The sequence below is a fragment of the Photorhabdus sp. P32 genome, assembly GCF_038085095.1.
Lineage (GTDB): Bacteria > Pseudomonadota > Gammaproteobacteria > Enterobacterales > Enterobacteriaceae > Photorhabdus > Photorhabdus luminescens.
On record NZ_JAZGJN010000256.1, the window covers coordinates 1 to 42,057 of the forward strand.

At 42.6% G+C, this 42,057-nt stretch carries 38 protein-coding genes, 1 pseudogene and 1 other annotated feature; of the genes and pseudogenes, 27 read left to right on the forward strand and 12 right to left on the reverse strand.

The annotated features are described in order from the left end of the window. Positions 1-1,926, reverse strand: a 1,926-nt coding sequence (locus tag V2H77_RS10440; RefSeq protein WP_341498726.1) for a DNA translocase FtsK 4TM domain-containing protein, incomplete at its 3' end; no start/stop codon positions are given. Positions 1,927-2,056: 130 nt separating this feature from the next. After that, entirely contained in the window at positions 2,057-2,551 is a 495-nt protein-coding gene (gene lrp, locus V2H77_RS10445; RefSeq protein WP_011145896.1) for a leucine-responsive transcriptional regulator Lrp, read from the reverse strand. A 498-nt stretch (positions 2,552-3,049) separates the two neighbouring features. On the opposite strand from lrp, the gene trxB reads away from it, so the two are divergent. From trxB to infA, 5 genes are all read left to right on the forward strand, one after another. Continuing rightward, positions 3,050-4,009 carry a thioredoxin-disulfide reductase gene (trxB, locus tag V2H77_RS10450; RefSeq protein WP_341498727.1) on the forward strand — a complete coding sequence of 320 codons (960 nt, stop codon included), beginning with the start codon at positions 3,050-3,052 and terminating at the stop codon, positions 4,007-4,009. 134 nt (positions 4,010-4,143) lie between these two features. Beyond that, positions 4,144-5,913, forward strand: a complete 1,770-nt coding sequence (gene cydD / locus V2H77_RS10455) for a heme ABC transporter permease/ATP-binding protein CydD (protein ID WP_341498728.1) — start codon at positions 4,144-4,146, stop codon at positions 5,911-5,913. 2 nt (positions 5,914-5,915) lie between these two features. Further along, a complete protein-coding gene (cydC, locus tag V2H77_RS10460; RefSeq protein WP_341498729.1) occupies positions 5,916-7,664 on the forward strand; it encodes a heme ABC transporter ATP-binding protein/permease CydC in 1,749 nt (582 codons plus the stop codon). Positions 7,665-7,670: 6 nt separating this feature from the next. Further along, positions 7,671-8,363: a leucyl/phenylalanyl-tRNA--protein transferase gene (gene aat, locus V2H77_RS10465; protein WP_341498730.1), complete on the forward strand. Its 693-nt coding sequence runs from the start codon at positions 7,671-7,673 to the stop codon at positions 8,361-8,363. A gap of 156 nt (positions 8,364-8,519) precedes the next feature. Further along, complete coding sequence (infA, locus tag V2H77_RS10470) at positions 8,520-8,738, forward strand: translation initiation factor IF-1 (protein ID WP_002211347.1); 219 nt, start codon at positions 8,520-8,522, stop codon at positions 8,736-8,738. Between the two features lie 83 nt (positions 8,739-8,821). Here the strand turns inward: infA and clpA are convergent, their stop codons facing one another. Further along, the gene (gene clpA, locus V2H77_RS10475; protein WP_341498731.1) at positions 8,822-11,098 is read right to left on the reverse strand and encodes an ATP-dependent Clp protease ATP-binding subunit ClpA; all 2,277 of its coding nucleotides are present in this window, start codon (positions 11,096-11,098) and stop codon (positions 8,822-8,824) included. Positions 11,099-11,129: 31 nt separating this feature from the next. After that, positions 11,130-11,450: an ATP-dependent Clp protease adapter ClpS gene (gene clpS / locus V2H77_RS10480; protein WP_341498732.1), complete on the reverse strand. Its 321-nt coding sequence runs from the start codon at positions 11,448-11,450 to the stop codon at positions 11,130-11,132. A gap of 343 nt (positions 11,451-11,793) precedes the next feature. On the opposite strand from clpS, the gene cspD reads away from it, so the two are divergent. Further along, positions 11,794-12,015 carry a cold shock-like protein CspD gene (gene cspD / locus V2H77_RS10485; protein WP_036814644.1) on the forward strand — a complete coding sequence of 74 codons (222 nt, stop codon included), beginning with the start codon at positions 11,794-11,796 and terminating at the stop codon, positions 12,013-12,015. A gap of 83 nt (positions 12,016-12,098) precedes the next feature. Here the strand turns inward: cspD and macB are convergent, their stop codons facing one another. Continuing rightward, positions 12,099-14,042 (reverse strand): macrolide ABC transporter ATP-binding protein/permease MacB, encoded by a 1,944-nt coding sequence (gene macB / locus V2H77_RS10490; RefSeq protein WP_341498733.1) that lies wholly within the window; start codon positions 14,040-14,042, stop codon positions 12,099-12,101. Next, entirely contained in the window at positions 14,042-15,157 is a 1,116-nt protein-coding gene (gene macA / locus V2H77_RS10495; protein ID WP_341498734.1) for a macrolide transporter subunit MacA, read from the reverse strand. Before macA ends, macB begins: the two co-directional genes overlap by 1 nt. A gap of 314 nt (positions 15,158-15,471) precedes the next feature. Between macA and V2H77_RS10500 the strand changes: the two genes are divergently transcribed. From V2H77_RS10500 to artM, 5 genes are all read left to right on the forward strand, one after another. Further along, positions 15,472-16,371 (forward strand): lysine exporter LysO family protein, encoded by a 900-nt coding sequence (locus V2H77_RS10500; protein WP_341498735.1) that lies wholly within the window; start codon positions 15,472-15,474, stop codon positions 16,369-16,371. Between the two features lie 305 nt (positions 16,372-16,676). Then, the gene (artP, locus tag V2H77_RS10505) at positions 16,677-17,405 is read left to right on the forward strand and encodes an arginine ABC transporter ATP-binding protein ArtP (RefSeq protein WP_341498736.1); all 729 of its coding nucleotides are present in this window, start codon (positions 16,677-16,679) and stop codon (positions 17,403-17,405) included. A 19-nt stretch (positions 17,406-17,424) separates the two neighbouring features. After that, positions 17,425-18,159, forward strand: a complete 735-nt coding sequence (gene artJ, locus V2H77_RS10510; protein ID WP_341498737.1) for an arginine ABC transporter substrate-binding protein — start codon at positions 17,425-17,427, stop codon at positions 18,157-18,159. A 14-nt stretch (positions 18,160-18,173) separates the two neighbouring features. Continuing rightward, positions 18,174-18,890 carry an arginine ABC transporter permease ArtQ gene (artQ, locus tag V2H77_RS10515; RefSeq protein WP_341498738.1) on the forward strand — a complete coding sequence of 239 codons (717 nt, stop codon included), beginning with the start codon at positions 18,174-18,176 and terminating at the stop codon, positions 18,888-18,890. Further along, positions 18,890-19,558 (forward strand): arginine ABC transporter permease ArtM, encoded by a 669-nt coding sequence (gene artM, locus V2H77_RS10520; protein WP_341498739.1) that lies wholly within the window; start codon positions 18,890-18,892, stop codon positions 19,556-19,558. Before artQ ends, artM begins: the two co-directional genes overlap by 1 nt. 51 nt (positions 19,559-19,609) lie before the next feature. Here the strand turns inward: artM and rlmC are convergent, their stop codons facing one another. The 3 genes from rlmC to V2H77_RS10535 form a co-directional block, all read right to left on the reverse strand. Then, the gene (gene rlmC, locus V2H77_RS10525) at positions 19,610-20,743 is read right to left on the reverse strand and encodes a 23S rRNA (uracil(747)-C(5))-methyltransferase RlmC (protein ID WP_341498740.1); all 1,134 of its coding nucleotides are present in this window, start codon (positions 20,741-20,743) and stop codon (positions 19,610-19,612) included. A 24-nt stretch (positions 20,744-20,767) separates the two neighbouring features. Continuing rightward, a complete protein-coding gene (locus tag V2H77_RS10530) occupies positions 20,768-21,280 on the reverse strand; it encodes a YbjN domain-containing protein (RefSeq protein WP_139655022.1) in 513 nt (170 codons plus the stop codon). Positions 21,281-21,398: 118 nt separating this feature from the next. Next, positions 21,399-21,686 carry a YbjC family protein gene (locus tag V2H77_RS10535; RefSeq protein ID WP_341498741.1) on the reverse strand — a complete coding sequence of 96 codons (288 nt, stop codon included), beginning with the start codon at positions 21,684-21,686 and terminating at the stop codon, positions 21,399-21,401. A 190-nt stretch (positions 21,687-21,876) separates the two neighbouring features. Here V2H77_RS10535 and V2H77_RS10540 point away from each other — a divergent pair, with 190 nt between their 5' ends. From V2H77_RS10540 to V2H77_RS10550, 3 genes are all read left to right on the forward strand, one after another. After that, a complete protein-coding gene (locus tag V2H77_RS10540) occupies positions 21,877-22,137 on the forward strand; it encodes a GrxA family glutaredoxin (protein ID WP_011145878.1) in 261 nt (86 codons plus the stop codon). A gap of 660 nt (positions 22,138-22,797) precedes the next feature. Further along, the gene (gene ybjG, locus V2H77_RS10545; protein ID WP_341498742.1) at positions 22,798-23,406 is read left to right on the forward strand and encodes an undecaprenyl-diphosphate phosphatase; all 609 of its coding nucleotides are present in this window, start codon (positions 22,798-22,800) and stop codon (positions 23,404-23,406) included. A gap of 982 nt (positions 23,407-24,388) precedes the next feature. After that, entirely contained in the window at positions 24,389-25,687 is a 1,299-nt protein-coding gene (locus tag V2H77_RS10550; protein ID WP_341498743.1) for an HAAAP family serine/threonine permease, read from the forward strand. Positions 25,688-25,760: 73 nt separating this feature from the next. Here V2H77_RS10550 and V2H77_RS10555 read toward each other — a convergent pair whose 3' ends face one another. Further along, positions 25,761-26,585 (reverse strand): hypothetical protein, encoded by an 825-nt coding sequence (locus tag V2H77_RS10555; RefSeq protein WP_341498744.1) that lies wholly within the window; start codon positions 26,583-26,585, stop codon positions 25,761-25,763. Positions 26,586-27,574: 989 nt separating this feature from the next. On the opposite strand from V2H77_RS10555, the gene V2H77_RS10560 reads away from it, so the two are divergent. The 3 genes from V2H77_RS10560 (at position 27,575) to V2H77_RS10570 (ending at position 30,953) form a co-directional block, all read left to right on the forward strand. Further along, positions 27,575-27,889, forward strand: coding sequence for a Cro/Cl family transcriptional regulator (locus V2H77_RS10560; protein ID WP_074524987.1), 315 nt, complete (start codon positions 27,575-27,577; stop codon positions 27,887-27,889). A 1,148-nt stretch (positions 27,890-29,037) separates the two neighbouring features. Next, positions 29,038-29,394 (forward strand): hypothetical protein, encoded by a 357-nt coding sequence (locus V2H77_RS10565; protein WP_139655028.1) that lies wholly within the window; start codon positions 29,038-29,040, stop codon positions 29,392-29,394. A 704-nt stretch (positions 29,395-30,098) separates the two neighbouring features. After that, positions 30,099-30,953, forward strand: coding sequence for a hypothetical protein (locus tag V2H77_RS10570; RefSeq protein ID WP_341498745.1), 855 nt, complete (start codon positions 30,099-30,101; stop codon positions 30,951-30,953). Between the two features lie 78 nt (positions 30,954-31,031). On the opposite strand, the gene V2H77_RS10575 is transcribed toward V2H77_RS10570, so the two are convergent. Then, positions 31,032-32,237, reverse strand: coding sequence for a serine hydrolase (locus tag V2H77_RS10575; protein ID WP_341498746.1), 1,206 nt, complete (start codon positions 32,235-32,237; stop codon positions 31,032-31,034). A gap of 181 nt (positions 32,238-32,418) precedes the next feature. Between V2H77_RS10575 and V2H77_RS10580 the strand changes: the two genes are divergently transcribed. Continuing rightward, complete coding sequence (locus tag V2H77_RS10580; RefSeq protein WP_265380149.1) at positions 32,419-33,039, forward strand: glutathione S-transferase family protein; 621 nt, start codon at positions 32,419-32,421, stop codon at positions 33,037-33,039. Between the two features lie 6 nt (positions 33,040-33,045). Here V2H77_RS10580 and V2H77_RS10585 read toward each other — a convergent pair whose 3' ends face one another. Further along, on the reverse strand, positions 33,046-33,873 hold the full coding sequence (locus V2H77_RS10585; RefSeq protein WP_341498747.1) for an SDR family oxidoreductase: 828 nt from the start codon (positions 33,871-33,873) through the stop codon (positions 33,046-33,048). Between the two features lie 283 nt (positions 33,874-34,156). Between V2H77_RS10585 and hisL the strand changes: the two genes are divergently transcribed. The 9 genes and pseudogenes from hisL to hisIE all read left to right on the forward strand — a co-directional run bounded on the left by hisL (position 34,157) and on the right by hisIE (position 41,416). After that, on the forward strand, positions 34,157-34,204 hold the full coding sequence (hisL, locus tag V2H77_RS23630) for a his operon leader peptide (RefSeq protein ID WP_109791964.1): 48 nt from the start codon (positions 34,157-34,159) through the stop codon (positions 34,202-34,204). Next, positions 34,180-34,303 (forward strand) — a sequence feature (His leader region). (Overlaps the previous gene by 25 nt.) Before the next feature lie 26 nt (positions 34,304-34,329). Next, positions 34,330-35,229, forward strand: coding sequence for an ATP phosphoribosyltransferase (gene hisG / locus V2H77_RS10590; RefSeq protein WP_049583418.1), 900 nt, complete (start codon positions 34,330-34,332; stop codon positions 35,227-35,229). Between the two features lie 6 nt (positions 35,230-35,235). Then, positions 35,236-36,534: pseudogene (gene hisD, locus V2H77_RS10595) on the forward strand (histidinol dehydrogenase); the annotation flags it as partial. 21 nt (positions 36,535-36,555) lie between these two features. Further along, positions 36,556-37,659, forward strand: coding sequence for a histidinol-phosphate transaminase (gene hisC, locus V2H77_RS10600; protein WP_341498753.1), 1,104 nt, complete (start codon positions 36,556-36,558; stop codon positions 37,657-37,659). Next, a complete protein-coding gene (gene hisB / locus V2H77_RS10605; protein ID WP_341498748.1) occupies positions 37,659-38,726 on the forward strand; it encodes a bifunctional histidinol-phosphatase/imidazoleglycerol-phosphate dehydratase HisB in 1,068 nt (355 codons plus the stop codon). The genes hisC and hisB overlap by 1 nt, the downstream gene beginning before the upstream one ends. Beyond that, positions 38,726-39,316: an imidazole glycerol phosphate synthase subunit HisH gene (gene hisH / locus V2H77_RS10610; RefSeq protein WP_341498749.1), complete on the forward strand. Its 591-nt coding sequence runs from the start codon at positions 38,726-38,728 to the stop codon at positions 39,314-39,316. The genes hisB and hisH overlap by 1 nt, the downstream gene beginning before the upstream one ends. A gap of 5 nt (positions 39,317-39,321) precedes the next feature. After that, positions 39,322-40,059 carry a 1-(5-phosphoribosyl)-5-[(5-phosphoribosylamino)methylideneamino]imidazole-4-carboxamide isomerase gene (hisA, locus tag V2H77_RS10615; RefSeq protein ID WP_341498750.1) on the forward strand — a complete coding sequence of 246 codons (738 nt, stop codon included), beginning with the start codon at positions 39,322-39,324 and terminating at the stop codon, positions 40,057-40,059. Next, positions 40,041-40,817, forward strand: a complete 777-nt coding sequence (hisF, locus tag V2H77_RS10620; protein WP_341498751.1) for an imidazole glycerol phosphate synthase subunit HisF — start codon at positions 40,041-40,043, stop codon at positions 40,815-40,817. The genes hisA and hisF overlap by 19 nt, the downstream gene beginning before the upstream one ends. Next, entirely contained in the window at positions 40,811-41,416 is a 606-nt protein-coding gene (gene hisIE / locus V2H77_RS10625) for a bifunctional phosphoribosyl-AMP cyclohydrolase/phosphoribosyl-ATP diphosphatase HisIE (protein WP_341498752.1), read from the forward strand. The genes hisF and hisIE overlap by 7 nt, the downstream gene beginning before the upstream one ends. The last annotated feature ends 641 nt before the right edge of the window (positions 41,417-42,057 follow it).

The window sequence follows — 42,057 nt, forward strand, 5'->3', positions numbered from 1 at the left end:
CTGCACAAGGTCAAACATATCAACGGGTTCCTCTTCCGCGAGAGGACTGGTTAACAGATCGAGCGAAGGCATCGGCGTCGTTGGTTTTGGCAATGGTTGATCGTTACGAACCAAAAACGGATGGAATAAGCTATCTTGCTGCGGTTGCTGCGGTTGCTGCGGTTGCTGCGGTTGCTGCGGTTGCTGCGGTTGCTGCGGTTGCTGTACAACATTGTGTACGGATGCTGGCGCAAAAGCAATTTCTGTGGGCCGTTCTGATCGATTTTCCGGCGCTGATTGAACAGAAGGCATAAACAGCGGTTCTGCCGGCTCTTTTTTAACTAAATCTTCAACCGGTGAGAAGTTATTCAAAATCGATAAACTCTCCAGAGCAGAGAACTCTTTTTCCTCTTGGTGATTTTGGTCCTGATAACGTTTATGTTGCGGCTGCTCAACGGCCTGTTTAACAATCTCTGCTCCTGTTTGAGGCCGATTTTCCGTCTCAAATGGGTTCTGGCTTACATGAGGCTGGATTGAAGCCTGTTTTTCTGTATCCACCGTAATACGATAACGCTCACGCTGTTGTGCAAGAAATTGTTGACGCAGCAACGCTTCTTGCTGCTTATCAGACTCAACATCATCACCCGATCCGTCTACTTGTTGTTTGACCTCCTCTTCACGCTGTTGTTCTGCAAGACGTTGTGAGGGAACTTTGATGCCATACAGTTCACGGCGGGTTGGAATACGGACAGGATTAGGACGAGGTAGTTCTGGCCCGATTCCTTGTTTAACCTGTGAGTTACCCGTTATAACCGTTGCAGCGGTTGCTGCTATAACATTTTTTTGCTCTGTACTTTTTGGCTCTGTTTCAGGCATAAAAGTGAAAGTGTCACTGCCATTCTGGCGATTTCCGACGGGTTCAAATGTTGGCGTCGCTTCACGATTAAATTCAGATATAGGCTCAAAATGGTACTCAGCAGGAGTTTCAAACACATAACGAATAGGTTCGTCGTTATTCTTTTCACTCTCTTCCATTAATGACTGAGGCCGAACTATATCATCAGAGGTATTGAGCTGAATTTCCGGTTCAACAACAATATCAGCCATATTTATGGTGGGAATGTCCGTTGGCTGTTCTTGTTCGATTTCTGCTTTCACCGATTCTGGTTCGTCCAGTTCAGTTTTTGCTAACTCTGCGGCTGAAGGTGCGGTAAATAACACATCATCATGATCAATATCGAGCGCTGTGAATTCAGATTCTGTTTTATCATCGGCAAGATTTTCCCGCTCAATAGCCGTTTCTTCGTATGGCGTATATTCCTGTTCATGACGACTACGATTGGTAATAAATCCTATTGCTCCCAGAATCACTGCCCCTGTTTTTTCAGCAATCGTTAACCATGACCAGCCAGTAAATAACGTAAATCCAATTGCCCAAATACACAACAATACCAAAGTTGCGCCCAATTCATTAAACCAAGGCAACATCGCACTACTAAACAGACTGCCAATAATACCGCCGGAAGCAAAGTAATGGAGATCGTCAACATTCAGCGCCGCTAATCCACATGAAGTTAAGATGATTGCCAATGCGCCAATAACGCGCAAAGCCAGCGCAAAGAAATCGACATACTCTCGGTCATCATGTTGCCTAAAAGCACTCCAGCAACCCAACATCATCACGGGGGGGATAGCGTAAGCTAGAATACCAAACGCAGAAAATAGCGTATCGGCCAGCCATGCGCCAACACTCCCTCCCAAATTATGCACCGGCTCATGCCATGCAGTCTGAGACCAACTGGGATCAGAAGGGTTAAAACTGACAAGCGCGACCATCAGATAAGCCGCTAAGATAACAATGACAAGCAACACAGCTTCTAACAACCTGCGCCCACTATTCAGTCTCTTTAACTTAATATTTTTATCTTCTGTATATTCCTGGCTCAAGAAAGGCTCTCCAGGTTTCCTGTTGATTTAACGGAACAACGCCGAGATAGCTCAGCGTTGAAACTGTATGCATAAACAGGAGTGTACCTAAGTTTTTCCAGTTTTGCACCTGTACATTTTTGGTAAGATTTTAGCGCGTCTTAATGACCAGACGGTTGCTCTGCTTAACTTCTTCCATTACAACATATGTGCGGGTGTCATTAACACCTGGCAAACGCAACAAAGTTTCGCCTAGCAACTTACGATAAGCTGACATGTCTGGCACGCGGGTTTTCAATAGATAGTCGAAATCACCGGAAACCAAGTGACATTCCTGAATCTCTTCCAATTTTTGTACAGCAGCATTGAATTGTTCAAAAACATCTGGAGCGCCACGGTTTAAAGTAATTTCAACAAATACCAGCAAAGATGCATCCAAATAGTGAGGATTCAGCAATGCCGTGTATCCAGTAATAAACCCTTGACGTTCCAGACGACGAACACGCTCCAGGCACGGGGTTGGAGACAAACCTACCCGTTTAGACAGTTCTACGTTAGAAATTCGCCCATCTTTTTGTAGCTCATTTAGGATATTACGATCTATGCGATCAAGATCTTTTCCCGGACGTTTTTTATTATCTATCATCTTGTTGATCTCTCTTTATTTTCCTACACCCATAACATTTTCCCCTATCTCTCTAAGTTTGAGTTGGAAAAGATGTCTTAAAGTTAAAGCCTCGCTCTATCAGCGTAAAGCAGCTCACAGGCCATTTTTTAATGCTACACAAAAGAGGATTATCCACATGTCGATTTTTATAGAAACGAATTTAGCGAGGTGGATAATTATCTCTTACAGTGATGTTTTCGCAAATGCACAGCCGATTGTCAAAGTAAATGAGCAAAAATCAGAACAACCTGTGGAACAAATTTTCAGTTAATCGTTTCGATAGTCTACTATTAATTGAAAACGAGCAAATGATATCCAAACAGCACTAAAAGAACACTTTTCTCAGGTTAAAGTCATTATTAGTTAATATCTATCGGTAAAATCGTTAGTAACATGAGTCTTTTAGCTTTTTTTACCCTCCTATTTCTCCTACAATCGCTCGATATTCGATTAGGTGATAAATGGAATGAGGTATTTATGAGCACCGCCAAACACCACAAACTCATTATTCTTGGCTCCGGTCCAGCAGGCTATACTGCCGCGGTTTACGCTGCCCGAGCAAATTTAAATCCGGTTCTTATTACCGGGGTTGAAAGAGGCGGTCAGTTGACTACAACCACCGAGGTCGAAAACTGGCCTGGCGATCCGGAAGGTCTGACCGGCCCTGGGTTAATGGAACGCATGCACCAACATGCTGAAAAATTCCAAACCGAAATCATTTCTGACCATATTCAAAAAGTCGATCTGCAAAGCCGGCCTTTACGCCTTTATGGTGATGAACAAGAATATACCTGTGACGCACTGATTATCGCAACAGGCGCTTCTGCTCGTTATTTAGGTTTACCTTCTGAAGAGGCATTCAAAGGTCGTGGTATTTCAGCCTGTGCAACCTGTGATGGCTTCTTTTATCGTAACCAGAAAGTCGCCGTTGTCGGCGGCGGTAATACCGCCGTAGAAGAAGCCTTATATCTGGCAAATATTGCAGCGGAAGTCCACCTCATTCATCGCCGTGATACTTTCCGTTCAGAGAAGATCCTAATCGGTCGCCTGATGGATAAAGTCAAAAATGGCAATATCATCCTGCACACCGATCGTATTCTGGATGAAGTACTTGGTGATAATATGGGCGTTACTGGTGTTCGCCTACGCGATACCAAAAGCGGCGCTACAGAAGAATTGGCTGTTACCGGCACATTCATTGCTATCGGCCATACTCCCAATACTGCTATCTTTGCAGGCCAATTAGAACTGGATAATGGTTACATCAAAGTTCAATCCGGTTTGCAGGGTAACGCCACTCAGACTTCAATTCCCGGTGTATTCGCCGCCGGCGACGTCATGGACCATACCTACCGCCAGGCAATTACGTCCGCCGGTACAGGTTGTATGGCAGCCCTTGACGCAGAACGTTTTCTGGATGGGCTAGCCGATAAATAAATTCTTTTTCTTTCAAGGCGCTATTTCGGTAGCGCCTTTTAACATGTAACATATCAGCAGGATGCTGACACATAGGATATGTCCAGCCTTTTGGTACACCATACCCTCACCTGCTAGATTAGAATTTTTTTTCTATGGACAAAATAAGACAGTATGAATTGGTTCGCTGGCTGAAACAGCAAAGTGCCCCGGCCCAACGCTGGCTCCGCCTGTCCATGTTACTCGGCTTAATCAGTGGATTGTTGATTATCACTCAAGCCTGGTTACTAGCCTCAATTCTGCAAGCTTTAATCATGGATAACCTTTCGCGTGAGCACATTTCGAACGAATTTTGGTTGCTAGCAGCCGCCTTTGCGCTACGGGCAATCATCAGCGCTATTCGGGAACGGATCGGTTTCATCTGTGGTAAAGTCGTGCGTCAGAAAATCCGCGCTATGGTATTGGATAAGCTTGAGCAACTTGGCCCAGTGTGGGTTAAAGGTAAACCAGCCGGTAGCTGGGCAACCATTATTATTGAGCAGATAGAAAATATGCAGGATTATTATTCCCGCTATCTGCCGCAGATGTCTCTTGCCGTCATGATCCCTATTCTTATCCTGCTCACCCTATTCCCTGTTAACTGGGCTGCCGGGCTAATTCTATTCGCGACTGCTCCGCTGATTCCCTTGTTTATGGCACTGGTTGGTTTAGGCGCCGCAGACGCTAATCGGCGTAATTTTGTCGCGCTAAGCCGGTTAAGCGGTAATTTCCTGGATCGGCTACGTGGGCTGGAAACGTTGCGCCTGTTTTATCGCGGCAAGGCAGAAGCACAACAAATCAGCGAATCCACCGAAAACTTCCGTCTTAGGACGATGGAAGTGCTGAGGTTAGCATTCCTTTCTTCCGCGGTACTGGAATTCTTTGCTGCCATCTCTATTGCTATTGTCGCTGTCTATTTTGGTTTCTCCTATCTGGGGGAACTTAATTTTGGCAGTTATGGGATGGGCGTTACCCTGTTTGCCGGTTTTCTGGTGTTAACCCTTGCCCCGGAATTTTTCCAGCCATTACGCGATCTGGGTACTTATTATCACGCTAAAGCACAGGCGGTTGGCGCCGCAGAAGCGTTAGTGACTTTATTGAGCAGTGATGGCGAACATGCGCCTGCCGGCGGTGATAAGACGCTAAATACCCAAGATTCATTGACCATCATTGCTAATGATCTGGAAATTTTGGCCCACGATGGCAACCGGCTTGCTGGCCCATTGAATTTTACTATAGAGAAAAATCAACGGGCGGCATTAGTTGGCCCAAGCGGAGCAGGTAAAAGTTCCCTCTTGAATTTACTGTTAGGGTTCCTGCCCTATCGTGGCTCAATACAAATTAATGGCGTTGAGTTGCGCGAGTTGGATCTACAGAGATGGCGTAATCAACTGAGTTGGGTTGGGCAAAATCCACATCTGCCTGAGCAGACTTTGCTTGATAATATTCGCCTGAACCAACCTAATGCCAATCAACAGCAAATCCATCAGGTTATGGAACAAGCATATGTCACCGAATTCATTCATGGTTTACCCGATGGGCTGAATACTATCATCGGTGATAATGCTGCACGATTATCCGTTGGTCAGGCCCAACGTATCGCTGTTGCCCGTGCCCTATTGAAACCCTGCCAGTTATTATTACTGGATGAGCCTGCCGCCAGTCTGGACGCACATAGCGAACAACGGGTTATGGAAACACTCAATCAGGCATCTCATCATCAGACAACCCTGTTAGTTACCCACCAATTGGAAGAAACGCTGGAATATGATCAGATTTTGGTCATGGAAAAAGGGTTAATTATCGAACAGGGAGATTACCAGACGTTAAGCCAATCTCAAGGGGTATTCACCCGTCTGTTATCCCATCGAAGTAAGGAGCTGTAATCATGCAGGTATTGCTTCCTTTTCTGGCGCTCTATCGCCGTCATTGGTTTCTTATCAGTTTAGGCATGGTTCTGGCTGTTGTTACACTACTCGCCAGTATAAGTTTATTGACCCTCTCTGGCTGGTTCCTTGCAGGCACAGCACTAGCAGGTCTTGCCGGTTATACATTCAACTATATGCTACCGGCTGCGGGTGTCCGAGGCTCTGCCATTCTTCGAACTGCCGGGCGCTATGCTGAACGGTTGGTTAGCCATGACGCCACTTTCCGGGTACTGGCGCATTTACGAGTTTTTGCTTTTCAGAAAATTTTGCCGCTTTCACCGGGAGGAATAGCTCGTTTTCGTCAAGGCGAATTATTAAACCGGTTAGTCGCTGATGTTGAAACATTGGATCACCTCTATTTACGGGTGATTTCACCCATATTATCAGCTTTTATCGTTATCATAGTTCTCACTTTCGGCCTTGGTTTTCTGGATTTCACATTAGCCTATACCCTTGGCGGTATTATGCTGGCTCTGTTGATCCTGCTGCCATTGGTATTTTATAACGCAGGTAAATCCGTCGGCCGCGATCTGACTATTCTGCGAGGCCAATACCGCACTCAACTCACCGCAGCGTTGCAAGGGCAAGCCGAATTGATGGTGTTCGGCGCTGTCGGTCGTTTTCGCAAGTCAATGGCCGATATTGAGTCACATTGGTTACGGCGCCAACAACAACAAGCTAACCTGACTGGTTTGTCACAGGCAATCATGATTTTCGCCACCGGTATGACTGTCACATTGATCTTATGGCTGGCAGCTAACGGCGTAGGGGGAAACAACCAACCAGGGGCATTAATCGCACTGTTTGTCTTCTGTTCTCTTGCCGCGTTTGAGAGTCTGGGCCCTGTCACGGTTGCATTCCAACATCTGGGGCAAGTCATTACCTCTGCAACCCGTGTTTCTCAATTGATGCAACAAGAACCGGAAGTAACGTTTCCTACATCAGGGCCGGAAGGTTCGACACAAGCTAATATTGATATCAAAAATATCAGTTTCACTTATCCTGATCAGCCAATGGCTGTTCTGAAAAATGTTTCTCTCTGCCTGAAAGCGGGAGAGCATATTGCGCTGTTAGGAAAAACCGGTTGTGGTAAATCTACCTTGCTGCAATTACTGACCCGCGCTTGGGATGTTGATTCAGGCACAATCTGTCTGAATCAATATCCCATTAGCGCTTATGACGAATCAACTCTGCGCAGTATGATATCGGTTGTTTCACAACGTGTGCATGTGTTCAGTCATACTTTGCGCCAGAATTTATTACTAGCAAAACCAAATGCAACCGATGATGAACTGGAAACTGTGCTGAAACAGGTGGGTTTAAGCAACCTACTGGAAACCGATGAGGGGCTAAACTGCTGGATGGGCGAAGGTGGCCGTCAGTTGTCAGGTGGTGAACAGCGTCGCTTGGGCATTGCCAGAACGTTACTGCACTCGGCGCCGCTGATGTTACTGGATGAACCTACTGAAGGGCTCGATGCGGACACTGAACAGCAAATTCTGTCTCTACTGCGTCAGCACTGTCAGCATAAGTCATTAATTATTGTCACCCACCGCCTGTACGGGCTTGATCATATGGATCGTATTTACGTCATGGATAACGGCACCATTATTGAACAAGGTCAACATGATGAATTACTGACTCAGCAAGGTCGCTATTATCAGTTTCATCAACGGCAACATCAAATTCGCCTTGAACCGGAGCAGTAACACACGATGCCAATAACTCAACTGGATACTAATTCATATGATTTCCCTCACCCCAAAGAGGCATTAACCGAGCCTAATGGCCTACTAGCGGTAGGAGGGGATTTATCTGCTAAACGATTAAATGCGGCTTACCATCAAGGCATTTTCCCTTGGTTTTTACCCAGTGAAGTGCCACTTTGGTGGTCCCCCGACCCACGTGCGGTAATCATTCCGGGTGAATTGCATATCGGCCGAACATTACGTCGGTTTCTGCGCAATCACCCATACCGTATTACGGTGAATTATGCCTTTGAACAGGTGGTTTATTTCTGCGCTCAACGGCATGAAGGAACATGGATAGGCCGGGATATCCAACAAGGTTATCAGAAATTACATCAGGCAGGACAAGCGCATTCAATAGAAGTCTGGCACGATGAACGGATTGTTGGTGGTTTGTACGGTGTTAGCGTTGGTACACTATTCTGCGGTGAGTCTATGTTTAGCAGAATGGAAAATGCATCCAAATGCGCACTCATCGCCTTCTATCACCATTTTCTGCGACACGGTGGTAAACTATTGGACTGTCAAGTGCTTAACCATCACACAGCATCACTAGGCGCAAAAGAGATCCCCAGGGAGGAGTTTATTCAGTATCTTTATCAATTCAGAAATCGGTCATTAAGACTCGGTTGCTGGTCACAACAAGTACTGGAATTATAATCAACATTTGACCGATTCATGTTGATCATAACGTAAATATCACCATGCACCATTTGCAAAATAGCGGGTTAAAATACAACATTCCTTTACATAATGCGGGTTTTTCGGCATTATCTTGCCCGTTAAAAACGATGGTTATTAAACTTAGAGGATTAGATGGCCAAAGAAGACAATATTGAAATGCAAGGTACCGTGCTAGACACGCTACCAAACACTATGTTCCGCGTTGAGTTAGAAAACGGGCACGTAGTCACTGCTCACATCTCAGGTAAAATGCGTAAAAACTACATCCGCATCCTGACAGGCGACAAGGTTACAGTTGAGCTGACCCCATATGACCTGAGCAAAGGCCGTATCGTCTTCCGTAGCCGCTGATTCATTACCGTTTTCAGGTATTACACCACAGGTAGCAACTTTGTATTTAACAACGTTGTATTCACCTGTGGTGTTGCTCCTTATTAGTGCACTACATCTTCCGGCTTCTGCTTATAGGCACTGCTGAAATCGTAAGTCAGTACGCGTTTTACCTTATCCAGGCCAATACTTACCGAGCCACCGTGAACTAATGAGCCGAACAGGAGTTCATTTGCCAACGGTTTTTTCAAGCTATCTTGAATAACCCGCGCCATTGGACGAGCACCCATTGCTTTATCATAGCCTTTATCACATAACCATTGACGAGCATCCGCGCTGACCTCCAGCGAAACGCCTTTTTCATCCAATTGTGCCTGCAAGGCGACAATGAACTTATCAACTACCTGTTGAATAACCTCGATAGAAAGCGTATTAAACCAGATGATGCCATCAAGACGGTTACGGAATTCCGGTGTAAACACTTTCTTAATCTCTTCCATTGCATCAGAGCTGTTATCCTGCTGCTTAAATCCAATGGATTTGCGCTGCGTTTCACGTACCCCCGCATTCGTTGTCATGACTAAAATGACGTTACGAAAATCCGCTTTGCGACCGTTATTATCAGTCAGAGTACCGTTATCCATGACTTGCAATAACAGGTTAAATACATCTGGATGTGCTTTTTCAATCTCATCAAGCAGCAATACTGAATGAGGATGTTTAATCACAGCATCAGTAAGCAACCCTCCTTGATCAAAACCAACATATCCCGGCGGCGCGCCAATTAAACGACTTACTGTATGGCGCTCCATATATTCTGACATATCAAAACGCAATAATTTGATATTCAGCACCTTAGCAAGCTGTACGGTGACTTCCGTTTTCCCCACGCCTGTCGGACCTGCAAGTAGGAAAGAACCCACCGGTTTATTATCCTGACCCAATCCTGCACGACTCATCTTAATGGCTTCGGTCAATGCCGCAATCGCAGTATCCTGACCGAATACCAACATTTTCAGCCGCTCATCCAGTGTTCTTAGAACATCTTTATCACTGGCAGAAACAGTTTTTTCAGGAATACGAGCAATCCGAGCAACAACAAATTCAATATCCGACACATTAATCGTTTTTTTACGACGACTAATCGGCACCAGACGGGTACGCGCCCCGGCTTCATCAATCACGTCGAGCGCCTTATCCGGCAAGTGGCGATCAGTAATGTATTTCACTGATAAGTCAACCGCAGCACGGATAGCTTTCGTGGTATAACGTACATCATGGTGCGCTTCATATTTCGGCCGCAACCCTTTAATAATCTGTATCGTCTCTTCGGGTGAAGGCTCAACAATATCAATCTTCTGAAAACGACGCGCTAACGCCCGATCTTTTTCAAAAATATTACTGAATTCATGATAAGTCGTAGAACCAATCACTCTGATACGTCCACTAGATAACAATGGCTTAATCAGATTAGCTGCATCTACCTGCCCCCCTGACGCGGCGCCCGCGCCGATAATGGTATGAATTTCATCTATAAATAGAATACTTTTCTTATCCTGCTCAAGGGTTTTTAATAATGCTTTGAAGCGCTTCTCAAAATCACCACGATATTTAGTTCCCGCCAGCAATGAACCAATATCCAGCGAATAAATCGTACAATCAGCCATCACTTCCGGTACATCTTTTTGCACAATCCGCCATGCCAGTCCTTCTGCAATGGCTGTCTTACCGACCCCCGACTCTCCGACCAACAATGGGTTGTTTTTCCGACGACGACACAATACCTGGATTGTTCTTTCCAACTCATCCTGACGGCCAATCAATGGATCAATCTGCCCTCTTTGAGCAAGCTGATTCAGATTAGTTGTAAAATTTTCTAACCGATCCTCACCTGTAGAGTGCTCTTCCGCAGATTGCGCGCCTGTCTCCTGATGATCCGATTCAGTGTCCTCTTTTTGAGTTCCGTGAGAAATGAAATTAACCACATCCAGACGACTAACATCATGTTTACGCAACAAATAAGCAGCCTGAGACTCCTGTTCGCTAAAGATAGCCACCAGCACATTAGCGCCAGAAACTTCTGAACGCCCAGAGGATTGAACATGAAATACCGCGCGCTGAAGAACACGTTGAAAACTCAACGTCGGCTGAGTCTCTCGTTCATCATTTTCAGGTAACAACGGTGTCGTTTGTGAAATAAAATTCTCCAGCTCCTTACGCAATTGAGCCAGATTGACCTTGCAGGCTTCCAATGCTTCACGCGCTGATGAATTACTTAACAACGCCAGCAATAGGTGCTCCACAGTCATAAACTCGTGTCTGTTATCCCGTGCTTTAGCAAAGGCAATATTAAGACTAAGTTCAAGCTCTTGGTTGAGCATAGGCACCTCCCCCTAAAATCAGTATACCTGGTCAGATTTTTTCCAGCGTACAAAGTAATGGATGCCCGTGCTCCCTGGCATACATATTTACCTGAGCCGCTTTAGTTTCTGCCACCTCAGCAGTATAAACCCCACAAACAGCCTTCCCTTGATAGTGGACATCCAACATTAACTGCGTTGCCCGTTCAATATCATAAGAAAAGAACTTTCGTAATACGTCAACTACAAACTCCATCGGAGTGTAATCATCATTGTTAAGAATAACCCTATACATTGACGGCGGCTGCAATTTTTGCTGTCGTTCATTCTTAACGGATTCCTTAATTTTCAAACTGTTATGATACTCGTTCATTATTTTCCCAACAGGATTAATCTCTAACGCCAGCCACTGCCAGCAAACAAATTATATTGCCATTTATCTTATCATTCTCTGGGCAACTCCTTTTACCATAGACTATTCCCCTATGAAAACTTGGCATAAAAGTGAATGAACGAAACTCATATCGTTATCTATATCAAACTTTAGTCATTCAAAACAACCAGACATTTGTTCTGTGCTTGACGAGAATTTGATTTTTACTACAGTATGTTTTGTGAACAAACATAGATAATGTCACTGTTTACATGTGATTGTTTACGACTGTTATATTAATGGCTCATCTCAACCGAAATTATTAAACGAGGGATGTAGAAGTATGGAGACAGGTACTGTTAAGTGGTTCAATAATGCTAAGGGCTTTGGGTTTATTTGCCCGGCAAGCGGCGGAGAAGATATATTCGCTCATTACTCAACCATTCAGATGGACGGTTACCGGACACTGAAAGCGGGTCAGAAAGTGAATTTCAGCGTTCACCAAGGCCCAAAGGGAAATCATGCCAGTATTATTGTTCCCCTTGAAAACGAACCCAAAGGCTAAATAGCCTGGCCTGTGGGTTATAACCAGGTATTATTCACACGCCGCTGGTCATTACCAGCGGCGTAACGTTATTTCATTGCCGCTTATTCTCTTGCCAACGCTTCTATCGGATCAAGGCGAGCAGCATTACGGGCCGGTAGAAACCCAAATATCACGCCAATTGCGGTAGAACAGGCGAAAGCGCTGAGTAAGGCTATGGGCTGGAAAACAAAATGCCAACCGGGCAGCGCCAGTTGAGCAATCAATGCAATCGTATAAGAGAGTACAATGCCCAAAACACCGCCAACCAGACAAACCAAAATAGCCTCTATCAGAAACTGCTGCATCACATCGCTGGTTCTGGCGCCTACTGCCATACGGATACCGATCTCTCTTGTACGTTCAGTCACTGAAACTAACATAATGTTCATAACGCCAATACCGCCAACTATCAGTGAAATTACCGCCACCATCGTCAAAAACAGTTGTAAAGTATGGGCCGTTTTTTCCGCCGCTTTTACCATCAGGTCCACGTTATAGGTGAAAACATCCTTTTTCCCGTGGCGCAAAGTGAGCAATTGAACAATCTTCTTTTCGATATCCTTAGAGTTATAACCATCCTTTATTCTGACAGTAATTGAATCCAAATAATTTCGATTCATCAGACGGCTGGTCATTGTGCTATGAGGCAACCAGACATGTAATGATTTGCTACTGCCAAACGTCGCTCTCTTATCAGATACCACTCCCACAATTGTGGCCGGCATATTACCCACCAGGATCACCTCCCCAATCACATTTTTCTGGTGAGGAAACAGCTTACGCTGAGTATTGTCATCAATAACCACAACTTGCCCCTGACGGCGTATCATATCCAATGAGAATCCCATTCCTTGGGCAAAACGCAGAGCATAAACCTGAAAAAACTCATCGCCAACGCCAGTCACTCTCGAAGCAACATCAATGTTCCCTTTACGAAGGCGCATTTGTCCCTCAATTTCTGGTGAAACCGCCAGAATATAGGGCTGCGCTTTAATCGCGTCTGAATCCTCTATTTTCAGTGCTTGCATACTGACCGGATCATCAAGGCCAAAATCTTCTCCTGGATAAATATCAATAGTATTCGTCGCAATCTCTTTAATATCGGATAACACCGATGCCCTAGCCGCATCTCCGATAACCAAAATAGTCACGACAGAAGCAATACCAATGATAATCCCCAACATAGTCAGCAAAGTTCGCATCTTGTTGGCAATCATCGCCCGCCAGGCCATGAATAAAGCTTCATTAAACCGCCCAAAGGTCTGGCGTATCGACGATATTTTTGATGTTAACGATGGAGTTTGAGTGACTTTTCTACTTATTCGTGTGCCGGAGTCACTCATAATGTGACCATCTTTGATCTCAATAATCCTCTGTGCCTGCGCCGCAATTTTCGGATCATGAGTGACAATAATGACGGTATGCCCTTGTTCACACAGTTGTTTGAGGATTGCCATCACCTCTTCGCCGGAATGGCTATCCAACGCGCCGGTGGGTTCGTCAGCCAAAATAACCTGACCACCATTCATCAACGCCCTGGCGATACTGACCCTCTGCTGCTGTCCACCAGAGAGCTGCCCCGGCTGATAGTAGATTCGCTCTTCAAGCCCTAAACGACCAAGCAACTCTATGGCTCTCTGACGACGTGCTGCCTTAGCGGCTCCCGCGTAAATAGCAGGAATTTCCACATTCTGTTCAGCAGTTAAATGAGTCAGTAAATGATAACGCTGAAAAATAAAGCCAAAATGTTCCCGTCTCAGTGCTGCTAGTTGATCATTATTCAGTTCAGCAACATTCTGTCCCGCGACCCGATATTCACCATTACTGGGTTGATCAAGACAACCAAGAATATTCATCAGTGTCGATTTACCCGAGCCTGACGCACCGATAATCGCAACCATCTCACCGGCGTAAATAGACAAAGTGATATCATCCAATACTTTTACCTGTTGCTCACCTGCGGGATAACTGCGCTCTATACCTTTCAGCTCAAGTAACGCATTCATTACTCACCCTCTGCTTCATCACTACGACCAGTAATCACCTGCTCATGTTCTTTCAGACCAGACAGAATTTGTACATTCACATCATTGCGCACGCCAATGGTCACTTCCCGTTTCTCTTCTTTATCGCCATTCAGGATATCCACCTCATAGCGGGTTGGCGTAATCTGTTTACCCAGAGCAGAGATAGGAACCATTAACACATCACGATGGGAATCGAGTTGAATTTTCACTTGGGCAGTCATTTGCAAACGCAAAAGTTGTTGAGGATTAGCCACCTCAAAGCGGGCATAGAAGAAAATGGCATCATTAATCTTTTCCGGCGTCGGCAAAATATCTTTCAGCACCCCTGGAAAATTTTTATCCGGTGCGCCTAATACGGTAAAAGAAGCTTTCTGCCCCGGTTTCAGGTAAATAATATCCGCCTCTGATACTTCCGCTTTTACCAACATCGTGCCGAGATCAGCCAATGTCAAAATGGTCGGGGCTTCCTGCGCCGCAATGACCGTTTGTCCCTGAAGGGTTTTGATATTGACAACAATGCCATCCATTGGCGCAGTAATCCGAGTGTATTGCAAATTAGTTTGGGCAGTATCAAGGCTGGCTTGATTTTTACTGATTTGCGCCAATAAATTTTCTATCTTCGCTCTTTTCACTTCAACGTCTGTTTTAGCCTGATCCAATTCCTGGAGTGAAACCGCCTGCACTTTTGCCAGATTGTTTTGACGCTGTGACGTAAGCCGCGCCAATTTCAATTGTGCCCTAGCCTCTATCAGATCAGCTTTCAATTCTTTGATCGTCGCTTCAACTTCTTTGACTTCGTTTTGCGCCGGTTTAGGATCAATTAATGCCAGTAACTGACCTTTTGTCACCTTATCGCCCACTTCAACATACAAATTCTGCAACTGACCACTCACCTGCGCCCCAACATCTACTTTTCTGACCGCATCCAGTTTTCCCGTTGCCAGTACATTTTTTTCCAAATCGCCTTTAATAACAGAGACAGTCTGATATTTAATCGTTTCTGGTCCATGCAGAAAATACCCCAGAACCAATGTGATAACAGCCACAATAGCTAACAACACAACCCATCGACGCTTCGAGCGAATAAAATTCATTTAAATATCACCATATTAAGTATTGGATTTAGAGAAATAGTAAAAAACTTATTTCTTGCAATACCACGAAAACCAGGGATTTCCACTTATTCCAGATAGATACCGTTCTCTTTACATTTTACGCCCATTGAAAGTTATTAGTAACATACCCTCCTTAAGAATAAAAAATTCTTTGAGCAACAACAGACTTCCCTCTATCCTGGCTATTCTCTTAATGTAAAAAAATTGTTATCTTTTATCTTTATAGTCTTTACAACCGATTTTTATACTAAATTTGGATAAAAAAACGTTAACCGTTTTAAAGGATGTTAATTATGTACTCTGGGATGCTGATCATTCTTTTGCCGTTAACGCTAGGCTATCTTATTCATTTGAATAATAAAGCACTGTTAAATGCAGTTCATCACCTTCTTAACGCGATGGTCTATATCATCCTGTTTTTAATGGGAATCAGCCTGGCTTTGTTAGACGATTTAGGCCGTAACCTCTTCTCTATCTTTCAATACGCGATAACATTTTTTTTATGTATTTTTACGGCTAATATGCTGGCGTTATTTCTACTTGAAAGGCGCGATCCTTGGATTGTCAGCCCGCATAAACAGGAAAAACCACCTTCCCGTTTACATATGATTTTTGAATCACTGAAATTATGTGGCGTGCTGATTTTAGGTTTCCTATTTGGGCTTACTGGTTGGTCATGGCTGCACTTCTCCAATCATGCCAGTGAAATTGCCTTAATCGTTTTGTTGTTACTCGTCGGTATTCAATTACGTAACAGCAGTATGAGCCTGAAACAGATACTGCTAAACCGTCGTGGTACCATTATTGCGGTTGTCATTGCTATCAGCGCGCTTATCGGCGGTGCTATCGCAGCACTTATTCTCGGGCTGCCAATGAAAACAGGTTTAGCGTTAGCTTCTGGTTACGGCTGGTATTCCCTTTCTGGCATCTTACTTTCCGACGCTTACGGGCCGGTAATCGGCAGTGCCGCATTCTTTAATGATCTGGTGCGCGAACTGGTGGCAATTATGCTAATTCCAGTTCTAATCAATCGATATCGCTCAAGCGCTATAGGATTAAGCGGCGCCACTTCGATGGATTTTACCTTGCCAGTATTACAACGGTGCGGAGGAGTCAGTATTGTTCCAGCAGCAATAGTTCACGGTTTTGTGCTGAGTTTGCTCGCCCCCTTACTGATGGCATTCTTTACTTAACCAGAATTTGAGCCACAATTAATACTTGATGCCATAAATAACGGTTCGAACGTTTCATGGTCATCAGTCGTCAGCAGCGGTTACTTATTCTCATGCTTACCTACATTGCGGCCTATTCATCTTTCTTCAGTATGGCAACAGAATAAATAAGCTTTTGCTGACAAATCGCACAAGGAGAAAATAGAACACGTTAATTAGGCATGTAATTGAAATATCAATTAATAATATTCTGTGCATAAGATGTTGCATAATTATGCTAACGGGTTTAGCATCGGATTAAATCACTGACTATTCAGAATTAAAGCATGAGTATTCAATTAAAAAGCATTGATTGCTATTACGGCGCCCATCAAGCGCTGTTTGATATTAATCTTGAGTGTTCTCCAGGGGAAACGATGGTTTTGTTAGGGCCAAGCGGCGCAGGTAAAAGTACGTTGTTGCGAGTATTAAACCTGCTGGAAATACCACGATCCGGCCAGTTACATATTGCTAATCATCAATTCGATTTCGAACAAACGCCAGGAACAAAGGAGATTCGTTCTCTACGCCAGAATGTAGGTATGGTCTTTCAGCAATATCATTTATGGCCCCACCTTACTGTTATGGATAACCTGATCGAAGCGCCTTGTCGCGTATTGAGTTTATCCAAGCAACAGGCACAGGAAAAAGCGAATAAGCTCCTTTCCCGTTTACGCTTAGATAATTTTGCCGGCCGCTTCCCACAACATTTATCTGGAGGGCAACAGCAACGAGTCGCTATCGCACGCGCATTAATGATGGAACCCCAGGTTTTATTATTTGATGAACCAACGGCAGCGCTGGACCCAGAAATCACAGCACAGGTTGTCAATATCATCCATGAATTATCAGCAACGGGCATTACGCAGATTATCGTTACCCATGAAGTGGAAATCGCCCGTAAGGCCGCAAGCCGTGTCGTATATATGGAAAACGGCCGCATTATAGAACAAGGTGATATCAACCATTTTACGCAACCACAAACCAAAGCCTTTGCTAATTATCTATCACACTAACTATTAATAGGATATAGCGATGAAAAAACTACTTTTTGCAGCCCTCTTAGGCACAGTAACTTTATCTGCAACCGCCACGGAAAAAGAGACCATTCGTTTTGCTACAGAAGCCACTTATCCTCCGTTTGAGTTCATTGATGAAAATAATAAAATTCAGGGTTTTGATGTCGATTTGGTCAATGCTCTCTGTGAGAAAATTAACGCCACATGTACCTTCACTAACCAATCCTTTGACAGCTTGATCCCCAGCCTGAAATTCCGCCGCTTCGACGCTTTAGCCGCCGGTATTGATGTCACCCCTGAGCGCCAAAAGCAGGTTGATTTTACTAACACTTATTACGACAACTCAGCGGTTTTTATCTCCGTTAAAGACAAAGTCTCTAACACCGCAGAGCTGAAAGGCAAACTTGTGGGTATTCAGAATGGGACAACTCATCAGAAATATCTGATGGAGCAACGAACAGAGATTAAAACCGTTCCTTATGACAGCTATCAAAATGCGATTCTGGATCTGAAAAATGGCCGTCTGGACGCCGTCTTCGGCGATACTGCCGTTGTTAACGAATGGCTGAAAAAGAATGAAAACTTAAATACCATCGGTAAAAAAGTCACTGACAAAAATTACTTTGGTATCGGCTTAGGTATTGCAGTGCGTAAAGGCAACAAAGATCTGCAAGATAAGCTGAATAAAGCACTCGCAGACATCAAACGAGATGGCACTTATGACATCATCTATAAAAAATGGTTTAAATAAGTCGCAGAATTTCCATGAATGAATTCCAATCTCTAACAAGCGCCGCCGGCATCACCGTCGGCCTTGCCGTGTCTGCATTAGTGCTTGGTCTGATTTTAGCCATGCTATTTGCTGCCTGGGAATCAGCCCGTTGGAAACCCTTCGCCATACTTGGTACCTGTTGGGTCACTCTGTTCAGAGGATTGCCGGAAATTTTGGTCGTGCTGTTCGTCTACTTCGGCGCATCACAACTTCTCATGATACTGGCTGATGGCTTTGACGTTGATCTTATCTTCTGGCACCCCAGAATTCAGATAGATATTCAAGACTTTTATGTCAGCCCCTTTCTTTGTGGCGTCATTGCACTTTCTCTGCTCTACTCTGCCTATGCATCCCAGACACTCCGTGGTGCGATAAAAGCCATTCCTATCGGCCAATGGGAAGCCGGTCAGGCATTAGGTCTTGGTCGCGCTGAAATATTTTTCCGCCTGATCATGCCCCAAATGTGGCGGCATGCTCTGCCCGGGCTCGGCAACCAATGGTTAGTTTTGCTGAAAGACACCGCGCTGGTATCGCTTATCAGCGTGAATGATCTGATGCAACAAACCAAAAGTATTGCCACACGGACTCAGGAACCCTTTACCTGGTATATGATTGTGGCGCTTATCTATCTAGCCATCACTTTACTCAGTCAATTTATTCTAAAGAAAATTGAGATGCATACCACCCGCTTTGATCGGAGTGTTTCCTAATGCTTGAGTATATCCAACAGATTTTGCCGGGGCTGACAACCAGTCTAAGCCTGACCGTCACAGCGCTTTTTGTTGCTTTCATGATGTCCGTTCTGTTCACTATGGTTCTGACCCTGAAATTGCCGGTACTGACACAACTGGTAAAAACCTACATTACTCTGTTCACCGGTACCCCTTTGCTGGTGCAGTTCTTTCTGATTTATTACGGACCTGGGCAATTTCCATCCATAAAAGCGCACCCGTGGCTTTGGCAATTACTGTCTGAACCCTGGCTGTGCGCAATGGTAACACTGGCGCTTAACAGCGCAGCATATTCTACGCTGCTATTCTATGGCGCGGTAAAGGCCATTCCTGCTGGTCAGTGGCAATCCTGTCAAGCATTGGGCATGTCTAAAGCACAATCTATGCGAATCTTACTGCCTTATGCCTTTAAACGGGCGTTATCTTCCTATTCCAACGAAGTTGTATTGATTTTCAAAAGTACCTCTCTCGCAAGCACCATTACTTTGCTGGAAGTCATGGGATACAGTCAGCTTCTATTTGGCCGTAATTATGATGTGATGGTTTTTATGGCCGCAGGGGTGATTTATCTATGCATTAACGGCATCCTGACTTTGCTGATGCGAATGATTGAACGTCGTGCACTCGCTTTTGAGCGCCATGATTAAACGGGATAGGGCGTTCTATGGAACCCCCATCCCCACATATTCTTTCGTTATTTAATCGTGACTTAACTTCAATAACGTTAAAACTTCGTAATGCTCGGTATGGGGAAACATATCAAACAACTGTGTCTTTTCTACACGATAGTTAGCGAGTGCAGCAATGTCTTTCGCCATTGTCTGAGCATTACAGCTTGAATAAAGAATATAATCCGGCGCCATTTTACTGAGATAATCGCACAACGCCTTACCAATTCCCCGCCGAGGCGGATTGACCAAAACCAATTGCGGAATTTGATCTTTTGCTACGGCGAAGTGTGTTGAGTCCAAAGCTTGAAACTCGATATTTTCCAAACCCAGTATTTTTGCCGAATCACGGGCGCAATCAATGGCTTCAGGGCTGATTTCGATTCCAGTTAAACAGGTATTTTTATCTGCGCAATGCAGACCAAAACCCCCAACGCCGCAGAATAGATCCCACATGCTACTGATTTTCAGTTCACGAACCCAACGCCCCGCTGTTGCGTACAATTCAGCAGCCACTTTCGGGTTAATCTGGAAAAAGCTATGTGGACGAATGTAAAGAGGAATACCATTAAACTGTTCTTTAAGCGCTTTTTGCTCAGTAAACAAGATCTCTTTTTCCCCCTCCAAGATCGCCATATGGATCGGCTGAATATTGGCAGAAATCACCGTAAGCTGTGGCAATTGATCACGCAACCGGGGTAAGGCACGCTCCAATTGAGCAATCTTCGTTTCAGAACGCAGTACAAAACGCAACATCATTTCACCGCTATGACGACTTTCCGTCAGCAGCAAATATTTCAGTTCACCCCGCTTACGAGCAACGTTATATGGCGTCAACCCGGCGCAAACAATGAACGATTTAACAACATCGAATACCGGCTGAAAATGCGCTGGATAGAGGGGACAATGACACAGATCAACCGCCGAGCCATCACGATGCAACATGCCTAATAATGGGCGTTCTACACTGCCGCTGACGACCATTTTGGCTTTATTACGAAAGGCGCCTGGTTGGCTGGCGATTGGAAGTAACCATTGATTCACAAGGGTTTGAGATAATAACTGTTTTAGATTCTGCTGTTTATCTTCTAACTGCTGAGAATAGGGTTTTTCAAGCCACTGACAAGAGTGACAATGCCCCGCAGAATAATGCGTACATTGCATTGTAGGATGACCGTGTTGGAAATATTAGTGCAAAGTAAAAGTCGGCGCCTTAGCAGAAGCTTGTGCTTCTTCTTCCTCTTCAATGTCACTCTCAATTTCAATATCGCGATTAATATACAACAAGTTATTACTGTGAATTTCAAAAATCACACCCGCAATCTGCTCTTCGCTTTGTTGCAAGAAATGAGAAAACTGGGAAAAAGTCAGCCCGGCTGAAATAAGGAAAGATTGACACACCACCAATTTTGGTAAATTTTCATCCTGAATATCAAGAAAAGCCTTGATTGTCAGGGAACTGGCATTAATCTGGCTTAGATTAGCCATCAGAGGAATAATCGCGGTTGGTTTAACTTCAGCCAATGCAGAAAACAAGATTACATTGTCCAACAGATCAATTTTGGCATCAAATAAGCCATCAATATTCTGCATATGAGGTAGATGCAGCGCTTGGCATGAATCGCACTCAAAGTAGGAAATTTTGAGCTGATCCAACCACTCACGCAATACTGATAAGTCAGGAATGACAAGTGAACTCATCTAAAACCCCATACAACGGAAAATGAAAAAGCGCTATAGCTTACGAAATAATTCTTTATCGCGCTATCACCAATAACTGATAAATTATTTTTATCTACCGTTATCACTATCTTCTGCCTTATTCTTCTGCCTTATTTTTGCTCTCTTTTTTATGATCAATTCCCAGAAAAGAGAGGCCATACACTGCACGCCAAATGATATTAACCGCAGCAGGGACCAAACAACCCACGCCGGTGAAAATCATAACAACATGTGCTTCTGGCGTCATTAGTAAATCTGTTAAGACGACAATATCATTAATAGTTAAATATGCCAGAAGCAAACAACTAATGCCGATAATTTCTAGCAGGATAACCTGTTTTGGCATATCTGCCAATGAACTCATGCTGCCATGATGACTTTTCATCACATCCTCTCTTAATAACCTGATGCCACATTATACTACCGGAAACGCTGTTGCCAAAATTGGTATGTCAAATTAAAACAAAAGGCAATTTCTGCTTTTTTTTACAAATCCATACAGGCATAGTAGCGATCAAATAAGCATGAACAACACATCAAACCGCATTATTTTAATATAACCAAGAGGAATTTATATGTTTACTGTGATTTTCGGTCGTCCTGGTTGCCCATACTGTGTTCGCGCGAAAGAGCTGGCGGAACGACTGAAAGAGCAACGTGATGATTTTGACTTCCGCTATGTTGATATTCACGCAGAAGGTATTACTAAAGCTGATTTGGAAAAAACCGTTGGTAAACCCGTAGAAACCGTTCCACAGATTTTCGTTGATGAGAAACATATCGGTGGTTGTACAGACTTCGAAGCATACGTAAAAGAACACCAATTGCTACAATAATCGAACCTCCCGTTCTACTTTGTTGTGGTAAAAACCGCCATTGATTATTAACCGCAGTGGGCCCGGTTGGTTTGTGCAAAAAGTGTTATTTTCATCAAACTGAAAAAAATCTGATTTTTTTTCTTATCACGAAGAACTTTCTTGCCAAATCGTAGTCTGAATTAATGCCACTGCTTTTCTTTGATATCCCAATATTGAGGAACCCGATAGTCATCCATTTTGGTTTAAGGCTATCGGGTTTTTTTATCGCCTGAAAAACATGCCGCTTATATACCCTATGGATTTCAAGATGCATCGCGACGGCAAGGGAGCGAATCCTTGGGAGCATAGAGAACTATGTGACCGGGGTGAGTGAGTGCAGCCAACAAAGAGGCAACTTGAAAGATAACGGGTATAAACACATAACCGATTCTACAGATGATAAAACTATCAACTACTTGTACTATCACCACGGCAATCCAGAGATTTTTATCATATATATCAATAAAATACTTATTTTTTATCATAACGACCGCCAGATGTTTCCTTGACGGAAATATAAACCAAACATAAATAACACCAATAATTAAGACGATTAAGCTTTACTCACAAGTCGGCCAACTTTACTCTCTTGCGTCCGACTATCGTGATGTACATAAGTGACTATATGTGAGGCCCGATTTGTTAGAACAAATAAATCATGATCTGTTTACTTTTTTCAATGCTACACCTGAATCATCACCAGCCATGATTGCAATGGCGGTATTCATAGCAAAATATCTGGTTCTTATTTTCCCTCTAACATTGGTTAGTTTCTGGTTTTGGGGTTCAGAGCGTACTCTTCCTTATCATCGGGTTATCGTCAGTAAAACCACCATTGCCTTCGGCTTCGCCATGCTAACCTCATTCTGTATCGGTTTACTCTGCCCTCACGACCGCCCTTTTGCAGAAGGTTTTGGTTATAACTTTCTTCCTCACGCGCCAACAACTTCATTCCCAAGTCATCACGGAACAACTGTCTTCACTTTCGCTTTATCCTTTATATTCTGGTATAGGATTTGGCCGGGCTTATGCATGATGGCAATTGCACTGGCTATCGCATGGGCCCGAGTTTATTTAGGCGTTCATTGGCCGATGGATATGGTCGGCGCATTTATCGTCAGCCTAATGGCATGTACTTTTGCGCAAATAATATGGAGCCTGTCTGGTGAAAGTTTACAAAAAAGATTGAACAGTCTGTACCAACGTTGCTGCGCTTTTCCTATCCGTAAAGGCTGGATAAAGAGCTAGTAACATACAGCCATTTTAGGTTCATAAAAGTACGAAGTCATCATGCCAATGTTGTATTTTTAATCAGCAATATAAATGCAACTCAGTGACTTGAGATAAACGAATTCCATGTCAACCAAGATTTTTTTATTAGACATTATTGACCAATTTTACATTCAAAAATGGACATGAGTTAACCAACAGAGGAATATCCTGTATCCTATTTAACATTTATTTACGCTTAAATTCAGCACAACGATTTTCATATAAATCAATAAATCTGTACAAATCACTATGTAAATAGATATATAACGAAAGAGATTATTAAAACCCGATCAAAGGATAGCGCATACATCTTTCATTCATATTATCGATACTGCCAATCTATTATTTTGGTTTTATATATATCTTTCACGAGGATACAAGCATTACATAAGAGATACCTATTTTTAAATCTGGTAACAAATTGATATTTATCAATTTATTGACCCTTTTCTCAATTTGCTATTTTCATTCATTAATATATAAACAAATAGACAGGAAATAACAAAAACATAAGAGAATAATGAGAGTTGAGTAATGGAAAAATTAAGGTTATAATTTGACCTCATGAAAATTCGCAATATTTAGGCAACAATTACACTAAATCTCGTAACATGATGACTTTTCGAGATATATTCTGCATTTGAGACTATGATCACGGTACTATTCACTAAAAATCGCTATCTTGCCGCTATCAAAAGTCTGGTTTTAAAATTTCCAGACTTTCTTTCAAAAAAGAAAGTAAAGCGAAAATTTTGGCTTATTAATTCAAAGTCCAATTTTCGACCAAAATATGGTAATAAAAACGTTCAAATAAACGCCAAAGATATTTAAAGAACTTATTTTTATAAAGAATTGTTTTTATAAAGAAAGAGTTAGGCCACATGTATTTGCATTTATTGCATACTTGCGGCATTGTAATTTCGTTTTTTAATTTACCGCGTTATTCTCGGAGATAACTATGGATATGACTCAAACAGGTACGATCGCATCGCAGGCGACCAGCCCAAGCGATTATAAAACCTGGCGTAAATCAGATACAGTATGGATGCTTGGCTTATACGGTACCGCGATTGGCGCTGGTGTACTATTTTTACCTATCAACGCCGGTATTGGCGGCCTGCTACCTCTTCTGGTGATGGCGCTACTGGCTTTCCCAATGACGTTCTTCGCCCATCGCGGGATGTGTCGTTTCGTTCTATCGGGTAAAAACCCAGGTGAAGATATTACCGAAGTCGTAGAAGAGCACTTTGGCAGCCTGGCAGGTAAACTTATCACCCTGCTCTACTTCTTCGCTATCTACCCGATTCTCTTGGTTTACAGTGTTGCTATTACCAACACCGTAGACAGCTTTATTGTTCACCAATTACATCTGCCATCACCTCCTCGTGCCCTGCTGGCTCTGATCCTAATTATTGGTGTAATGACCATCGTCCGTTTCGGCGAACAGGCTATTGTTAAGGCGATGAGTGTGCTGGTATTCCCATTTGTCGCCGTTCTGATGCTACTGGCGTTCTATCTGATCCCTAACTGGAACACCGCAATCTTTGAAAACATCACCATCTCTGCATCAGGTGCAAGTCATGGGCTGCTTATTACTCTATGGCTGGCGATCCCGGTAATGGTGTTCTCCTTCAATCACTCGCCAATTATCTCGGCGTTTGCCGTAGCAAAACGTGCAGAGTATGGCGAAAATGCTGAGAAAAAATGCTCCCGCATTCTGGCATACGCCCATATCATGATGGTTGTCACCGTGATGTTCTTCGTATTTAGCTGCGTATTGAGCCTGTCTCCAGAAAACCTGGCAGAAGCTAAAGCACAAAATATCTCTATTCTGTCTTATCTGGCTAACCACTTTAATACACCAGTGATTGCCTACATTGCTCCATTTATTGCATTTATCGCAATCACCAAATCTTTCCTTGGTCATTACCTGGGAGCGCGTGAAGGTTTTAATGGTATGGTCGTTAAGACATTGCGCGACCAAGGCAAAACTATTGAGCCTAAAAAGCTGAATCGTATCACGTCCATGTTCATGTTAGTCACAACTTGGATTGTCGCTACTCTAAACCCAAGTATTTTGGAAATGATCGAAAGATTAGGTGGTCCGATTATCGCAATGTTGCTGTTTATTATGCCAATGTATGCAATCCGCAAAGTTCCTGCAATGCGCAAATATGGCGGCAAACTAAGTAATGTATTTGTCGTCTTTATGGGATTAGTTGCTATCTCTGCGGTGCTCTACTCACTGTTTGCATAGATAAACACTTGGTTGCTGTTCTCTTCAAACGAGCAGCAACCGAATAATGACATGAACTAGCGAGCGGAAAAACTTAAGCTCCCCCCCACTTCACCCAATCCCCCTGCTGTTCATCATATTGCCACAAATCATCCTCGTTAAAATATCCACGTTCGTCTATTGGTACCCCTTGCTCCTCTTCTTCATCCCATTGTTGCCGCAACTTATCTGTCAGGATATAAGGTGTCTTGGTCGCAATCTCTCCCGCAAAAGGAAACCTATTGCCAGTCTCCTCAAGACGAATAAACCTGGCATCGGTAGGAATATTAGAGATAACTACAGCCTCAGTTGCCGAAGGAAAGAGAATATAACCGTTAATCAACGGGAAATATCGCGGCAAACCCGGTTTATACGGTGGTGGAATGATATCAACGGCGTTCCACATAAGAAGATAATCTAACCCCTCATCGTTATTAGGCCCCATTGGATAACCTTGGTAAAAATAACGATTATGAACGGAATAATTACCCGTCAATACATATGCAATATAAAAATAGTAACTAACCAGATCGACTTCTTCTGTTCTGAACGTACCGAATATTGAATGTAAAGGAAATGTTCCCATGCCGCCAAGAAGACCAAGAATCTCATACTGCTCATCATGACCATATTGATCAATATATTTCCCGGTCTTGATTTTCGACACCTGTATATCTGTCAAAATATTATCGCGTCCATTACTTGAGTTGAACCTATATCGACCATAAAGAAAGTGCAGACTATCCTCATAAATGTAAATAAATTGTTCCTGATTAAGCATATGGAGAGGATTAGGTTTATCCGTCCATCGTTTGTCAGCACTTAAATTATTGCGATTTCCGAAACGGATAGAAAGCGCTAACGGATCAAGATACGACATATAACCACCTTTTCATCATAGAACAGTGAGCCTATACCCGTTATCTTTCAAGTTGCCTCTTTGTTGGCTGCACTCACCCCGGTCACATAGTTTGCTGCTCCCTTGCCGTCGCGAGGCATCTTGAACTCCATAGGGTATATACGCCCATTAGAAAACAATAATTATTTTTCCAACAATGGCTTAACACTATATTTTCATGTTGTCATGCCAATTTATAACTGCCTCCCCAGTATTATCTTAAATGTATTACTGACAAAGCACTAAATACATGTATTAACGCCTACCAGAAATAAGCATCAATAGAATAATGAATTCTAACTATTTTATTTATAATAACATTCTTTTATTGATAAATATAAAATTACTATAATACAATTTAGCCTTAATATTGAAATAGTTATTTACATTGCTATTTTCTTTACTATTGAGTTTTTTAAATAATAGACCAATACTTCATAAAGAAAAGTTTTTTTTATAAAAAACACACACAATATCTCATTTACATTAATATTTATATAAATTTCAAATAAATAAATTGACCATATTTACTTACAACAATCAAAAATATAATTTAAATTTTTAATTATCAAGCTAATCATTCAAAAAAAATAAATTACCAATAATATTTTAATTTAATCTAACTATATGCAATATAAAAAATCCCGATTATTTTATATTTCTTACGTTGATGATTTATTTTCTATTTTTGGCAATATAACTCTACTTATCAATTAATTAAATTATTTTCTCAATTTTATTTGACAACCTATGAATGGCACCTATAGTTATATGTGTTAGAGAAAATGTTATATGCCAATTAAAAATGTTAACTGTCCTATACTTTTAGTGTAAAAAAATTTCTTATGTAGATTGCTTTTATAGTATAAGTACCAACCACCTTATATTTCTCAAACAAACGGTTCTCCGTTATTTATTCAGAGATAATATAAGTTTATTTATTAATTAAATTATATTTTGGAGTTTATATTATGATTAACGACATGCATCCTTCTTTGATCAAAGATAAAGATATGATGGACGACGTAATGTTACGTAGCTGTAAAATCATTGCAATGAAAATTATGCCAGACAAAGTTATGCAAGTCATGGTGACTGTATTAATGCTTGATGGCACATCTGAAGAAATGCTTTTAAAATGGAATCTGTTAGACAATAGAGGCATGGCGATTTATAAAGTCCTGATGGAAGCGCTTTGCGGTAAGAAAGATGTGAAAATAGGCACCGTAGGAAAAGTTGGTCCTCTCGGTTGCGATTATATTAATTGCGTAGAAATCTCTATGTAAAATAATCGCCTGTGAAATGCTTGAGCCAAATAATAGATTCCTAATAGAAACTCGATCTGATTGAAGCGATTTCATTAATCGCAAAATACAGTAATGTTGTGATAGGCGTTTGGCGCAACATTTCCCTGGTATAATGAAGCTGATTTTTATAACAGCACATTCTACCCTATTTAAGGCGGAGCGTAATATTAACGCTCTGCCTGCCTATTTGTATTTATACCCGTTATCTTTCAAGCTGCCTCTTTGTTGGCTGCGCTCGTTCACCCCAGTCACATAGTTATCTATGCTCCCGTGGATTCACCCCCTTGCCGTCGCGATGCATCTTGAAATCCATAGGGTATAATATAAAAATATAAATTCATAAAAATAACAGAAAATACACTTTCAATAAATTGAATTTAATTAAGCGGTTATCTATTCCATACAGATAATATCAATATATTATTATCAAAATTTAATTTCACCCAAAAATATCCCCCCTGAAAATCAATCCCAGAATGGCACATAGCCCCCACTCAGTTTTTTAAAATAAGGTATAACAACATCCCCCTCATTGTACACTGTAAATAATTAACAATAGATATAATTACATCAATAACATTTCCAATTTAGAATTATTAATAAAATATCATACATGCAGGTACTATTAAAACCTAAATAGATTTAAATGAATTAATTTCAAATATTTCAGCTATATATATCCATGCGAAATATTATAGTATAAGAATAATTTCATAATGTTTTATCTGAATATTAACTGGAAAATAAAAATTTAAATCATTCACTACATATCGCCCATACATTTCAATACCTAAGTCCCCTTTCTTGCCCAAACTCTATTAATAAGAACATCCTGAATAAATAATGCCTATTGGAACATATCATTAATTTTTTCATTTCAACAACATGAAATAAATATCAATATTATTTTTTGATTAGAGTGATGCCCTTGATTATTATAACCATTTAGAGGAAATATATTATTGGCAACATTTTAACAGCATCAATAATTATATAACACAGATAAACTTTTAATATAGATTACAATTACCAATTATCTTATATTTCTTCGGCGGACAAATTACTGCTCTGCACATTTTGGTAAAAAATTCTTTTTTTCAATTACATTAAATTAAAAGGTTAACACGATGAACTATGTAAATCCTTCTTCTAATGAAGCGGTAACAGAAAATAAACCAGAACAAACTACTCAAAACCCTCAAAATCCTCAAAACCCTAATTACTACTTCGCTGTTGGTACAGTAACTTCAGTTCAGGCAGCTCCTGATCAAAACCAATTGCAAGTGACTGTAACTATGCAATTCCCTAACGGAAAATTTAACTATCTGTTATGGTGGAATGCACAGGACTACAGAGGCGCAGCATTGTATCATCTTCTTCTGAGCGCTTGCAGTAATAACAAACGTGTAAATATAACTTCTTCATCAGCGGTTTCTCCTGGTGGTTACAATTATATCTACAACGCAACATTGTTGGCTTCCTAATATAAAGTCATAAATTGCTAAATAGCTGCACCTAATTCCTTATTGTTACAATAAAAATCGAGTGTAGTGTTTCTCTGGTAGAACAAAGCTGATATTGGGTAAAAACCAAAAATATTTTTCTACCAGAGACTCCCATATCCAGGCAGAACCTTGATCACAAGGTTCTGCCTGTTCTAGCAACACCACTTTAAGTTCACGATAATTAATAAATAATATCTTATTTCAATAATGCTATTTTAATGTCATTAATCTACATTCAATTAATTTAAAAATCATTTCAAATAGAAAATAAAAACCCACAAGAATAATAAAAAGACAATAATAGACCTAAAATTAATCCTAATGAATTTATTGATCATATACTTAATATACCCAATAACAACATATTAACACAATTGTATTAAATCTATTTATGAACATTGATATTTTGATTTTTTAAAAATTAATTTCCCACCTAATATTACCTATAAAATAGTAAAAACCCATTTTCTTGACAAATATCAATAACACTTACTACTATTTTTAATACTTGAATATCTATACCCTATGGATTTCAAGATGCATCGCGACGGCAAGGAAGCGAATCCCTGGGAGCATAGATAACTATGTGACCGGGGTGAGTGAGTGCAGCCAACAAAGAGGCAACTTGAAAGATAACGGGTATATTTTTCTCTCACTCATTTCTCTTCATAATAGGTGATCAAATGTCAGAAGAAAGCCAACGTATTAAAAAGCCATCCTCAGGTTATGCAACAGATCATTTCTACGATGGAGCATGGCATAGAGCCGTCAAATTTGTTGAAGGCAGTGTTGAATTTTTTGATGTTTACGATGTTATTTTTGAGGGGATTACTTACCAATCTCCACCAATCTTAGTTTCTGAGAACCTCATTATTGTTCCTATAGCAAAAGATGAAGTTGCCTGGAACAGTAAAATAGAAATATATGGTGCTATTGGCAGTGGAGAAAGCGAAAAGATTTTTTCTGACGGTGATGCTATCCGACCTTTTGCCGGTGAACTTGATGTTTCAAATCCTCAGGAGCCTCTTGTTATTTTCGGCGGCGGCAACGTTAGTCGTTTTTCCAATTACACAGCCAGTATCAATGGGGTTGAATATGGTGGTTTGATTATCGACCCAGAAAAGAATTCAATATCCTTATTGCGCCCCATTGAAGATGGAAAGCTGATGGTATTTGGTAAAACTGAAACTGGCAAAAATGTCATTGTTTTTGAAATAGAAACTGAAGGTGAAAATAAACCGCTTAATGGATGGGTAGAATTTCATGACGTAGCAACCTGTATCCTATTCAGAAGTGGCGATTTAACAGGATTCGCTAATAGCTATGAACTCCGATATGAAGGAACGTCAACCCGCAATTATCGAGGTTTATCACCTACACACATTCGTTACGAAAATATTGGGCATCATATTAGAACTGAGGTCGAATTATGGGCTTACTGGCAAGATAAACCTGATGGTGTCTTGTTATTCAAAGGCCGGTATAACGGATCTGCGGTAAAAAACAGCAAACGTTGCTCTCTAGATGGAAAAAAATAAGTGTAAAACGTGCGCGGCAAAATGCCGCGCCTTAAAATGCCACCCAACCTGCCGCATAAATCCCATTTTGACGCCAAATCAACCAAAAATCGCCTTAAACCAACCACCTACTTTCATCACAATCAAATCCCATATGCGACTGAAAAAGCCACCTTCCTCCACCGCCTCCTTAACCACCAAAGGACGTTGTTCAACCACCTTATCCCCCAATTGGAAATTAATCACACCGACAACCTGATTTTTCACCAAAGGCGCTGTCAATGGCATCTGATTTAACGTGTAACTGGCTTTCAGATTTTTTAGCTGCCCACGAGGAATGGTAATTGCCGCATCTTTTTCCACGCCAAGAGCAACATCTGAACGATCGCCATACCAAACCTTTTCTGAAACAAACGGTTCGCTAGCTTTAATGGGCGTCACTGTTTCATAAAAACGGAGTCCCCATGCAAGTAATTTTTCACTTTCGGCGAAACGAACCCGATCACTTGGCGCACCTAGTACAACAGAAATCAGCCGCATAGGTCCCTCGGTTGCGGAAGCTACCAGATTATGACCAGCGCCGCCGGTATATCCGGTTTTCACCCCATCCACATTTATATTTTTATTCCACAACAACCGGTTACGGTTAGGCTGTCGAATGTTATTAAAAGTAAACTCTTTCTCTTTATGCAGGGCGTACTCATCAGGAACATCCCGAATCATGGCCTGACTCAATATCGCCATATCACGCGCAGTACTGAATTGACCTTCGGCATCCAACCCATGAACTGTGCGAAAATGGGTGTTAGTCAAACCAAGTGCTTTGACATAACTATTCATCAGACTCACAAAAGCATCCTGACTACCTGCCACATAATCCGCTAAAGCAATGCTGGCATCATTACCAGACTGAATAACAACGCCACGATTCAAATCGATCACTTTTACCCTGTCACCAGGTTTAAGAAACATGAGAGAAGAACCTTTCAGTATGGGATTACCCGTCGCCCAGGCATCCTTTCCCACAGTAACCATATCTTCCGGCGTGATTTTTCCCGCTTTTATCGCCTGACCAACAACATAACTGGTCATAATTTTTGTCAGACTGGCTGGATCAAGCCGCTCATCGGGATTACCCGCCGCCAGAATTTTACCGCTGTCATAATCCATTAATACATAAGCTCTAGCGTCCACAGGTGGAACGATAGGTTCATCCGATGCATAAACACGAGCACTTACCATTGATGCCACTGTCAGCACCGCAATAACACATTTCATCGTCATCGCCAGACTTTTCTTCATCATCGTTCCCCTTTATTTAATAAGAAAAAATGTCAAATTCTTATTAATATAAAATGTTGTACGACAAGAAACCAACGTAAACAGTGTAAAGATTGTGCTGATCATTGGTTTTCATTTAATCTGATAGAGCATTATTGGTAGCAAGTAAAAAACTTTCTTATTATCCCGATCCAAGGAGAAGCTCATGCTGACCATTTGGGGCCGTAAAAACTCTTCCAATGTAAAAAAAGTGCTCTGGTGTCTGAAAGAACTTAATGTACCGTATAATCAAGTAGATATTGGCGGTAAATTTGGCAAACTGGATGACCCGCAATATCTGAAAATGAATCCGAATGGAAAAATCCCTTGTTTACAGGAGGGCGATTTTATTTTGTGGGAATCTAACGCAATTGTTCGTTATCTTGCCGCAAAATTTGGTAAAGATGGACTTTATCCACAAGATCTACAAGAAAGAGCAAACGCAGACAAATGGATGGATTGGGTTGGTTCACATCTGTTTCCTCATATCCGACAACTCATGATAGGTTTCATTCGCACACCGGAAGCAGAACGGGATCAAAAACAAATAGAGCAAACCCTGACTGAAATCGAAAAACTAATGAAAGTGCTCGATAACATTCTGGCAGAACAGAAATATCTTTCTGGCAATAAATTTGGCATGGCTGATATTGTCTTAGGACCAATGATTTATCCCTGGCTTAATATTCCAATCAAACGTCCATCTCTGCCAAATATTGAACGCTGGTACCAATTAATGGCAGAAAGACCAGCGTTCAAAGAAATTGTCATGATTGAATTAAGTTGAAAAAAATCAGCTCATTGGCATCCATCTAGGATCGGGATATTGATACTTAAATCCTAACTCCCGGCAAATACGGCTGCCATCAACAATCCGGCTTCCCACCTGAGTTTCTTCTCTGGAAAACTCAGGTGGAACTAAATCAAGCTGATTACTGGCCTTAGGATAAAATTCAGCTTTGGTTGGATGAACAGGCGCGCATAAATTATAAATATGCCCACCTTTAGTCCGCTGAATTAATAAGTTAATGGCTGAAATAACATCATCCTGATGAACTAAATTGACCGGCTGATTACCCCCTTTAACTTCCTTTTTTCCCGCCAGAAAACGCCCGGCATGACGACCACTGCCTACCAAACCAGCTAAACGTAAAATATCAACGGAAATATTGGGCAGTTTGTGCAACCAATTCTCTAATTCAACCAACGCCTGAGCGGAAGATGTTTCAGGGCAAAAAGGCGCATCTTCATTGAGATTGCCAGCAACAAAACCATAAACAGAAGTAGAACTGGTGAAAATAATCCTTGGCACAGAGTATGAAAGCGCAGTATCGACAATTAACTGAACTGCCCTAACATAGTTATAACCGCCACCCGCAGTGTGGCTTGCCGGTAAAGTGATGATCATCACATCGGCTACCATCAGTTGCTCTAAATCATCAAGCGCACAATTGATCTGAGGTTCCAGTTGTAACAAATAACATTCGATACCAGACATACGTGCTGCCTCTACACCATCCGGCGTCGTTTTACTGCCAACAACCTGTATACCACTACGACTCAACGCCTTGGCTAATGGCATCCCCAACCAACCCAGACCGATAATGGAAACTTTTTTCATCACCACTCCTTCTATGCCTGATATTATTTTGATTATGCAAACAATTTGAACATTAAGCCACTGTTATTATTGGTACTGTATTTCTCCCATAAAAAAATTTTTCAAGTAAAAACAAAATATTATTGCAATATAAATTTATTGTTAAAAAAATAGATTGCTTTTAGAGCATCAAATCGTATAGGTTGAATAGCGAGCAAAAAATTTAACCTCTGCTGGTCAGTGAGTAAAATCAACCGGCAGCAAACAGTCACTAATAGCAATAATAAATTAAAGAGAAACCATTATGATCCGCATTCAATTTAGCCATTACCACCATCATCATCCTGATTAGTCTTTCAGGCGGTTGTGTGCTGGAAGACGTTTAGCGGGTCTTCCGGTGGCATGAATGCGATAAAAACCCTCGGAAGAATCTTTCCGGGGGTTTTTTTATGTTTCCGATTTTAAGTGGGGATAAAAATGTTAGATAAATCACGTTTACGTATCGCAATGCAGAAGTCAGGCCGATTAAGCGAAGATTCACGAGAATTACTGGCTCGTTGTGGTATCAAAATCAATCTGCAACAACAGCGCCTAATTGCATTCGCGGAAAATATGCCAATTGATATCTTGCGGGTACGTGATGACGATATTCCAGGGCTGGTTATGGATGGCGTCGTCGATCTGGGTATTATCGGTGAAAATGTGCTGGAAGAAGAGCTATTAAGCCGTCGCGCTCAAGGAGAAGATCCACGTTATTTCACCTTACGCCGTCTTGATTTCGGCACCTGTCGCCTTTCACTGGCTGCCCCCCTAGACTACAACTATACCGGCGTCGAATGTTTACAAAATGCCCGCATCGCAACCTCTTACCCTCATCTGTTAAAACGTTATCTCGATCAGAAAAAAATCCACTTTAAATCCTGTCTGCTAAATGGTTCGGTTGAAGTTGCACCCCGCGCCGGGTTAGCAGATGCCATCTGCGATCTGGTTTCAACTGGTGCAACACTGGAAGCGAATGGTCTGCGGGAAGTCGAAATTATCTACCGTTCCAAAGCTTGCCTTATTCAACGTGATGGTGAAATGCCCGCTGATAAACAGCAACTGATTGAAAAACTGTTGACCCGCATTCAAGGGGTGATTCAGGCCCGTGAATCCAAATACATCATGTTGCACGCACCCAGTGCAAAACTCGAAGAAGTGATTGCTCTGCTGCCCGGGGCAGAACGTCCAACAATTCTACCGCTGGCGGGGGATCAAAACCGCGTTGCCATGCACATGGTAAGTAGCGAAACACTGTTTTGGGAAACGATGGAGAAACTTAAATCCCTTGGCGCCAGCTCCATTTTAGTGTTGCCAATTGAAAAGATGATGGAGTAAACGAAAATGACTCACCGTTTCGATACCTTGATCCATTGGCAGGGATGCCATGATGAACAACAAAACGCTTTACTGACACGTCCTGCTATTTCGGCTTCTGAAGAAATCTCCCGTACCGTGGAGCAAATTCTGCATGCGGTAAAAGAGTATGGCGATCACACTCTGCGTGAATTCAGCCGCCGTTTCGACAAAACGGTTATTGAAAATATCCGTATTTCACCGGAAAAGATAGCCGCTGCGGAAAACAGCCTGAATGACGACATTAAACAGGCAATGCAACAAGCAATGAATAATATCCGCGTTTTCCACGAAGCGCAGAAGCCTATAAAGATCGAAGTAGAAACCCAACCGGGGGTCTATTGCCAACAAGTAACACGGCCTATTGATTCTGTCGGGCTCTATATCCCCGGCGGTTCCGCACCATTACTTTCTACCGTTTTGATGCTCGGAACACCTGCTCAAATAGCGGGTTGTCATAAAGTTATACTTTGCTCCCCACCACCGATTGCCAATGAAATTCTCTATGCAGCCACCCTGTGTGGAATTAGGGAAATATTCCAGATTGGCGGCGCTCAAGCCATTGCCGCTATGGCATTCGGAACAGAATCCGTGCCAAAAGTAGATAAGATTTTTGGCCCAGGCAACGCTTATGTTACCGAAGCCAAAAGACAAGTTAGTCAGCGCGTAGATGGCGCCGCCATTGATATGCCTGCCGGCCCATCGGAACTGCTTATTATTGCCGACGAGGAGGCAAACCCCGTCTTTGCGGCTGCCGATTTACTTTCACAAGCAGAACATGGCCCTGACTCACAAGTAATATTGGTTACGCCTGATGAAGCATTAGCCAGAAAAGTGATAGCGGAAATCGAAAAACAGCTTATCCAGCTTCCCCGCAATCAAATTGCCGCCAAAGCATTAGCACACAGCCGGATTATTGTGACAACAAGCCTGCAACAGTGTGTAGAAATCAGCAACCGCTATGGCCCAGAACACTTGATTATCCAAACCCGTCAGCCAGAACAACTGGTTGAAAAAATCACTAGCGCCGGTTCGGTTTTCCTCGGTGACTGGTCGCCGGAATCTGCGGGAGATTACGCATCAGGAACCAATCACGTATTACCCACTTATGGCTACACCTCAACCTATTCCAGCCTTGGTCTGGCAGATTTCCTAAAACGTATGACGATTCAGCAATTGACGCCTCAAGGGTTACTGAACCTATCTCAGACCATTGAAACACTAGCGCAAGCGGAACAACTGACCGCTCATAAAAACGCTGTCACTTTGCGTGTGGCTGCATTGAACACTGTAGGTAAGGAGTCAATTATGAATAACATTTTCGACGCCAAGCTGTTGGCACGAGAAAATATCCGCAAATTAACCCCTTATATGTCTGCTCGTCGCCTTGGAGGCAATGGCGATGTTTGGTTGAATGCCAATGAATACCCCCTGGCGCCGGATTTCCAATGCACTAAACAAACATTGAATCGTTATCCTGACTGCCAGCCAGCCTCGGTTATCCGCCGTTATGCGGCCTATGTCGGCTTACAACCTGAGCAAGTGTTAGCCTGCCGTGGCGCTGATGAAGCCATTGAACTTCTGATCCGCGTATTTTGTGAACCCGGACAAGATGTGGTTCTGTTTTGCCCTCCGACTTATGGTATGTACAGTGTCAGCGCTGAAGCTTTTGGTGTCGAACAAAAGAAAATTACCACACTGGAAAATTGGCAACTGGATATCGAAGCGATCGAAAATAACCTCGACCGGGTAAAATTGATCTATATCTGTAGCCCTAATAACCCAACAGGAAACACAATTAATCCAGATTCATTGCGTAAAATCCTGAAACTGGCCGCCAACCGCGCCATTGTCACCATTGATGAAGCCTATATCGAATTCTGCCCGGAAAATAGTATCGCAAGTTGGCTAAAAAACTATCCAAATTTAGTCATTTTGCGAACCCTCTCGAAAGCTTTTGCTTTAGCCGGTCTGCGCTGTGGATTTACGCTAGCTTCTGTGGATATCATCACTCTGTTGTTAAAAGTGATCGCGCCTTACCCGCTTTCTACTCCTGTTGCGGATATTGCAGCACAGGCACTGACAACAGAAGGCATCGCCGTTATGCAAAAACGGGTTATTGAGACCAGGAAGAACCGCGATTATTTGCAACAAGCCCTGAATAAATTGGCTATCGTTGAAAAGGTATTCCCCAGTGAAACCAACTATATATTGGTGAAATTCTATGACGCAGAAACTGTTTTCAAAACATTATGGCATCAGGGCATCATCCTGCGCGATCAGCGTAAACAGCCCGGTTTGGAGGGTTGCCTGCGGATCACCATTGGCAGCCGTAAAGAATGCAAGCAGGTGGTTGAAGCCATCAGAACCCTTTCCACTATAAATGAACAACCAAGGGAGATCGCAAGCTGATGAACCAGAAACTCCTTTTTATTGATCGGGACGGTACGCTGATCACTGAACCGCCAACAGATTTTCAAGTTGATCGTCTGGATAAACTGGCACTGGAAACCGAGGTTATTCCTGCTCTGCTCGCCCTGCAAAAATCGGGATTCAGGCTAATTATGATCACCAATCAGGATGGCCTTGGCACAAATAGTTTTCCATTAGAACAGTTTGAACCGCCACATAACCTGATGATGCAGATTTTCAATTCTCAAGGGATCTATTTTGATGAAGTTTTAATCTGCCCTCACAAACCAGAAGAGAACTGTTATTGCCGTAAGCCAAACATAAAACTAGTGGAAAAATATCTGGCAGAAGGCTTGATGGACACCGCTAACAGCTATGTGATTGGTGACCGGGAAACCGATCTGCAATTGGCAAAAAATATGGGCATTCAGGGGTTACGTTATCATCCGAAAAACCTTGGCTGGTCTGCCATCAGTGAACAACTAACCCGTAAAGATCGCCACGCTCACATTCAACGTATCACTAAAGAGACATCCATCAATATTGACGTTTGGCTCGATCATGAAGGCGGCAGCGATATCAATACCGGTGTCGGGTTCTTTGACCATATGTTGGATCAAATTGCTACTCACGGCGGCTTCCGCATGCATGTTCAGGTTAAAGGCGATCTCTGTATTGATGATCACCACACTGTTGAAGACACCGGTCTGGCATTGGGAGAAGCATTGAAACTGGCTTTGGGAGATAAACGGGGCATCTGCCGCTTTGGTTTTGTGTTGCCAATGGATGAATGCCTTGCCCGCTGCGCTCTCGATATCTCCGGTCGCCCTTATCTGGAATATAAAGCTGAATTCAAACACCAGCGGGTGGGTGATTTAAGTACTGAAATGATTGAGCACTTCTTTCGATCGCTCTCTTATGCAATGGCCTGTACACTGCATCTGAAAACGAAAGGCAGCAACGATCATCACAGAGCGGAGAGCCTGTTTAAAGCCTTTGGCCGAACACTGCGTCAGGCGATTCGGGTAGAAGGCGATATATTGCCTAGTTCCAAAGGGGTTTTGTGATGAAAGTCGTCATTCTCGATACTGGCTGCGCCAACTTGTTATCGGTAGCTTACGCCATCCGAAAATTAGGCTATCAACCTGAAATCAGCCAGGAAGCAGCGACAATCCTGGCAGCAGATAAATTACTTTTGCCTGGCGTCGGCACTGCCAGTGCCGCAATGGATCAATTGAAACAACGGGAACTGATACCGTTAATTAAAGTACTTAGCCAACCTGTGTTAGGTATTTGCCTTGGCATGCAGTTATTCGCTGCTACCAGCGAAGAAAGCGATAATGTCACCTTACTCGAAATTATTGATTCCCCTGTGCAAAAAATGGCTACTCATGGGCTTCCATTGCCACACATGGGCTGGAATCAAGTTCTGCCAAAAGCCGGACACCCGCTATTCCGTGGTATTGAAGACCATACCTATTTTTATTTTGTCCATAGCTACGCGATCCCGCTGAATACCTACACCATTGCGCAAACTGAATATGGCAATACTTTCAGCAGTGCAATCGCCAAAGACAACTTCTTTGGCGTGCAGTTTCACCCTGAACGTTCCGGTGCTGCCGGAGCCAGACTATTAAAGAATTTTCTGGAGATGTAGGCACAATGATTATACCCGCATTAGATTTGATCGATGGCAAAGTAGTACGGTTACATCAGGGGGATTATGCTCAGCAACGGGATTATCAACACGATCCTCTGTCCCACTTTCAACAATATGAACAACAGGGAGCAAAACAACTTCATCTGGTCGATCTGACCGGCGCTAAAGATCCATCCGCCCGCCAGATTCCTTTACTGCGCAAATTACTTGCAGCAGTTTCTATACCTGTTCAAGTTGGCGGCGGCATCCGTACAGAAGAAGATGTGAAAACATTGCTTGATGCAGGCGCCAACCGGATCGTAATTGGCTCCATTGCCATAAAACAACCGGCATTAGTTACCCAATGGTTTAAACGTTACGGTGCGGAAAATATTGTGCTGGCGCTGGATGTCCGCATCAATGATACAGGCATGAAACAGGTTGCCATCAATGGCTGGCGGGAGAATTCCTCCATCACTCTGGAACAGGTTATTGAGCAATATCTGCCTTGCGGATTGAAACATGTCCTGTGTACAGATATCTCCCGCGATGGCACGCTAAATGGCTCAAATGTCGAATTATATCGGGCTATTTGCCAATGCTATCCACAAATCGCGTTTCAGGCGTCGGGGGGCATCGGCACATTAAATGATATCTCTTCTCTACCTGCCAGTGGTGTAGCCGGGATTATTATTGGTCGTGCATTACTTGATGGAAAATTTACCCTGACGGAGGCAATTCAATGCTGGCAAAACGCATAATTCCTTGCCTTGACGTTCGTGACGGGCAAGTGGTTAAAGGCATTCAATTTCGTCATCACGAAATTATCGGTGATATTGTGCCGCTCGCTCAACGTTATGCAACAGAAGGCGCAGATGAATTGGTTTTCTACGATATTACTGCCTCATCTGATGGGCGGGTAGTTGATAAAAGTTGGGTCGCCAAAGTTGCGGAAGTGATCGACATTCCTTTTTGCGTTGCTGGTGGGATTAAAACCGTCGAAGATGCAGGGCAAATCCTCTCATTTGGGGCAGATAAAATCTCCATCAACTCCCCTGCACTGGCCGATCCAACCTTAATTACCCGTTTAGCCGATCGTTATGGCGTTCAATGCATTGTCGTAGGGATTGATACTTGGTTTGATGAAAGTACTGGCCGCTATCAGGTTTATCAGTTTACCGGTGATGAAAAACGCACAAAGGCCACTCAATGGCAAACCCTCGATTGGGTAAAAGAAGCGCAACGCCGCGGCGCAGGTGAAATCGTGCTCAATATGATGAATCAGGATGGGGTCCGTAATGGCTACGATCTGACTCAACTAAAACAGGTGCGCGACGTTTGTCATGTCCCTCTTATTGCCTCTGGCGGCGCAGGCGCGCCAGAACACTTTCTTGATGCCTTTAAACAGGCAAATGTCGATGGCGCACTTGCTGCATCTGTATTCCATAAACACATTATTAATATTGGCGAATTAAAACAGTACCTTTCACAACACGGCGTGGAGATAAGAACTTGCTGACCGCACAACAAATCGAAAAACTGGATTGGGAAAAAGTCGCTTATATGATGCCGGTTATTGTGCAACATGCGATATCCGGCGATGTTCTCATGATGGGCTATATGAATAAAGAAGCACTGAATACCACTATCAGCTCGGGCAAAATTACTTTCTTTTCCCGCAGTAAACAACGTCTGTGGACCAAAGGTGAAAGCTCCGGCCATTTTCTCAATTTGGTCAATATCTATCCTGATTGTGACAACGATGCCCTGTTAGCACTCGCTGACCCAATCGGCCCTACCTGCCATGTTGGTACACACAGTTGCTTTGCTCCGGCGCAAACTGAATGGGGATTTCTCTATCAGCTTGAACAATTGCTGGCAAGTCGCAAAACAGCCGACCCCGACAACTCATACACCGCAACGTTATATGCCAGCGGTACTAAAAGAATCGCTCAGAAAGTGGGTGAAGAAGGGGTAGAAACTGCTTTGGCCGCGGTAGTTAATAATAGAGAAGAGTTAACAAATGAAGCAGCCGACCTGATGTATCACCTGATGGTTCTACTACAGGATCAAGATCTGGATCTCAGTTGTGTTATTCGTCGATTACGGGAAAGATGAGGCAGATGTCAGATATCAGATGTCAGATGTCAGATGTCAGATGTCAGATGTCAGATGTCAGATGTCAGATGTCAGATGTCAGATGTCAGATGTCAGATGTCAGATGTCAGATGTCAGATTAATTTTAGATCCTTATCCCCACCATTGAAAAACAATTTCGTCTGAAAATAGTTTATTTGAAAATCAGCTATCTTCAGATGTAACCCATTATAGGTTTGTAGTTTGTAGGGAGGTAATCGATTCTGCATTAAATTAAAAAGATAGGAATTTGAACGAAAAGCCTTGATACGGATTAGCGTATAGGGTTGAGAGGCGATTTTGTATTACCCAGTGGAATTGATAATTTCTATTATATTATGCGTTTGATTTGGGTAAATTAACGGATACTTGGAGTATACCCTATGGATTTCAAGATGCATCGCGACGGCAAGGGAGCGAATCCCCGGGAGCATAGAGAACTATGTAACCGGGATGAGTGAGTGCAGCCAACAAAGAGGCAGCTTGAAAGATAACGGGTATAAATATAAATGGTTTAGTCGTGTTGATATTACAATAATTCATCCTAATTTTTCTATTTTTAATCATAGTTACTCCCTATATACCCTATGGATTTCGAGATGCATCGCGGCGGCAAGGGAGCG

Bases quoted from the DNA above. Each gene is read 5' to 3' on its own strand.
- cydD (WP_341498728.1), top strand. From the start codon at position 4,144: ATGGACAAAATAAGACAGTATGAATTGGTTCGCTGGCTGAAACAGCAA.
- hisH (WP_341498749.1), top strand. From the start codon at position 38,726: ATGAAAGTCGTCATTCTCGATACTGGCTGCGCCAACTTGTTATCGGTA.
- artM (WP_341498739.1), top strand. From the start codon at position 18,890: ATGCTTGAGTATATCCAACAGATTTTGCCGGGGCTGACAACCAGTCTA.
- hisB (WP_341498748.1), top strand. From the start codon at position 37,659: ATGAACCAGAAACTCCTTTTTATTGATCGGGACGGTACGCTGATCACT.
- lrp (WP_011145896.1), bottom strand. From the start codon at position 2,551: ATGATAGATAATAAAAAACGTCCGGGAAAAGATCTTGATCGCATAGAT.
- V2H77_RS10585 (WP_341498747.1), bottom strand. From the start codon at position 33,873: ATGAAAAAAGTTTCCATTATCGGTCTGGGTTGGTTGGGGATGCCATTA.
- V2H77_RS10550 (WP_341498743.1), top strand. From the start codon at position 24,389: ATGGATATGACTCAAACAGGTACGATCGCATCGCAGGCGACCAGCCCA.
- hisF (WP_341498751.1), top strand. From the start codon at position 40,041: ATGCTGGCAAAACGCATAATTCCTTGCCTTGACGTTCGTGACGGGCAA.
- macA (WP_341498734.1), bottom strand. From the start codon at position 15,157: ATGAATTTTATTCGCTCGAAGCGTCGATGGGTTGTGTTGTTAGCTATT.
- hisA (WP_341498750.1), top strand. From the start codon at position 39,322: ATGATTATACCCGCATTAGATTTGATCGATGGCAAAGTAGTACGGTTA.
- macB (WP_341498733.1), bottom strand. From the start codon at position 14,042: ATGAATGCGTTACTTGAGCTGAAAGGTATAGAGCGCAGTTATCCCGCA.
- V2H77_RS10575 (WP_341498746.1), bottom strand. From the start codon at position 32,237: ATGATGAAGAAAAGTCTGGCGATGACGATGAAATGTGTTATTGCGGTG.
- aat (WP_341498730.1), top strand. From the start codon at position 7,671: ATGCCAATAACTCAACTGGATACTAATTCATATGATTTCCCTCACCCC.
- V2H77_RS10580 (WP_265380149.1), top strand. From the start codon at position 32,419: ATGCTGACCATTTGGGGCCGTAAAAACTCTTCCAATGTAAAAAAAGTG.
- cydC (WP_341498729.1), top strand. From the start codon at position 5,916: ATGCAGGTATTGCTTCCTTTTCTGGCGCTCTATCGCCGTCATTGGTTT.
- hisG (WP_049583418.1), top strand. From the start codon at position 34,330: ATGTTAGATAAATCACGTTTACGTATCGCAATGCAGAAGTCAGGCCGA.
- V2H77_RS10560 (WP_074524987.1), top strand. From the start codon at position 27,575: ATGATTAACGACATGCATCCTTCTTTGATCAAAGATAAAGATATGATG.
- artJ (WP_341498737.1), top strand. From the start codon at position 17,425: ATGAAAAAACTACTTTTTGCAGCCCTCTTAGGCACAGTAACTTTATCT.
- V2H77_RS10570 (WP_341498745.1), top strand. From the start codon at position 30,099: ATGTCAGAAGAAAGCCAACGTATTAAAAAGCCATCCTCAGGTTATGCA.
- hisC (WP_341498753.1), top strand. From the start codon at position 36,556: ATGAATAACATTTTCGACGCCAAGCTGTTGGCACGAGAAAATATCCGC.
- V2H77_RS10565 (WP_139655028.1), top strand. From the start codon at position 29,038: ATGAACTATGTAAATCCTTCTTCTAATGAAGCGGTAACAGAAAATAAA.
- V2H77_RS10555 (WP_341498744.1), bottom strand. From the start codon at position 26,585: ATGTCGTATCTTGATCCGTTAGCGCTTTCTATCCGTTTCGGAAATCGC.
- cspD (WP_036814644.1), top strand. From the start codon at position 11,794: ATGGAGACAGGTACTGTTAAGTGGTTCAATAATGCTAAGGGCTTTGGG.
- rlmC (WP_341498740.1), bottom strand. From the start codon at position 20,743: ATGCAATGTACGCATTATTCTGCGGGGCATTGTCACTCTTGTCAGTGG.
- clpA (WP_341498731.1), bottom strand. From the start codon at position 11,098: ATGCTCAACCAAGAGCTTGAACTTAGTCTTAATATTGCCTTTGCTAAA.
- trxB (WP_341498727.1), top strand. From the start codon at position 3,050: ATGAGCACCGCCAAACACCACAAACTCATTATTCTTGGCTCCGGTCCA.
- artP (WP_341498736.1), top strand. From the start codon at position 16,677: ATGAGTATTCAATTAAAAAGCATTGATTGCTATTACGGCGCCCATCAA.
- artQ (WP_341498738.1), top strand. From the start codon at position 18,174: ATGAATGAATTCCAATCTCTAACAAGCGCCGCCGGCATCACCGTCGGC.
- V2H77_RS10540 (WP_011145878.1), top strand. From the start codon at position 21,877: ATGTTTACTGTGATTTTCGGTCGTCCTGGTTGCCCATACTGTGTTCGC.
- V2H77_RS10500 (WP_341498735.1), top strand. From the start codon at position 15,472: ATGTACTCTGGGATGCTGATCATTCTTTTGCCGTTAACGCTAGGCTAT.
- V2H77_RS10535 (WP_341498741.1), bottom strand. From the start codon at position 21,686: ATGAAAAGTCATCATGGCAGCATGAGTTCATTGGCAGATATGCCAAAA.
- V2H77_RS10530 (WP_139655022.1), bottom strand. From the start codon at position 21,280: ATGAGTTCACTTGTCATTCCTGACTTATCAGTATTGCGTGAGTGGTTG.
- infA (WP_002211347.1), top strand. From the start codon at position 8,520: ATGGCCAAAGAAGACAATATTGAAATGCAAGGTACCGTGCTAGACACG.
- clpS (WP_341498732.1), bottom strand. From the start codon at position 11,450: ATGAACGAGTATCATAACAGTTTGAAAATTAAGGAATCCGTTAAGAAT.